This is a genomic window from Acinetobacter sp. 1207_04 (assembly GCF_052850415.1).
On the sequence record NZ_VXCQ01000009.1, the window covers coordinates 115343 to 169058 of the forward strand.

53 protein-coding genes (1 of these 53 only partly in view) are annotated in these 53716 nt (G+C 35.9%); 20 read left to right on the plus strand and 33 right to left on the minus strand.

Translation table 11 applies throughout. The features are described 5' to 3' along the window. Positions 1 to 1390, minus strand: partial view of an amidase gene (locus FW754_RS10010; protein WP_446324563.1) — the 5' portion only. It extends 107 nt beyond the left edge of the window; only the first 1390 of its 1497 coding nucleotides appear in the window; its start codon is at positions 1388 to 1390; the stop codon falls past the left edge of the window. A 51-nt stretch (positions 1391 to 1441) separates the two neighbouring features. Further along, positions 1442 to 2926, minus strand: a complete 1485-nt coding sequence (locus FW754_RS10015; protein WP_446324564.1) for a diguanylate cyclase — start codon at positions 2924 to 2926, stop codon at positions 1442 to 1444. A 251-nt stretch (positions 2927 to 3177) separates the two neighbouring features. On the opposite strand from FW754_RS10015, the gene FW754_RS10020 reads away from it, so the two are divergent. Then, positions 3178 to 3642: a hypothetical protein gene (locus FW754_RS10020; RefSeq protein ID WP_409510103.1), complete on the plus strand. Its 465-nt coding sequence runs from the start codon at positions 3178 to 3180 to the stop codon at positions 3640 to 3642. A 120-nt stretch (positions 3643 to 3762) separates the two neighbouring features. Here the strand turns inward: FW754_RS10020 and accC are convergent, their stop codons facing one another. Genes accC through aroQ form a run of 3 tightly spaced genes read right to left on the minus strand, consistent with a single transcriptional unit; the run spans position 3763 to position 6033 of the window. After that, positions 3763 to 5127 (minus strand): acetyl-CoA carboxylase biotin carboxylase subunit, encoded by a 1365-nt coding sequence (accC, locus tag FW754_RS10025; protein WP_409510102.1) that lies wholly within the window; start codon positions 5125 to 5127, stop codon positions 3763 to 3765. A 16-nt stretch (positions 5128 to 5143) separates the two neighbouring features. Next, positions 5144 to 5560 (minus strand): acetyl-CoA carboxylase biotin carboxyl carrier protein, encoded by a 417-nt coding sequence (accB, locus tag FW754_RS10030; protein WP_409510101.1) that lies wholly within the window; start codon positions 5558 to 5560, stop codon positions 5144 to 5146. Positions 5561 to 5577: 17 nt separating this feature from the next. Continuing rightward, positions 5578 to 6033, minus strand: a complete 456-nt coding sequence (gene aroQ, locus FW754_RS10035; protein WP_409510100.1) for a type II 3-dehydroquinate dehydratase — start codon at positions 6031 to 6033, stop codon at positions 5578 to 5580. A 1425-nt stretch (positions 6034 to 7458) separates the two neighbouring features. Between aroQ and FW754_RS10040 the strand changes: the two genes are divergently transcribed. The 3 genes from FW754_RS10040 (at position 7459) to FW754_RS10050 (ending at position 8839) form a co-directional block, all read left to right on the plus strand. Then, complete coding sequence (locus FW754_RS10040) at positions 7459 to 7635, plus strand: hypothetical protein (RefSeq protein ID WP_446324565.1); 177 nt, start codon at positions 7459 to 7461, stop codon at positions 7633 to 7635. A gap of 172 nt (positions 7636 to 7807) precedes the next feature. After that, a complete protein-coding gene (locus FW754_RS10045) occupies positions 7808 to 8164 on the plus strand; it encodes a GntR family transcriptional regulator (protein WP_446324566.1) in 357 nt (118 codons plus the stop codon). Between the two features lie 492 nt (positions 8165 to 8656). Continuing rightward, a complete protein-coding gene (locus FW754_RS10050) occupies positions 8657 to 8839 on the plus strand; it encodes a hypothetical protein (protein ID WP_446324567.1) in 183 nt (60 codons plus the stop codon). Positions 8840 to 8935: 96 nt separating this feature from the next. On the opposite strand, the gene FW754_RS10055 is transcribed toward FW754_RS10050, so the two are convergent. Both FW754_RS10055 and FW754_RS10060 read right to left on the minus strand, forming a co-directional pair. Next, complete coding sequence (locus FW754_RS10055; RefSeq protein WP_446324568.1) at positions 8936 to 9835, minus strand: DUF805 domain-containing protein; 900 nt, start codon at positions 9833 to 9835, stop codon at positions 8936 to 8938. A gap of 192 nt (positions 9836 to 10027) precedes the next feature. Then, positions 10028 to 10945: a LysR family transcriptional regulator gene (locus FW754_RS10060; protein ID WP_446324569.1), complete on the minus strand. Its 918-nt coding sequence runs from the start codon at positions 10943 to 10945 to the stop codon at positions 10028 to 10030. A 93-nt stretch (positions 10946 to 11038) separates the two neighbouring features. On the opposite strand from FW754_RS10060, the gene FW754_RS10065 reads away from it, so the two are divergent. The 4 genes from FW754_RS10065 to FW754_RS10080 all read left to right on the plus strand — a co-directional run bounded on the left by FW754_RS10065 (position 11039) and on the right by FW754_RS10080 (position 15016). Continuing rightward, positions 11039 to 12283, plus strand: a complete 1245-nt coding sequence (locus FW754_RS10065) for an acyl-CoA dehydrogenase family protein (RefSeq protein WP_446324570.1) — start codon at positions 11039 to 11041, stop codon at positions 12281 to 12283. A gap of 132 nt (positions 12284 to 12415) precedes the next feature. Then, complete coding sequence (locus FW754_RS10070; RefSeq protein ID WP_409510093.1) at positions 12416 to 13537, plus strand: phosphotransferase family protein; 1122 nt, start codon at positions 12416 to 12418, stop codon at positions 13535 to 13537. Next, positions 13534 to 14232 carry a histidine phosphatase family protein gene (locus tag FW754_RS10075; protein WP_409510092.1) on the plus strand — a complete coding sequence of 233 codons (699 nt, stop codon included), beginning with the start codon at positions 13534 to 13536 and terminating at the stop codon, positions 14230 to 14232. Before FW754_RS10070 ends, FW754_RS10075 begins: the two co-directional genes overlap by 4 nt. 40 nt (positions 14233 to 14272) lie before the next feature. After that, positions 14273 to 15016 (plus strand): SDR family oxidoreductase, encoded by a 744-nt coding sequence (locus FW754_RS10080; RefSeq protein WP_409510091.1) that lies wholly within the window; start codon positions 14273 to 14275, stop codon positions 15014 to 15016. Positions 15017 to 15104: 88 nt separating this feature from the next. On the opposite strand, the gene FW754_RS10085 is transcribed toward FW754_RS10080, so the two are convergent. Further along, on the minus strand, positions 15105 to 15638 hold the full coding sequence (locus FW754_RS10085; RefSeq protein WP_446324571.1) for a hypothetical protein: 534 nt from the start codon (positions 15636 to 15638) through the stop codon (positions 15105 to 15107). A gap of 47 nt (positions 15639 to 15685) precedes the next feature. Here FW754_RS10085 and FW754_RS10090 point away from each other — a divergent pair, with 47 nt between their 5' ends. Continuing rightward, positions 15686 to 16414: an SGNH/GDSL hydrolase family protein gene (locus FW754_RS10090; RefSeq protein ID WP_446324599.1), complete on the plus strand. Its 729-nt coding sequence runs from the start codon at positions 15686 to 15688 to the stop codon at positions 16412 to 16414. Positions 16415 to 16439: 25 nt separating this feature from the next. Beyond that, positions 16440 to 17033, plus strand: coding sequence for a uracil-DNA glycosylase family protein (locus FW754_RS10095; protein WP_446324572.1), 594 nt, complete (start codon positions 16440 to 16442; stop codon positions 17031 to 17033). Between the two features lie 51 nt (positions 17034 to 17084). On the opposite strand, the gene FW754_RS10100 is transcribed toward FW754_RS10095, so the two are convergent. Beyond that, positions 17085 to 17948 (minus strand): DMT family transporter, encoded by an 864-nt coding sequence (locus FW754_RS10100; protein ID WP_446324573.1) that lies wholly within the window; start codon positions 17946 to 17948, stop codon positions 17085 to 17087. Between the two features lie 160 nt (positions 17949 to 18108). Between FW754_RS10100 and FW754_RS10105 the strand changes: the two genes are divergently transcribed. Then, positions 18109 to 19515, plus strand: coding sequence for an aminotransferase-like domain-containing protein (locus FW754_RS10105; RefSeq protein ID WP_446324574.1), 1407 nt, complete (start codon positions 18109 to 18111; stop codon positions 19513 to 19515). A 39-nt stretch (positions 19516 to 19554) separates the two neighbouring features. Here FW754_RS10105 and FW754_RS10110 read toward each other — a convergent pair whose 3' ends face one another. Next, entirely contained in the window at positions 19555 to 19986 is a 432-nt protein-coding gene (locus tag FW754_RS10110; protein ID WP_446324575.1) for a hypothetical protein, read from the minus strand. A 155-nt stretch (positions 19987 to 20141) separates the two neighbouring features. Between FW754_RS10110 and FW754_RS10115 the strand changes: the two genes are divergently transcribed. Beyond that, positions 20142 to 20789, plus strand: a complete 648-nt coding sequence (locus FW754_RS10115; RefSeq protein ID WP_446324576.1) for a class I SAM-dependent methyltransferase — start codon at positions 20142 to 20144, stop codon at positions 20787 to 20789. 48 nt (positions 20790 to 20837) lie between these two features. Here FW754_RS10115 and FW754_RS10120 read toward each other — a convergent pair whose 3' ends face one another. Continuing rightward, positions 20838 to 22355, minus strand: a complete 1518-nt coding sequence (locus FW754_RS10120; protein WP_446324577.1) for a phospholipase D-like domain-containing protein — start codon at positions 22353 to 22355, stop codon at positions 20838 to 20840. 180 nt (positions 22356 to 22535) lie between these two features. Between FW754_RS10120 and FW754_RS10125 the strand changes: the two genes are divergently transcribed. Together FW754_RS10125 and FW754_RS10130 are read left to right on the plus strand one after the other, a co-directional pair. Next, positions 22536 to 23645: an S-(hydroxymethyl)glutathione dehydrogenase/class III alcohol dehydrogenase gene (locus FW754_RS10125; RefSeq protein WP_409510082.1), complete on the plus strand. Its 1110-nt coding sequence runs from the start codon at positions 22536 to 22538 to the stop codon at positions 23643 to 23645. A gap of 155 nt (positions 23646 to 23800) precedes the next feature. Continuing rightward, positions 23801 to 24079, plus strand: coding sequence for an I78 family peptidase inhibitor (locus FW754_RS10130; RefSeq protein ID WP_409510081.1), 279 nt, complete (start codon positions 23801 to 23803; stop codon positions 24077 to 24079). Positions 24080 to 24137: 58 nt separating this feature from the next. Here the strand turns inward: FW754_RS10130 and FW754_RS10135 are convergent, their stop codons facing one another. The 4 genes from FW754_RS10135 to FW754_RS10150 all read right to left on the minus strand — a co-directional run bounded on the left by FW754_RS10135 (position 24138) and on the right by FW754_RS10150 (position 30870). After that, positions 24138 to 25736, minus strand: a complete 1599-nt coding sequence (locus FW754_RS10135; RefSeq protein WP_446324578.1) for an ATP-binding cassette domain-containing protein — start codon at positions 25734 to 25736, stop codon at positions 24138 to 24140. Positions 25737 to 26041: 305 nt separating this feature from the next. Further along, positions 26042 to 27247: an amino acid aminotransferase gene (locus FW754_RS10140; RefSeq protein WP_446324579.1), complete on the minus strand. Its 1206-nt coding sequence runs from the start codon at positions 27245 to 27247 to the stop codon at positions 26042 to 26044. A 298-nt stretch (positions 27248 to 27545) separates the two neighbouring features. After that, positions 27546 to 28841 (minus strand): HmuY family protein, encoded by a 1296-nt coding sequence (locus FW754_RS10145; RefSeq protein ID WP_446324580.1) that lies wholly within the window; start codon positions 28839 to 28841, stop codon positions 27546 to 27548. A 94-nt stretch (positions 28842 to 28935) separates the two neighbouring features. Continuing rightward, a complete protein-coding gene (locus FW754_RS10150) occupies positions 28936 to 30870 on the minus strand; it encodes a TonB-dependent receptor plug domain-containing protein (protein WP_446324600.1) in 1935 nt (644 codons plus the stop codon). 262 nt (positions 30871 to 31132) lie between these two features. On the opposite strand from FW754_RS10150, the gene FW754_RS10155 reads away from it, so the two are divergent. From FW754_RS10155 to FW754_RS10175, 5 genes are all read left to right on the plus strand, one after another. Then, on the plus strand, positions 31133 to 32143 hold the full coding sequence (locus FW754_RS10155; RefSeq protein WP_446324581.1) for a DUF6607 family protein: 1011 nt from the start codon (positions 31133 to 31135) through the stop codon (positions 32141 to 32143). Between the two features lie 217 nt (positions 32144 to 32360). After that, a complete protein-coding gene (locus FW754_RS10160) occupies positions 32361 to 33134 on the plus strand; it encodes an alpha/beta fold hydrolase (protein ID WP_419348309.1) in 774 nt (257 codons plus the stop codon). A 450-nt stretch (positions 33135 to 33584) separates the two neighbouring features. Next, on the plus strand, positions 33585 to 35711 hold the full coding sequence (locus FW754_RS10165) for a bifunctional diguanylate cyclase/phosphodiesterase (RefSeq protein ID WP_446324582.1): 2127 nt from the start codon (positions 33585 to 33587) through the stop codon (positions 35709 to 35711). 451 nt (positions 35712 to 36162) lie between these two features. Then, positions 36163 to 37224: a 3-deoxy-7-phosphoheptulonate synthase gene (locus tag FW754_RS10170; RefSeq protein ID WP_419348312.1), complete on the plus strand. Its 1062-nt coding sequence runs from the start codon at positions 36163 to 36165 to the stop codon at positions 37222 to 37224. Between the two features lie 231 nt (positions 37225 to 37455). After that, positions 37456 to 38649, plus strand: coding sequence for a PilT/PilU family type 4a pilus ATPase (locus FW754_RS10175; protein WP_419348314.1), 1194 nt, complete (start codon positions 37456 to 37458; stop codon positions 38647 to 38649). A 74-nt stretch (positions 38650 to 38723) separates the two neighbouring features. On the opposite strand, the gene gcvH is transcribed toward FW754_RS10175, so the two are convergent. From gcvH to FW754_RS10220, 9 genes are all read right to left on the minus strand, one after another. Beyond that, the gene (gene gcvH, locus FW754_RS10180) at positions 38724 to 39098 is read right to left on the minus strand and encodes a glycine cleavage system protein GcvH (RefSeq protein WP_419348317.1); all 375 of its coding nucleotides are present in this window, start codon (positions 39096 to 39098) and stop codon (positions 38724 to 38726) included. A gap of 99 nt (positions 39099 to 39197) precedes the next feature. Further along, positions 39198 to 40229 carry a helix-turn-helix domain-containing protein gene (locus FW754_RS10185; RefSeq protein ID WP_446324583.1) on the minus strand — a complete coding sequence of 344 codons (1032 nt, stop codon included), beginning with the start codon at positions 40227 to 40229 and terminating at the stop codon, positions 39198 to 39200. A 102-nt stretch (positions 40230 to 40331) separates the two neighbouring features. Continuing rightward, on the minus strand, positions 40332 to 40775 hold the full coding sequence (locus FW754_RS10190; protein WP_446324584.1) for a MaoC family dehydratase: 444 nt from the start codon (positions 40773 to 40775) through the stop codon (positions 40332 to 40334). Continuing rightward, a complete protein-coding gene (locus tag FW754_RS10195) occupies positions 40776 to 42629 on the minus strand; it encodes an ABC transporter ATP-binding protein (RefSeq protein WP_409510069.1) in 1854 nt (617 codons plus the stop codon). It lies immediately after the preceding gene. A 242-nt stretch (positions 42630 to 42871) separates the two neighbouring features. After that, the gene (locus FW754_RS10200; protein WP_409510068.1) at positions 42872 to 43411 is read right to left on the minus strand and encodes a DUF2058 domain-containing protein; all 540 of its coding nucleotides are present in this window, start codon (positions 43409 to 43411) and stop codon (positions 42872 to 42874) included. Between the two features lie 12 nt (positions 43412 to 43423). Further along, positions 43424 to 44098 carry a YoaK family protein gene (locus tag FW754_RS10205; protein WP_446324585.1) on the minus strand — a complete coding sequence of 225 codons (675 nt, stop codon included), beginning with the start codon at positions 44096 to 44098 and terminating at the stop codon, positions 43424 to 43426. Between the two features lie 42 nt (positions 44099 to 44140). Beyond that, positions 44141 to 45337, minus strand: a complete 1197-nt coding sequence (gene sstT, locus FW754_RS10210) for a serine/threonine transporter SstT (RefSeq protein WP_409510066.1) — start codon at positions 45335 to 45337, stop codon at positions 44141 to 44143. Between the two features lie 178 nt (positions 45338 to 45515). Then, complete coding sequence (locus tag FW754_RS10215) at positions 45516 to 47258, minus strand: SulP family inorganic anion transporter (protein ID WP_446324586.1); 1743 nt, start codon at positions 47256 to 47258, stop codon at positions 45516 to 45518. A 101-nt stretch (positions 47259 to 47359) separates the two neighbouring features. Then, complete coding sequence (locus FW754_RS10220) at positions 47360 to 47668, minus strand: metalloregulator ArsR/SmtB family transcription factor (RefSeq protein WP_409510064.1); 309 nt, start codon at positions 47666 to 47668, stop codon at positions 47360 to 47362. A 114-nt stretch (positions 47669 to 47782) separates the two neighbouring features. On the opposite strand from FW754_RS10220, the gene FW754_RS10225 reads away from it, so the two are divergent. After that, positions 47783 to 47929, plus strand: coding sequence for a hypothetical protein (locus FW754_RS10225; protein WP_446324587.1), 147 nt, complete (start codon positions 47783 to 47785; stop codon positions 47927 to 47929). 305 nt (positions 47930 to 48234) lie between these two features. Here FW754_RS10225 and FW754_RS10230 read toward each other — a convergent pair whose 3' ends face one another. The 9 genes from FW754_RS10230 to FW754_RS10270 form a co-directional block, all read right to left on the minus strand. Next, positions 48235 to 48441, minus strand: a complete 207-nt coding sequence (locus FW754_RS10230) for a hypothetical protein (protein WP_446324588.1) — start codon at positions 48439 to 48441, stop codon at positions 48235 to 48237. A gap of 142 nt (positions 48442 to 48583) precedes the next feature. Then, the gene (locus tag FW754_RS10235) at positions 48584 to 48997 is read right to left on the minus strand and encodes a hypothetical protein (RefSeq protein ID WP_446324589.1); all 414 of its coding nucleotides are present in this window, start codon (positions 48995 to 48997) and stop codon (positions 48584 to 48586) included. A gap of 111 nt (positions 48998 to 49108) precedes the next feature. Continuing rightward, positions 49109 to 50179 carry a zonular occludens toxin domain-containing protein gene (locus FW754_RS10240; protein WP_446324590.1) on the minus strand — a complete coding sequence of 357 codons (1071 nt, stop codon included), beginning with the start codon at positions 50177 to 50179 and terminating at the stop codon, positions 49109 to 49111. A gap of 119 nt (positions 50180 to 50298) precedes the next feature. Next, positions 50299 to 50583, minus strand: coding sequence for a DUF2523 family protein (locus tag FW754_RS10245; protein ID WP_446324591.1), 285 nt, complete (start codon positions 50581 to 50583; stop codon positions 50299 to 50301). A gap of 11 nt (positions 50584 to 50594) precedes the next feature. Next, positions 50595 to 51734, minus strand: a complete 1140-nt coding sequence (locus FW754_RS10250) for a virulence factor TspB C-terminal domain-related protein (RefSeq protein ID WP_446324592.1) — start codon at positions 51732 to 51734, stop codon at positions 50595 to 50597. A gap of 63 nt (positions 51735 to 51797) precedes the next feature. Further along, positions 51798 to 52034 carry a major capsid protein gene (locus FW754_RS10255; RefSeq protein WP_446324593.1) on the minus strand — a complete coding sequence of 79 codons (237 nt, stop codon included), beginning with the start codon at positions 52032 to 52034 and terminating at the stop codon, positions 51798 to 51800. Between the two features lie 12 nt (positions 52035 to 52046). After that, positions 52047 to 52232 (minus strand): hypothetical protein, encoded by a 186-nt coding sequence (locus FW754_RS10260; RefSeq protein WP_446324594.1) that lies wholly within the window; start codon positions 52230 to 52232, stop codon positions 52047 to 52049. Between the two features lie 100 nt (positions 52233 to 52332). Continuing rightward, positions 52333 to 52620 (minus strand): hypothetical protein, encoded by a 288-nt coding sequence (locus FW754_RS10265; RefSeq protein WP_019767806.1) that lies wholly within the window; start codon positions 52618 to 52620, stop codon positions 52333 to 52335. Continuing rightward, positions 52610 to 53716 (minus strand): replication initiation factor domain-containing protein (locus FW754_RS10270; RefSeq protein WP_446324595.1); only part of this gene is annotated, 1107 nt, incomplete at its 5' end. The genes FW754_RS10270 and FW754_RS10265, both read right to left, overlap by 11 nt.

The window sequence follows — 53716 nt, forward strand, 5'->3', positions numbered from 1 at the left end:
AACCTAAAGGTAGATTATTTTTGTTCCAATATAGGGGCACAGACATCGCAGGTAGCCCTGTAATATTGGCAAGTTGAGTAAAGGGTACCCATTGCAAATTATTTTTCACCAATTGATCAATCAGTTTACCTTTCGCCAAGATATGTGCTTTATCAATTTTTAAAAGTGTTTTGAGAATTGGAATTTGCCAAGCAGGTGTTTTGACTTCACCATTTTTTGGTGCAACGGATGTAGTAGATGGGATGAGGTATAAATCATATTGCTCAAAAAACCGATTCATTTGTGTGATATAAACACCCCAGTTTTCGAGATTGCGAATATAGTCTAAAGCAGAGGTCTGCGCACCAAAAGCTGCAATAGCCAAAGTGTCTAACTCAAAATCACTATTTTTTGCGCCGTGCTGTAATTTTAGTTGTTGAACGGCATAAGCACATTGGCTAAACCAAGTGAGTGTAAAGTCTTTCGCAAGTTGCATACCATCAATTGCGGGTTTGCTTTCCGTTACATGATGCCCAAGTGATTCAAGTAGTTTAGCTGTGAGTTGAATCGCAAGAACCGCATCTTTAGATACTTTTGTGCCCACTGGTGATTCAGTACAAAATGCAATTCGTAATGGTTTTGGTGGTTTTGCAATCAGATTTAAATAAGATTCAGACGGAGGAGCAATATGAAAGGGGCTTTGATGGTTTGGGCCTTGCGTTGCATCTAACATCGCTGCGCTATCACGGACAGATTTGGTTAATACATGTTGCATTGCTGCGCCGTGCATGAGCTCACTAAAATGGGGACCCCATGGCGTACGACCACGACTCGGTTTTAAACCAAATAATCCACAATAGGATGCGGGAATGCGAATAGAGCCACCACCATCGCTTGCACCTGCAATTGGGACAATTCCAGCAGCTACAGCAGAAGCTGAACCACCTGAAGAACCACCACTATTATATTTTAAATTCCAAGGATTATGGCAACTACCCCAAGCTTTAGGTTCAGTAATGCCTTTGATCCCAAATTCAGGTGCATTGGTCAGCCCCATCGCAACGACACCTGCATTTTCCCAACGTTTAACAATTTCAGAGCTTTGATTTGAAATATAATGTGCTCGTTTTAGTGCATTTGAACCAAAAGAAGTTGCAACACCAGCATATTCTTGATGTAAATCTTTCAGTAAGAAAGGTAATCCGGTAAATGCACCCTGAGGCAAATTTTGTTGCTTTATTTTATTGCGAGCGTGTTCGTACATAGGGATGACGATAGCATTTAATTTGGGATTGACTTGTTCCGCTCGAGCATGTGCAGTTTCAAGTAATTCTTGCGCAGTCACTTGTTTAGATTTTACAAGTTGAGCCAATCCAAGCCCATCATATCGAACATATTCTGAAAATTTCATTTGCAATTCCTTTGCGGTATTTTTATCTATTGAATGTTGTTGATATTAACTTCATGAATGTTGCATTTGCATCTTTAATTCATTCTGTAAGGATGATTCAAGACAAAGTTGATTACGACCTTTCTCTTTGGCTTGATAGAGTGCATCATCGGCGCGTTTGACCAATTGTTGGAAAGGAATACAGTATGGCAAAGTTTGATAACTCAGACCAATACTGACACTGATATTCAGTGTTTGACCATCTTCAAGGATAATTGGGGTTGAAAATGCTGTATTGCAAATGCGTTGCGCAATTTCGACACTTTGTTGTAATGATAAATCTTTGAGTAAAATCGCAAACTCTTCCCCTCCTAAACGTCCAAACAGATCAGAATCGCGGATCTGTTTGCGGACTTGTACTGTGAATTCTTGTAATACAAGATCACCGACATTGTGACCATAAGTATCATTAATTTTTTTAAAATGATCTAAATCTAAAATTAAAATAGTGACGGTCTTGGCTTGTTGGGGCTTTATTGGGGTAATTGTTACCGCACGTTCACTTTCCTCGTAGAAATAGCGACGGTTCATTGCAGTGGTTAAGCCATCATGATTGGCTAAATACAAAATTTGATGATAAAGCTTTTGTCGATTCATACTGATAATAGTCAGTGTGAGTGGTGTAAGAGCAAGCATGAATAAACCGATTCGCACTGAAATGGTAGTTGCTAAATAGGCATCAGGCGATTGAGCAATATAATATGCGGTTAAACTGTTATACATCATCATACAGACAAAGCAATTGATGATGGATACAAAGAATAAATTATAAGTGAGTGATGCCAAAACCAATGCAGCAATTGGGAACATGATAGCACCCGGACCAATAAAAAAGTGGGTCAAAATAACAGATACAATTACGGCAATAATTGGCGTGAGATTTTTTGGCTGAAAGGGAAGGGTTTTCCAATCTTTTATAAATCTTAGACATGTTTTTTTGTCTGGGATTGCTAAAAGAATCGGTAAGAAGGCAATGACATTAAGAATTTCGCCTGTCCACCACATACCAAAGTCGACCCAAAGTCGATCTGTAGACATAAATGTATTAGGGATATGAGGAATTGTTAAAACGGCAAATACTGGACTTGCAAGACAGCCCCCAAATGCACAGATAATGAATAAAAATAAAAAGGTCATCCCTTTATTGAATTCTTTAAAATCGAGTTTGAATAGGCGTAATAATGCCAAAGTCACAATTGGATTTAAAACATTGGCAATACTTAGAAAGAGCGTCAAGATAAAATAGTTACCAGTGACCAAATCGGCCAACATAAAACTTGTAAATGCGCCGAGCCATCCACCGACGTTTCTTAAATTTTTATAACGAAGAAATAGACCGAGTAATACGGCATTTGCAGGCCAAAAAATAGCGAGGAAAAATAGGGGTCTTCCTAATATTCCAGCAAGTGCGCAAACAAATATTATGATGCCAACAATACAAAAAGAACGAAAATTTTCTTTGAAAGATTGGTCTGAATATTGAATGGATAAAGACAAGTCAATTTCCTATTGTATTCGTTATAATGTTCGTGTGAGACATTAGTGCTAGAAATACTCACATCTTATTGTCTATTTCCATTAAGCATATATTTTTATGAAGAAAAATCAATATGATTTTGATGTAGTTTAGTTTTTTCGGATGATTTGATTCGAAAATACTCAGATTGTTTCTATATGGTTAATATTACATGATTTATTCTAAATTTATGCTAATTTATAAACATATGACATTAAGATGCTGATTAGGTATGAAAAAAACAGCTTTATTTATCACGTTATTGTTTTGTGGTTTTGATTTTGCAGTTGCAGCGGAAACTTTGCCAGCTAATGGTGTTCAGGCAAATACAATAAAAATTACGACTCGTCCCGAAATTTTAGGTCTATGGGGGATGGATATTCCTGGAAACAAGAAATGTGTTGAATATTATAACTTTCGTGGTAGCAATGAGGTTGTAGTAAATAGTGGTAAAGAGTGGTCAGCAGGTTTATATGACTATCAGCCATCTCCAGACAATACTTTAGAGAAATGGCCAGCGTTAGTTATGCAAATTAAGTATGAAAACAATGAAAAAGATTGTTCTGGTAATCAGGTTGATCAGTCGGGCGAAGTTTCGCAGTATTATGTCCGTTGGAAAAATAATTCAACATTGAATTTTTGTGCATCGGAAGCCGATGATAAGTGTTTTGCAACCTTACGCCGTGTTTTACCGTAATAATGATTGATTTAATTGAAATTTAATTGAAATTAAAAATAAATAGATAAAATATGTAATCATAAAAAAACCTCTTACATAAAGAGGTTTTTTTTGATTTAAATCTTTTCAAATGATGCATTAAGCATCTTTTTCATGACCTTGCAATTGTTTGAGTAGATGTTTTTCAAGGTAATGAATATCCATTGCTTGTTTGCAGAAGTTTTTATCTTGCAAAATTAAATCTTTATGCAAAGGAATATTGGTTTTAATACCTGTAAGGATCATCTCATCCAATGCTTGTTTCATACGTGCAATGGCAGTTTCACGATCTTGACCATGTGCAATGAGTTTAGCAATCATCGAGTCGTAATACGGTGGAATGCTGTAATCCTGATAGATGTGTGAATCTAAACGAATACCTGCACCACCTGGTGCATAGAAACTTTCAATTTTACCTGGTGAAGGCATAAAAGTTGAAGGATCTTCAGCATTGATACGGCATTCAATCGCATGACCATGAACTTGAATATCTTCTTGTTGCAAGTTCAAACCTAAGCCTGCCGCAATACGAAGTTGTTGTTCAATAATATCAATGCCCGTCACCATTTCAGAAACAGGGTGTTCAACTTGAACACGAGTATTCATTTCAATAAAGAAGAATTCACCATCTTCAAATAGAAACTCAAATGTACCAGCACCCCGATATTGTATGAGCTTACATGCATTTACGCAGGCTTCTAAAATATCAGCGCGCGCTTGTTCAGGTAAACCTGGTGCTGGTGCTTCTTCAAGCACTTTTTGATGACGACGTTGCAAAGAGCAATCACGGTCGTATAAATGTACTGCATGACCATTACCGTCTGCAAGAACTTGAACTTCTACGTGACGTGGTTTTTGTAGGAAGCGTTCCATATACACAGTATCATCACCAAACCACATTTCAGCATCACGCTGTGCAGCTTGAACAGACTCAAGTAGTGTATCTACACGTTCAACAATACGCATACCACGACCACCACCACCTGAGGCAGCTTTAACGATCAGTGGGAAGCCAATTTCTTTCGCTTCGGCAAGGGCATTATTTGGAGTAACTGCATGAGCTGAACCTGGTACAGTTGGTACGCCTGCTTTACGCATTGCTAAAATGGCAGAAACTTTATTCCCCATTTGTCGAATATGTTCAGGACGTGGACCAATGAAAATAAAACCTGAGCTTTCTACGATTTCAGCAAATTCAGCATTTTCAGATAAAAAACCATAGCCTGGATGAATGGCATCTGCACCTGTAATTTCTGCCGCAGTAATAATGGCAGGAATATTAAGGTAACTTTCACTGCTTGCACCAGGACCAATACATACAGCTTCGTCTACAAAGCGTAAATGCATAAGGTCTTTATCTGCATCAGAATAGATGCCAACAGTTTTAATTCCGAGTGTTTTGCATGCCCGAGTGATGCGTAGCGCAATTTCACCCCGGTTTGCAATGAGAACTTTTTGCAACATATCAATCCCCAATCAATTACGCGCGGTAGCGGAATAGTGGTTGACCGAATTGGATCACATCGCCATTTTTAACCAAAATTTCTTCAATCACGCCACTTTGTGTTGCTTCAATTGGGTTCATGATTTTCATTGCTTCAATGATACCCAGTGTGTCACCAGCAGAAACTGTTTGACCGACATTGACAAAAGGTGCTTCACCTGGGTTTGGTGCAGAGTAAAATACGCCAACCATTGGAGATGTTTCTACTGCACCACGTGATGTAGCTTTAATGACTGGTGCTACTTCAGTTGGTGCTGCAACAGTAGCAACACCTGCAACCACAGGATTACGACGTGTCAGGGCGATTGATTGATCACCTTCCTTGACTTCAATGGCTTGAAGATCTGATTCGATCATCAAATCGATAAGCTTTTTGATTTTGCGAATATCCATGGGTTCGTCGTCCTAATTTATGATTGGATTGAAGATTGAAGTTTTTCAATTGCGTAATTGAGTGCGAAGGAATACCCTTTAGCACCTAAGCCACAAATTACGCCAATGGCTTTATCTGATAAATATGAGTGATGTCTAAAGGCTTCACGTGCATGAACATTAGACAAATGTACTTCAATAAAAGGGATGGCAACGCCAAGTAACGCATCACGTAGAGCAACAGAGGTATGAGTTAGTGCAGCAGGGTTGATAATGATCATCTGTACACCATCTTGTTGAGCTTGATGAATACGATCTACAACGGCGCCTTCCCAATTGCTTTGAAATGTGTCAAGACTAATATCTGATTGCTGAGCTTGAGCAATGAGTTGCTGATTGATGTCATTCAGCGTCAAGTGACCGTAAACTTCGGGCTCGCGTTTGCCCAATAAATTTAAATTTGGTCCGTGAATGACCAAAATGGTCGAACTCATTGTGTCTACTCCAATATATAAGTTGCAAGTTTCTTTGCAAGATGTCTGCAAAGTTTGCATATTATGGCATGTTTTTCTACATAAACTTTATAAATTCTTTGAATTGTCTTAGAAAAGCTATGCCATGAATTCGCTATATATTGTTAATTTTGTAAGTAATTGGCAATGTTAAAATATGACATTTTTTATATTTTTTTATAATATGTCCTTAGCGTGTATATTAAACCGAATTGGCGAAAACTATTCATTTGTTTTATGTAGCAGTTTTGTCCATGTTAATACTATTCATTGTGATGGTATTGTTCAATACGATAAGTAATCGCCTAACGAAAGATAAGATGTTCTGTGATAGATGGCATTTATATATTTTAACCGTAGCCTGAATCCAAAGTATTTGTACGGAACAGTATTGATTTGAGAATAGTGAGTACTATTTTAATGTTGATCTATGCTCAATTTCGTATTACTCAACATAGCAACGAGCAAGTGCCTTTTATTGTTTTGATATCAAATATTTATTTGATAAATTTCAGTTTTTAAATCAGTCCTGTATTATGAGTGTTACTTGATATTGTAAGGTCATGAATAAAAAATAATTAAACTATAAAAAATTGTTGTTTTTGTAAGTTGATTAATCTGATTGATTACTTTGTTTGGTTGATTGATATTTTTAATGTTCCGCTTATGTACCAACAGACTCAAGAAAATTTAAGGGTTTTCGGATAGATATTTAAATAAAGTTTAGATGCTTTTAGAGTATTGGATTGACCTATTCGCTCATCAACACTTCGTGTTCATTACGTGAAGGGACTGAAAATCCCCCGATGTCGTTGGCAAAAGTTAGGTTTTAGAATAATAAACGCACGATAGTGAGAGCGTGTTGTAATTGGACTTAGTCTGAAAAACTTTTATTACGGTTTGTGCTTAGATTGGATGTCGTTTAAACAATACTACTATTCAAACTTATAACCATTTTTCAACTTAAAACATTCATATTTTGGCTTTACTTTGATTTTTAGAACTTTAAATATACTGAAATCTATATATTTTTCACATTTTAAGTATTTTTTTATTTGTTAAGTTAATTAAATAATTGAAATATTCACTTGAATATATCCCCGAGAATTTTGCATCAAAAATCCTAAAATGAATGATTTCACAAGATTATTGTTAAGTTTTACTAATTGTACATTCGTTTTTTTTTATCGTTGTTCAACATCTGGACGTTATAAGTTCTTGAAGCAGACCACTATCTTTATGAAATTCAGACCACTTTAGACTCTATTCACTATAAAGTAGCGCAATGTAAATATGATTGAGTCGTTTTGGAGCAGGGATGTCAAATTTGAGTGAGTTTCGAATTGAATGCGGTATTACAGCAGGCTGAGTCAATTGATCATTTTAATGCGTTAAAACGTTGTACAGTTGGCAGATGTTCATATTCATTCTACTTATGTTTTTGCACCACCCATTAGCGCTACGTTGTGTAAAGCGCTAATGGATCCTAGTTGTCAGCAGATCTATTTGTTAGGCGATCATACTGTGCCAGAGCAATTATTATCTGAATTTACAGCACGAACAGGTATTACGATGCCTCTTTAATTGGTTTGCAATTGGGGATAGATGAGCATTACGCAGCACATTTGATATATGATTTACTTTATGGTGAGCATTTTTTGAAAAAATATCTGTTTTTGTTGAATTTGCCGAAACAATTTTGAAGCATCATTTAGAAATGAGTCGCCAAGCTGAACAAGTAGCTTAAAAGAGATGAATGAATTTATTTAATCTATTCACCTTACTGTTGTATAACGCTCAGTATAAGTTAAAGGTACGGTTGTATTTGGCATTTAAGCAAAGTATTCAGACTTTACAATGGGGACGGGATTTAAAATGCCACTCAAGTCGTTTTCTGTCAGAAAGTTTAGGTATTTCTCGAGATACGGTTGAAAAGTCTTATCAGCAATTAGAACATGAAGGATGGTTATATCGCATTAAGGGTAAAGGAATATTTATAAAAGTTAATGCTCAACAAAAAATTGAACCTAATACATCGACTACGTTGCCCGCCGTATCAAGTAATGAGTATGTATTACCTGAAAGCCAACAGCGTTTACAGGCTTTATATTGACTATTTAAAAATAATCGATTTAAAAACCATTTATGTCACACCCGCTAATTTCCAACTGGTGTAGAAATGAGTTTAGAGCGTAGGCAACAATTGATTGCACTTGCTCAGCAGACAGGCGCCTATATCTTAGAAGATGGATTATGATGCTTTTCTTATGGGACAACAGCAAAAACCTGCACTACTTGCTTTGAATCATCAACACACGATTTAGTTAGGATCATTAAGTAAATATCTTTTACCAAGTCTAAAGCTCTCTTATTTAATTTTACCCAATGCACTGATTGAACCATTTAAGCATTATCGTAACTATATGGAAGGAAGTGCACCATCACAGTATATGCAATCTATTTTGGCGCAATTTATGCAAAAGGAGACTATGCGGATTATTTAGCCGATATGCAGGTATAGTATTTAGGGCGTTATCAGTCATTTATTGTTTTATTTGATCAATATTTAAGTGAATATTGTGAGATAGGCGAACAGCGTTCATATATGCAAATGGCGTGTTATTTTAAGAAAAATATCCCAATCAAATTTGAACAAGTTTTGGTTGATGGTGCAGCGCTACAACAAATTTCATTAACTGCATTGAGTCAGTTTTATACAGATAAAGCTAAATACGGGTTTGTACTTGGTTTTTCAGCCTTAAACCATACTGAAATCCAACTATGTTGATTCAACTAAAAGCACATTGATTCAACATGAATTGAAACGGCTTGGAGAATCCTAACCGTTGTATTTGAATTAAATGAAATATTTTGCCTAATTCTATTATTGTGACGATGCTACATTCACTGCTGCTTCAGCCGCCGCTTGTGCATCACGAACAGCATCCTCAGCACTTTGTTGTACATGATTTGCTTCATTTTCAGCACGTTGTAACTCATTGTCTAACTGAATTTGTGCGGTTGTTTGAGTATCTTCTGATGCTTCAATTTGAGGCGATGTGTCACGATTCACATGTAATGGGCGCTGTTGAGTTTCTTCGATATGAACATTTTGTTCGATAGGAGGGGCAACAGGAGTATGGTTTTCAGAATCATCACCATAAGGATATGCGGTATTTGAAGTTATTTCTGAATCAACCATACTTGGAAGTTGCTGGAATATTTCAGGTTTAGTCATCACAATACTAAGAAGAGCCACATAAAAGACTAAGAAAACAGCCATAAAAGCGAGATACAAATAGCCTAAGAACTTTTCAGCTTGTTCCGTTGGGCGAAACGCTCCGTAAGCATTTCGTTCCTTTGTTCCTCGTGCCACAAAAATATAAATTGAAAAAATGGTTCCAATAAGAGGAATAAAAATCAGTAAAGCCAACCAACCACTTTTATTTAAGTCATGCAAACGCCTAATACAGATAATAATAATGGAGGCTATAAATGCAATACACAGTAAGACAGCGAGTAAAATTGAAATGATGGTCAGCGGATGGCTAAAAGAATTTGTAGGGTCTTGTACGGCTGAAATTGCATATCCTGTAAGTCCAAGAGAAAATAAAATTGTAAAAATACACGAAAAACTCATCGCTAAAATAAAATTCCAAGCGAGGAAAGATAAACGAGTAAAACGCCCGCTAGGGGAGAGGGGACTATCCGAAGATGAGTTATTTATTGACTGAGGTGTTGTATTTCCAAAAGGAGTGTCCAGTGGATTACCTAAATTATTCATCAGGTGAATGTCCTTACTTTTATTTTAGAATGATTTGTTTCTATTTTAATCAATAAATTCATTGAAATACAGTAAATAGCCTAAGCAAAATTTAAAAATAGTGAGATTCCGGAAAAATTAAGCTCAATAATCACTTGTTAAAACAACAATGAATTGATGAATACAAGATACTTGACCGATTTTACAAATAGCCTAAGTAAATATTTTAATCATTTCACCCCTCAAAAATAAATGCCTTGAATTCTCCAATAAATCTTTATACCAAAACATACCAATATTTAAAATCGGTAAATCAACAGGATAATCCAAAACATTTAACTTCTTTGGAATTTGAAAATGACTCAAAATTCCTTTGGGAATACTCAGCATCGCAGTAGGATATTGCTCCAAAATTTGCAACGCCGTGGAATAATGTTGGCATCTTAGGAAAATTTGCCGATTTTGTTTTTTCTTACTCAAATGAATGTCCTCAAGCAAAATTCCTTCACGCCGGGAAGAAACGCCTATATGCGGTGCTGAAAAAAAATCATCAGCAGTAATATGATTTTGATGAGTGCACAACACATAATAATCTTGAACAAGCGTTTGGAACTGAATTTTATCGCCATAATTTTGTTGTAAATCAATCACAAAATCTATTTGCTGTGCAGCAAGATCTGCCACAGCCGTTTTACGGTCTAGGCGAAAACTTTGAAACTGAATGTCTAAATTCAACTGATTAAAATGTTGAATTAAGCGTGGGAAAATAATTGGCTCAATTTCATCATGTACAGCAATTTTTAAAGTTTTGACCATACTGGAGTCAAACTGTTGTCGTTGCTGAGAAATATTTTGAATCGAAAATAGCGCTTGACTGATGGGATGATAAATCTGCTCAGCAAAGGGGGTCGGGAGCATTTTAGCACCAGCACGAACAAATAAATCATCTTGCAACTGTTGGCGTAGACGCTGTAATGCATGACTTGCTGCCGATTGGCTGACGTAAAGCATTTGTGCCGCTTTCGAAATGCTTTTTTGCTCATAAATGGCGATAAAAAGTGGATAAAGATTAATATCTAAATGATGGAAAATAGACAAATCAATTTTTCTATTGTGATGAATTAAATTCATAGTAGGCAATCAAATTAAATCATTTTATTCATAATAGTTTTAAGGTTAATGTGTTGTAAAGCGTAAATGAACAGATAAATAAAGGATTTGATGATGTTTGAGCTTTCCGCACGTACACAAGATTATATTGAGCGTACCAAAGCATTTATAAAAAATGAAATTGAGCCTGTAGAAACAGAATTTTGGAATGACGTTCATCATCTTAATCAAGGAGGTGATTGGACAAAGTGGCAATGGCCTGCACAACTCGAAGTTTTAAAAAATAAAGCCAAAATTGCGGGTTTGTGGAATATGTTCTTGCCAGATGCTGAACTTGGTCAAGGTTTATCAGTTCAAGAATATGCACATATTGCAGAACTTTCAGGGCGTAGTTTAATTGCTCCCATCGTTTTTAACTGTAATGCACCAGATAGCGGCAATATGGAAGTTTTATGGCGATATGGTACAGAATCACAAAAAGAACAATGGCTTAAACCTTTGCTTGATGGAAAAATACGCTCAGTTTTTTGTATGACTGAGCCTGCTGTAGCATCGAGTGATGCGACCAATATGCAAGCTACAGCTGTTATTGAGGGTGATGAAATTGTTTTAAATGGGCGTAAATGGTGGTCATCAGGTTTGGGCGATCCAAATGCAAAAATCATTATTTTTATGGCCCATACTCCTGATTCAACCAAAGACCGTCATCATCAACACTCAATGGTTCTTGTTCCTATCGATACACTTGGTGTAAAAATTGAACGTATGCTTCCTGTATTTGGTGACTACGATGCGCCTCATGGGCATGGTGAAATCAGCTTCAATAATGTCCGTGTACCGATTACGAATTTTATTGGTGGTGCAGGGCAAGGTTTTGAAATTGCACAGGGTCGTTTAGGACCTGGACGTATTCATCATTGTATGCGATGTATTGGTGCTGCAGAAAAATCACTAGAATTGATGATTGACCGAGGTATGGATCGTAAAGCTTTTGGGCAAGAGGTTTTAAAATTGGGTGGTAATCTTGAACGAGTTGCTGAAGCACGTGTGGCAATAGATCAAGCACGTTTGTTGACGTTGTATGCTGCGTTTAAAATGGATAAATTTGGCAATATGGCAGCACTCACTGAAATTTCAGCCATTAAAGTTGTTGCACCTTCGGTACTTGAAAAAGTAGTTGATATGGCAATCCAAATTCACGGTGGTATGGGCGTGTCACGTGATACTCCATTGACAGGATTTTTTGCGCAAGCGCGTAGTCTGCGCCTCGCTGATGGTCCTGACGAAGTTCATAAAGCGATGATTGCGAAATTAGAACTAAAAAAACGCGGATATGGATCACATAAAAGTAAGCATTAAAATTACGCATGTTATGCTGAGATCAGGATTTAATTTATCTATAATATTCAATGATGTTACTAAGTAAAAAATATTATTGAATATTGAAATAAAGCGCGATAAAACATTAGGTTAACGATTTAGGGAATAAAAATGTCAACAATTGATCTTGGTGGTGCAGTACGTGCAGGTGAAGAACTTGATGTTCGTGCCGTTGGCAATTGGCTAATTGAACATGGTTCAGAAATATCAGGTCCTGTTGAAGTTACACAATATTCAGGTGGTGCATCGAATTGGACATATCGCCTAAAATATAAAAATGCTGATTTAATTTTACGTCGTCCACCAAAAGGCACTAAAGCCAAATCAGCACATGACATGGTTCGTGAATTTAACGTGCAAAATTGGCTTGCACCTTTTTACCCTGTAGTCCCTGAAATGGTTGCACTTTGTCAGGATGAATCCATTATTGGTTGTGACTTCTATGTAATGAAACGCATCGAAGGGATTATTCCGCGTGCAAAACTTCCACCTGAATTAAATTTTGGTGAAAAAGAAGTCCGTGAATTGTGCATTAATGGACTAAATAAACTCATTGAACTGCATGATGTGCCTTACAAAGGAACTAAACTTGAAAGTTTAGGTAAAGGAGATGGCTATTGTCGCCGTCAAGTTGAAGGTTGGGATATACGTTATGATAAAGCCCATACTATCAATGTTCCGAGTTTTAAGTTTGTCCGTGAATGGTTAAAAAATAATATTCCTGAAGATTCAAAAAGTTGTGTCATTCACAATGATTGGCGTTTTGACAATATCATTCTCGATCCTAAAAATCCAACGCAAGTGATTGGGGTGTTGGATTGGGAAATGGCAACTATTGGTGACCCTTTGATGGATTTAGGTTCCGCTTTGGCTTATTGGGTTGAAGACACAGATGGTCAAATTTTTAAATCAACACGGCGCCAACCGACTCATTTGAAAGGTATGTTTACTCGTAAAGAAGTGGTGGAATATTATCTTGAAAAAACAGGTTTAAAAACTGAAAATTGGGCATTTTATGAAGTATTTGGTATTTTTAGATTAGCTGTCATCGCACAGCAAATTTACTACCGTTACTATCATAAACAAACGGATAATCCTGCATTTAAAGATTTTTGGATCATCATTCATGCACTACATATTCGCGCCTTGAAATTGATTGGTAAGCAAAAAATTGAAGCCAATGAAATTGCACAAAAATATATCGAAAAAATGAAGGAATTATTACCAAAATGACCACGATCTATTTGGTTCGTCATGGACAAGCATCGTTTGGTGCTGAGTCTTACGATAAATTGTCTACGACAGGTGAGCAACAAGCGACTGTGCTTGGACAATATTTTCAGAAAATTTTGAAAGAACAGCCTTATGTTGTTGCAGGTGGTATGCAACGGCATCGTCAAACGGCAGATTTTTCTTTAGCAGAATGTTTCCTTGATGCAACGCCTCATATTAATGTCGGCTGGAATGAGTTTAATCATCAACAAGTTTTTGCCAAATATGATGCACGTTTTAATGAACCGCATTTACTGAAACAAGACGTTGCTAAAGAAATTAGCCCTCGAGCATATTTAGCCAAAATTTTCGAAGGGGCTATTTCTCGTTGGACAGATGGCGAATATCACCATGAATATGATGAATGTTGGCCACATTTTAAAGCCCGTGTCGAAGATACTTTACAAAATTTATGTAATGAGTTGGCGCAATCAAAACCTCGATATGCCGTAGTATTCACGTCAGGTGGCGTGATTTCTGTTGCAGTGGGTAAATTACTTGGACTCAGCCCTGAAAAAACCTTTGCTTTAAATTGGGCGATTGCCAATGCAAGTTTGACGACTCTTCGCCTTGTCGGAAATGAGCCTCAACTTCTCAGCTTAAATGAACATCATTACCTAAAAGCCGAAGATGCTCAATTACTTACGTGGATTTAATTTATCGCTAAAATATTAAGATAAGGAAAGGAAGAATCGCATGGCGAAAACAATTTTAATTACAGGTGCAAGTTCAGGTATTGGTGCAGGAATGGCACGTGAATTTGCACAAAAGGGCTATAATTTAGCGATTTGTGCACGGCGTTTAGAGCGTCTAGAAAGTTTAAAAAAAGAATTAGAAAATCAATATGGCGTAAAAGTGATTGCCAAAGTATTGGATGTCACTAACTATGATCAAGTTTTCCAAGTTTTTCGTGAGTTTAAACAAGAGTTTGGTACGCTAGAGCGTGTTATTGTAAATGCTGGAATTGGCAATGGTCGTCGCATTGGCAGTGGTAAATTCGAAATTAACCGTGCCACTATTGAAACCAATTTCATTTCAGCTTTGGCACAATCTGAAGCTGCTGTAGAAATTTTTCGTGAACAAGAATTTGGTCATTTGGTGATGATTTCATCAATGAGTGCAATTCGTGGTATGCCAAAACATTTAACTGCTTATGGTGCAAGTAAAGCAGCAGTGGCTCATTTGGCAGAAGGTATTCGTGCAGAATTGCTCAATACACGTATAAAAGTGACCACAATTTTCCCGGGTTATATTCGTACTGAAATTAATGAAGGTGCGAAAAAACTTCCATTTGAAGTGGATGAGAAAACAGGATCACATTTACTCGTAAAAGCTATTGAAAAAGAGCCTGTAAAAGCCTATGTCCCACAATGGCCATGGTTGCCACTCGGTTTAGCGATGAAAGTATTACCTTTAAGCATTGTAAATAAGTTAGGTTAAATCGTTTTTATTTAATATTCCTTGTTCTTTTGGGATGAGCAACTAGTTCCGTAAGAAGGTGGTGGTTTAAAAATTCTCTCCAATCTGTTTACTTCGCAAGTTTTTTGGATATAGAGGAATATATTCCTCTATATTTTAGATGCAATTTTTGTATGGATTGGTAAGATTTAACGATATATGCCAACTGTAAATAGCCTTCCGATTCCGTATCATCCAATAAAATATGGACTTTCACCCAATGCTGAGCAATAGGAGTGCCAAATATTTCAATTGTCGTATTACGTGGAATTTCAACAAATGAAATACTATCAATTTTCGGCTGCTGACGTAATTTAACCCGAGAAATCGTTGAAGCACTGACAATACCATTTAACAATGCTAAGAAATCATTCAATGTCGATTCATCTAAAGTATCTTTTTCAGGGTTAAAGCATAGTACAAGAAAAATGTTTTTTTCAAGCCATTGCTTATAAGCAGCAATTTTAGAGCTAAAGTCACGACTTGATTTACAATTGGGATCAATCCATTGTCTTGAATTATCCGTCAGTGTAATTTGATCCCCAATATTGTCATGAAATATTTCAAAGGCTTGATCGAAATCAGGTTCTGAAAAAATTGACATAAACGTGTAAGATATAGCAAGCACCACACTTCTAATGCATCTTATAAATTATGCTGAAAATACTCACTGCTGCACTATTGCCATCCTTATTGATTCAAGGCTATTTTGTTAAAAAGAATACACTCCGATTACCTGAAGCCAAAGGACAACGTAAGGGAGTGCTCAATAGTGGAAAAACAGCATTATCTATTCTTATTGTTGGAGATTCAGCTGCAGCAGGTGTTGGTGTCGAAAATCAACAAGATGCATTACTAGGCTCAATTTTAACAGAGCTTCAACACGATTTTGATCTGCGTTATCAGTTGGAAGCTAGAACAGGTGATACGACATTACAAGTTTTGGAAAGAATGCAAATGTTGGAAATTAAACCGTTTGATATTGTTATCACCTCCGTGGGTGTCAATGATGTCACTAAGTTAATTTCACCTCAAAAATGGATTCAGCAACAACAAGAATTTTATACTGTAATTGAAAGGAAATTTTCTCCCAAAATGGTTTTAGTTACTGGCGTTCCTCCAATGAATCTCTTTCCTGCCTTGCCAAACCCTTTAAGTTGGTTGTTTGGACAATATTCAAGTGCTATGAATAATAAATTAGAAAAACTCATTGAGCAAAAGAGAAAATTTGAAAATGCAGGCGACTATCATTTAATTCAATTTGATTTAGCGCATTTTAAAACATTGAATTTACAAATGGCAGAAGATGGGTTTCATCCAAGTAAAGAGATTTATCAACTTTGGGCACAGCAAATTGTTGAAAAAATTCAACGTAAATAAGTAAAAGTATGGATTCTGAAACTATATGTCTATTATCGAAACCCATCCACTTGAACCATTCTTACCAGCAAATGCAAAATTATTGATGCTTGGCAGTTTTCCACCACCAAAAACACGTTGGAAAATGGATTTTTATTATCCAAACTATCAAAATGATATGTGGCGAATTTTTGGTTTAATTTTTTTCAACGATAAAGATCATTTCCTAGATTTACCTAATAAGAATTTTAAAGAACAACAGATCCGAAATTTTTTAACTGAAAAAGGCATTGCAATTTTTGACACGGCGTATCAGGTTATTCGTTTAACAGGAAATGCTTCAGACAAATTTTTGCAGATTGAAACACCAACGGATTTAACAGTGCTTTTAGCCAAAATTCCTGAATGTCATAGCATTATGACGACAGGAGATAAAGCTACGGACACCTTAATGCTTTCAATGCCAAAAGAAACAGAAAAACCCAAAATTGGTCAAGCTGTTAAAACTCTGTTTGCAGATCGCGAAATCACTTTGTATCGTATGCCTTCTTCCTCTAGAGCATATCCTTTGGCTTTGGAAAAGAAAGCAGAAGCTTATAGACAGTTGTTTGAAGATGTTGGTTTAATATCTTCAAAGTAATTTATAAGTATTTCTTTATTAAAGTATCTTTAAGAAGTAAATAAAATGTTTTTAAGCAAATTTCTTTGCTAACGCCACACAAATAATGGTTGCGATACAGACAACAATCATCGATAAATCAATTTTTTCATTAAGCAATAAATAGGAAAAGTAAAACCCAATAAAAGGTTGCAAGAGTTGAATTTGTCCTACTTTTGCGATTCCGCCTTGAGCTAAACCTTTATACCAGAATAGAAAACCAAGCCACATACTAAATACAGATACATAAATTAAGCCTAAAATTTGGGCGGTATGTACAGCATTAAAATTGTTTGGGAAATAGTAGATTGTTCCAATGAACATCAGCGGTAATGTAATAACCAGTGCCCATGAGATGACTTGCCAACCACCCAAGTCTTTTGAGAGTTTTCCACCTTCAGCATAACCTAAACCACAACTTATAACGGCAATTAACATATAGAAATCGCCAATGTTTAAATTAAAGTTTTGGTTTTGGTAAAACATATAACCCATGACACATGTACTACCTAAAATTGCAAATAACCAAAATTGCAAATTTGGCTTTTCTCCACCACGTAAAACAGCAAAAATAGCGGTAGCTAGCGGTAATAAGCCGACAAAAACAATCGCATGGGAAGAGGTTACACTTTGCAAAGCAAGTGCTGTAAATAATGGAAAACCGATAACAACACCCAAAGCTACAATGGTTAATGACTTGAACTGTTGCAAATTAGGCTTTGTTTGTTTAAGCAATAATAAACACATGAGCCCGATGAATCCTGCGATTAAAGCCCGAACAGTAGTTAAAAATTCAGGACTAAATCCGATCACGGCGATTCGTGTCGCAGGTAATGATCCAGCAAAGATCGCTACACCAATAAAACCATTGATCCAACCTATATTTATTTTATTCATCAAAAAGTCACTCATGTCTTAAGTACTAAATTACGCATTGAAATTATGATGATTTAACGATATTTTTAAATAATGGAATAGCTACAATCAAATACAGTTTTTCGAAACTGTTATGCTTATTTAAACAATACAATTTTTAAATTTTATTGACGTATTTTATATGGCCAAAACTAAAATCACCTATACAGTGCAATTTATTCAAGATCAAATTTCAAATAAGTCTTTGATAGTAGGTGCTCGTTTACCTTCTGTTCGTCAGTTGGCGACACAACTCAATTATTCAATTTCGACGGTTGTTGAAGCCTATGCACGATTAGTAGCAGAAGGCATTTTAGAATCTCGAAAAGGTTCTGGTTATTATGTATTAGGTAAAATTGAACCGACTCTAAATACTGAAACACCAATTCAATATCAGCGTGAAATTGATCCGCTTTGGATTTCTAGACAATCTTTAGAAGCAAATAAAGACACATTAAAGCCGGGTTGTGGTTGGTTACCAAGTCACTGGATGCCTGAACAAACAATTCGTAAAGCACTCAAGCAAGCTGCAAAATCTGAGCGTATTTTTTTAACCGATTATTCCAAGCCAAATGGACACAATGAACTAAGACAATATATTGCACGGAAAAAAGAACTTTATAATTTAAAAATAAATTTGAATCAGATTCTCATTACCGATTCAGCTACACAATCAATAGATCTTATTTTTAGAAATGTGCTGAAAGCGGGAGATGTTATTTTAATAGATGACCCTTGTTATTTTAATTTTAGAGCATTGATTCAAGCGCATGGACTTAAAGCCGTTGCCATACCGTTTACTGAGCATGGTCCAGATTTAGCAATATTTGAGCAAGCACTAAATCTTCAACCTAAAATTTATCTAACCAATTCAGCAATTCATAATCCCACAGGGGCAATCGTTTCGTTACAAACGATATATCAAATTTCTAAACTTGCAGAAAAATTTAATTTTTTGATCATTGAAGATGATATTTTTGCTGATTTTGAAACAACATCAGCACCACGTTATGCTGCACTAACAGGTTTTAAACAAGTCATTCAAATTGGTAGTTTTACCAAAACACTTTCAGCCGCTGTCCGCTGTGGATACATCATTTCCGAAGTACAACGCATTGATGCATTGATCGATTTAAGGATTGCAACAAATTTTAGTCATAGCCATTTAAATGCTGAAATTATTTATCAAGCATTAATTGATAGCAGTTATCCCAAGTATTTAGATGGATTGAAAAAACACTTATTAAAAACCATGAATGATACCATTCGGAAGCTTGCAGAATTAGAGATTCATCCTTGGATCATACCGACAGCAGGAATATTTTTGTGGTGCAAACTCCCTGATGGTATTCATGCTACTGATTTATCAAAATTATGTTTAAAATATGATGTGATCTTAGCGCCAGGGAACTCATTTAGCCAAGCTGAAAATGCTGGACAGTTTATGCGATTTAATGTTGCACAATGCATTGATCAAAAAGTATTTGATGTATTAGCTTTGGCACTTTCAGCATTAAAGAACATCGAAATTGGAAAAGAAGATGATTAATTCTACAATTTTAGACCCATTAGCATTTTATCTAATGCATTAGTCTTCATATTCCACATAATCCCATAAATTAAGTCGAGCTTTTATTTCTTTACGAATATGAGGCAGAAGAGGAAGTAATGTTCCATCAATCCATAGACTGAGCAGTTGGGTGCTAATAGGGCAGTTATTTTCATCAATGATTTGTGCACCTTTGACTAGGGTTTCATCCACAGTAATAGCTTCTATACCTTTAAATAAAACTTGTAATTCATGACCTGTATCAACAATTTGCCACTCAAGTTCTATTTCAATATTTTGATTCGACTTCAGTACGACTTGACCTTGTAAAATATCATGTTCTTGAATACAGTTATATTCGACACGAACCTTACTTAAAAACCAATGTTGTTCTTTAAGATCATCTAAGGTTTTACGGGGAACTAAAATATTACTGAGATTGAATTGCTGACTTAAATCAAAAAACTGCATGGGGAGAAGAGCTAACTAAAAATAGGGCATTAAGCAAGTTGAGCATAGTAAAACAATAATAAAGCTGAGTAAAATTATTCCTATATATATTGAAAATAAGTATAAATAGTTATTTGCTGGCGATGATAAAACTAGAAGCCAAATAGGATAAGTTTATGAATATTCAAGATGTACCAAGTCCAATCGACCTCAGAAACCCTCAAGATGCATTAAATTGGGCAAATGAAGCCAATGATAAACGTCCTTGGCGTTATGACTTTTTTGATTATTATGTCAGTTTTATTCAAGAATTAGAACAACAACGAGATCATATTAAAAATACTCTCCCAATCCACGTTTTAGAAATAGGTTCAGGTCCAGGCTTTTTGGCAAAACATCTACTAAGTCATTGTCTAAATATCCACTATAGCGCTGTAGATTTTTCTCAAGCGATGCATGAGCTTTCTAAAAATAAGTTACTTTCTTGCGAGTTAGAGCGAGCAAGTTATGTTATTGCAGATTTTAAAACATCACAATGGCGAGATGAGTTAGCACATTACGACGTCGTGATTATTCATCAAGCATTACATGAGTTAAGACATAAACATCATGCTACTCAATTTCATATTGAAGTTAAAAGTCTACTTAAACCTAATGCAAGTTATTTAGTATGTGATCATATTTTTGCTACTGATGCGATGCAAAATAACGAACTGTATATGTCGAAATATGAACATTTTCAGCGTTTAAAACAAGCTAGCTATCAGCACGTTAATTTAGTTAAAGAGCATCAAGGTTTATGTCTGTTTTTAACAAAGATCTAAATGGTAGGCTAAATTCATAAAAGTACGAACAGTGTAATTTATATGTAATTACATTAACCATTCAATTGGTAAATAAGAAACAGAATACATCATAAAACGTTGGAATTTTGTTGTTTGCGGATCATGGCTGTACGTTTGAATTTTTCCATTTGACTGATGGTCATACCAAATTAATTCACCCCGATCATTGAGTTTTACCTCATAAGCAACTTTGTATTTATGTTCATTGAACAACTGACTAATTTGTTTTTCTAAATCTACTGATTTGACGACTAAACCAACTTCAGTGTTAAGGTGAAATGAACGTGGATCAAGATTAAAGGAGCCAATAAAAACCTGATCATCTTGGCTTATAAATTTCGCGTGTAGACTCGATTTACTTTTACCTTTTTCGGGGATCACATTACCTGTTGCTATTTCGTACCAAGTACGGCGCTTACGTTCAATGTAGGGTTTAAATTCATACAGTTTTATGCCATTTTTGAGCAGATCTTTACGATATTTTTGATAAAATGCATGTACTAATACAACATCATTGGCAACGAATGAATTGGTCAGGACACTAACATCAATATTATTCTTGGAAAGATTGGTTAGATAATTTGTTCCAACTTGAGTAGGTACAAAATAAGCTGCAATCAAATCTAAATTTTTCTTTGGTCGTCCCATTTCTCTTTCAATTTGATACATAATCAATTGCTGATCTTTCGCTTGATCTAACGTTTTAGCAGGTGAATCGGCGAGGAATTTTGCATCTGCCCATTGCATCCGATTTTCTTTTAATTGTTGTGCTAACTGTTTTTGTTCTGCATCCACTTTATCATCTGTAGGGTGATCTTGTTTTTCTAAATCTTTGTATTGCGCCCGAAGTTTGATTAAATCTTTTTCTGTACCTGTATCAAGCAATTGCTGTGCAGGATAACTCAGTGGATGATACCAAAAATCAGCAAAAACAGTATTTGCATGGTGTACAGCAGTACCTAAAAATAATATATCCATGTCGGTAAATTGAAATGATGAACTTGCATCAAAATATTCACTACTTATATTGCGCCCACCTGTAACTGCAATCGTGCCATCCGCTATAATTAATTTATTGTGCATTCTGCGGTTAATTTTTGCAGCACGTAATAAATAATCTATAACTCTAAAATTTCGATATTTATAAGGATTATAAAATTTGATATGAATATTTGGATGTGCCATTAAAGCTTTTAACTGTGGGTCTAGTTTTGTACCATTTTGATCATCGATTAAGAGCTGAACTTGAACACCACGATCAGCAGCTTTCAACAACTCATATAGTACTAATTTGCCAATAAAATCATCGGCCCAAATGTAATATTGTAAATCTAAGGTATGACGTGCTTCACGAATTAAATGTATACGTGCAGCAATACTTTGAAAGGCGTCGCTCATAGCAATATAACCGGTTTTTCCAGCATCGACTTGAGCACGTTCTTGCGACGTTTTAATCCATTGTTCAGGATGAGTTTGTGTTTCTTGATGTAGTTTAGATTCTTGATTGCGTGGAAGTGCACAGCCCGTTAATAGCATAATCATCATCGTTACACCGAATATTGAAATAATCTTTACAGATTCATTTTGTGAATTTTTAACAATCATTGGTCTTTTTTTAATCCATGATTAATACAGCATATCATTCCTTTATACCTTGAATCTGTAAAGTAAAAAAGGTTACTGTATTGGCTCTGTTTATGTAATTCAATAAAGGATGTGCTCACGATGAAATCACGTGCTGCAGTGGCATTTGGACCAGGACAACCGCTACAAATTGTAGAGCTTGATGTTGCGCCACCACAAAAAGGTGAAGTACTCATAAAAATCAGCCATACAGGCGTGTGCCATACCGATGCATTTACCTTATCAGGTGATGATCCTGAAGGTGTTTTTCCTGCCGTTCTAGGACATGAAGGCGCAGGTGTCGTTGTTGAAGTTGGCGAAGGTGTGACTTCAGTAAAACCTGGCGATCATGTTATTCCATTATATACGGCAGAATGTGGCGAATGTTTATTCTGCAAATCTGATAAAACCAATTTATGTGTTGCAGTACGCTCAACACAAGGCAAAGGCGTAATGCCTGATGGTACAACTCGTTTTTCTTATAACGGCGAACCTATTTACCATTATATGGGCTGTTCAACATTTAGTGAATATACCGTTGTTGCTGAAGTTTCATTGGCAAAAATTAGTCCTGAAGCTAATCCTGAGCAAGTGTGCTTGCTTGGATGTGGTGTAACGACAGGTTTAGGCGCAGTATCCAATACAGCAAAAGTTCAAGCAGGTGATAGTGTTGCTGTCTTTGGACTGGGCGGTATTGGACTTGCAGTTGTACAAGGTGCACGTAAAGCTAAAGCAGGTCGTATTATTGTCATAGATACAAATGCTGAAAAATTCAAATTAGCTGAAGAATTTGGCGCAACAGACTTCTTAAATCCAAAAGATTATGATCTACCAATTCAGCAAGTGATTGTCGAAATGACTGGTTGGGGCGTAGACCATTCATTTGAATGCATCGGTAATGTCAATGTCATGCGCTCAGCACTTGAATGTGCCCATCGTGGTTGGGGACAATCAGTGATTATTGGTGTTGCAGGATCGGGTCAAGAAATTTCAACTCGTCCGTTCCAATTGGTGACTGGTCGTAAGTGGATGGGAACAGCTTTTGGTGGTGTAAAAGGTCGTACTCAATTACCAAAAATGGTTGAAGAAGCCATGAAAGGTGATATTCAGCTTGAACCTTTTGTTACACATACAATGGGTTTAGAAAAAATCAATGAAGCCTTTGATTTAATGCATGAAGGTAAATCGATTCGCACGGTCATTCATTTTTAAAATTAATTAATTTATAGAAAATTAATTTAGAGAAAGCTTACAGATCAATATTCGTTAGCTTTCTCATTTACATGATAAGTACATAAAATTTAGATATTTCATGCCGATATATTTACTTTTTTTTGTTATGGTATATTTTTTGGATGATGATTCTTATGAAAAAAATTTTATTTTTAGCTGCTCTATCTTTAGCCGTTTCTGCATGTACTTCTACACCATCGCAGAGTCCAACTACATTATGTATTGCAGATCAAGCAACGCTTTTAATTGGTCAAAATGACTTATCAGAAGCAAAAATTAAGTCACTGACCAAAGCAAGTCATGTACGTAAAGTAGGACCAAATCAACCTGTTACAATGGATTATAGAGAAGATCGCGTGACTGTTGTTGTTGATCCAACAACCAAAAAAATTATTCAAGCATCATGTGGTTAATTCATAATTGGTTTAAACACCTGAATAAATTAAATTTATTCAGGTGTTTGTTTAAAGGCTAATTCAATATATATTCATCAATAATTCCACATTGATCTACAAAAATATCATCATGTGAAACTAAGATGCTTGCACCTTTAAATTGTGAGATTGCTTGTGCAAGTAATGCTTTAGATTCAATATCTAAATGATTTTCAGGTTCATCTAAAAGCAATAAATCAACATTTTGCTGTGCATGGCTGATAGCAAGTAATGCCACTTTTAGTTTTTCACCGCCACTGAGTTGCGCAATTTGAAGTAGAGATTTTTCACGGCGAATGCGTAATTGCCCCAATAAACCACGCCACTCAACCTCAAGAATATTGGGATTAAAGCGTGTTAGGTTTTCTATAACAGTGAGTTCATCATCTAATAAGCTAAAGTTTTGATCTAAATAAATACTTTGTCCAATTTTGAAAACATCTGCATTTTGTAAATGGTTTTGAATTATTCCATGCTCATGCTGATGAATCATTTTTAGTAAAGTGGATTTACCAACACCATTTTTGCCCTTCAGATGAAGTTTTTCACCCACATGAACAGCAAATTTTATGTTTAGATCAGGTCGGTAAGGTATTTTGATATCATTAAGTCTTAAAATTTCACCCGATTGAGTAGAGTGAAAATGAAATTCAAATTTTTGAGGCTTAATTTTTTCAAATTGTTTCTGTTTTTCATTTAAATTTTCATAGCTTTCTTCATTTTGACGAACTTGTTGTGCTCTAAGTTTTCCAAAGCTGTGTCCAGCTCGTTCTTTCTTAAAATCTAACAAAACTTTTGCTTGAGAACTTGCTGCTCTTAATTGAATTCCTTTACGTTGTCGTTTCTGTGTTTTCATCAGAGTTTCATGTTGTTGCTTACATTGTAGTTTTAATGTACGTTTTTCCTGTTGAATTGATTGTGTTAAGGCATTCAATTGTAGCTGATATTGCTCAAGGTAATCGTCATAATTTCCAGAAACATGTCTTAGTCCAAGATCACTTAAAGCAAAAATATGCTGAGCATGCTTCAACAATTGGCGATCATGACTAATTATACAAACACCACCTTTATGCGCATGAATTGATTTTATTAACCATTGACGAGCAGAAGCATCCAAATGATTACTTGGTTCATCTAAAAGTAAATAATGATCCTGTTTTAAGAATAAACGGCACAATGCTAATTTAGTTTTTTGACCTTCGCTGAGTTGATGCACAGGAAACTCTAAATCTGTCGGTAAATTAGCATTGAGCAAAATGTTTTGCCATTGTTGTGGTAAATCCCAACAATGTTCAACCAAATCATAATCTTCAAAAGTTGCTGTATTATTTTCAATACGTAAAAAAGCATGATGTAAATGCTCAACTCCTAAGGTATGCGCAATTGTATCTGCATTCAAACGCTGTAGTTGAGGTAAATAATCATGCGGTATATTCCATGAAATATTCCCTGAAAAAGCAAATTCTGAATTATTTTGAGCATGTAAAAGCTTAAAAAGAAGTGATTTTCCTAAACCATTGCGACCAATCAATGCCGATATTTGTCCCGAAAATAGTACAAAATTAAATTGATCAAACATTAATTGAGTTGGAAATTCAAAGCTTAAATTAGAAATTACACAAGCTTGCTGAGTCATAACAATCCCCATAGTTTGAGGACGTGCAAAATGATTTTGTAGGAATAGAGTGCTATAAATAAAACGTATATGTTAAAAAAATAAACGAAAATATAGTTATAGAGAAATCTTGCCTAGAGTATGGTCTATTTTACACATCAAAAAAAAATTAAAAAATAATGATGAGAAAATGACTTACTTCATTGGCGTTACTCTTTATAAGAAAGGGGCGAGGAATAGGTATTGTACAAAAATAACTCAAATTGTCAAATCTAAATAGATCCCTAGTTAACTAAAGATCTATTTAATTTATAAATTTTGTTGTGTTAAGCGACTGTTTTTAATACATCCACAAAAGATGTTGCCACATAGTCAATGTTTTTCAAGTTCAAACCTGCAGCACAAATACGCCCGCTACGAAGCAAGTAAATACCGTATTGATCTTTTAAAGTATCAACTTGGTTTGCAGTTAAACCTGTATAACTGAACATACCTTGCTGCTTCACAAGATAGCTAAAATCACGTCCTGGTAATGCAGCTTCAAGTTTTGCTTGCAGTAAAAGACGCATTTGAATAATACGTTCACGCATTTCGTTCAATTCGGCATGCCATTGTGCAGTCAATTCAGGGCTGTTCAAGACAGTATCAACCACTAACGCACCTGTTGTTGGTGGGCTAGAGTAGATACGACGTACAGTTGCTTTAAGTTGACCTAAAACTTTTAATGCCGTTTCTTGATCGTCTGCCACGAACGTTAAGCCACCAACACGCTCGCCATAAATTGAGAAGATTTTTGAGAATGAATTACTAACAATAAAATTCATACCCGATTTGTCGAGCGCACGAATTGCATAAGCATCTTCTTCAAGACCTTGACCAAAACCCTGATAGGCAATATCGAGGAATGGTATTAAATCGCGCTCTTGTAATACAGTAATCACGCTATCCCATTGCTCAGGTGTTAAATCCGCGCCTGTTGGGTTGTGACAACAAGGGTGGAGCAAGACAATACCTTTTGCAGGAATAGTCTGTAAATCTGCCAACATTCCTTCAATATCAACACCATTGGTAGATGCATCAAAATAAGTATAAAAATGTGATTTCACGCCTGCGCCATTAAAAATCGCAATGTGATTGTCCCAAGTCGGTTGGCTGCCCCAAATATCAGAATCAGGAAAATATTTATTTAAGAAATCTGCACCGACTTTGAGTGCACCTGAACCACCCAAAGTTTGAATCGTCACTGCACGACCATTTTGGCGAGCTTGTGAGTTTTCACCCAATACCAATTGTTGTGTAGAAGCGTTATAAGACTTTGAACCATCCATAGGTAAATAAAGTTTTACCTTTTCATTAAGCGGTTCAATTTTTTTCAATGCTGTTTTAACTGCTTCAAGTTGAGGAACAATCGTGTCCTCATTGTAGTAAAGACCAATACTCAAATTGACTTTATTACTACGCTCATCCTTTCCGAACTCTTCCATAAGAGAAAGAATCGGGTCTCCTGCATAAGCATCTACATGTTGAAACATGGTCAAAGTCCTACAATAATGGTAATGATTAAACGATATTTGTCGTGCTCGATCATATATGTATATCGAAGTCTGACTCAACAGCAGAAATACGAAATTTTCTTATAACTCATTCAACTTTGGTTTATAACAGGCATCATTTTTGCATATTTAGCGTTATTAACGATAAACATGGAGCCAAAGCTCCATGTTGTATAGTTATGGGTTGTAACAATGAATTATGACGATTTCATCGTACTTATCCAATCTATCCCAAAGAAAAGAGTAGAGAAGACTTATCATCTAGAACTCATTTCATTTATTTGCTCGGTTGAACATCAAATTCGAAGGTCCATGTCGATTGACTTGCAGCCTTTGCTGGATCGGCATAGCTAATTTCTTTTAAATGTACACGTGCATAACTTGAACCTTTATTACCACGAATCATCGTTGCATTGTCAATATTGGCTTTGAGCATATGAGGAGCTTGTAAACCATCTGCCTGAGCTGTCTCAATGGTTGGATAATAATTATACCAACCATAATTTAACTTGGCAGGATAAGCCCCTTGGTAAGCAGGATTCAACACAGAAGTAATCGTATTTGAACCCCATTTTGAAACTGTTGCTGTTGTTGTAGCTTTTAAATCTGTTAAGGTCGCTGTAAAAGCATTACTATCCTTAAATTTCTCAGTGATGACTTTACCATCTGCATCATAAAAGCCTGTAGGTTGAGAGGCAACAACACTTCCGACTTGAGCATTTTGTTGGACATTATAGCGGTTGAAAGCTAATTGCCATGACCCCGTGCTTTTGTCACTAATTGTGCCTGTATTTAAGTCAACATATGCCCAACCTTTACTTGCATCAACTGTCAATGTTCGAACATCTTCAGGATTTGCTGTATTGATATAGCGTAAAGAGACATAACCTGAGGTAGAACCTTGATAATAATTGTAAATTTGTACAGCAAATACAGGTTTCTCAACCGTACCAATGACTTTGGTTGAACTATTATCAGTTGTGACTAAATAAGTCTTAAAATTCGGTGACATACGATGATCACCAAATACATCATATTCAAAGAAACTACTTATACCATTTTTACTGTCCATAAATGCATTACTAAATGCATCGACAATCCATGCTTGAGCAGGCAATGCACCTGCTTGAGTTGCATCTTTTTCTTTACTGAGCGTTGCCCAACTAGCATCAAATGGAGAATATAAAGCACCACCAGTTCCTGAGCCACTCACCCCGCTATTGGTAAATAACAATGGCGTTCGTGTACCCATTGCAAATTTCAAATCCCAATCACTGCCATCACAACTGATTTGTGCTTGCGTATCAATGTCATAACAATAAGACATATTGGATGCAGGTTGAATTTTCCATTCTTTTGCTTTGACTGTAAATAAATCGGTAGAAGCGGGTGGTGTAACATTACCACCGCCTGTATTTGAGTTTGAATTGTCATTTGATGAACTGCCACCACCACATGCAGTTAAAATTAGCCCCAATGTAGTTAATGCCATGACTTTAGAGAGCTGCGTCATGGTTAAAGATGTCGTAAAGCTCGACATTATTGTTTTACTCAAATCAGAACGATTGTTCATGTACTACTTCCTTAGTTTTAAAGCATCTTGTTGAAAAATGGTTGAATTATAAAATTTAAAAATCTTTCTAGATTTCAGACTGATCTAACTGTGATTAATGATTTAAACTTTTTTGCCAATTGAAACGTAGACCCATATAGCTATAACGCCCCGCAATCGGGCGATAATCAAATGCCGCACTAAAATCACGTTGTTCATCAAAGATATTATCCATACCTGCGAATGCCGTCAGATAAGGCGAAAATTGCCACTCAATTTGACCATCTAAACTGAACCAATCAGGCGAGGTATGTTTGTTGGCGCTATCACCAAATTCATCACTTTGATAACGTGCACGTAAGCTGACATCCAATGCATCCGTGAAGGCATAATCGACACCAAGTCGGGCAATGTGCTCAGGTCGGCGAGTGAGATCTAAATCTGTTGATTTATCTTTGGCTTGTGTATAGGTATAAGCTGCATTGAGGCGTGTTTGTGGGGAAAGTTGCCACTGCGCTGTGGTTTCAATTCCTTTCGTTTCAGCTTGAGCAACATTGCTATAAGAATATTGGGTAATACCATTGATCACGGCGGCATTGTCATAATCTGTTTGAATCAAGTCTTTAATATCATTCCAAAAGAAGTTGATATCTGCATTCCATAGATCATTTTTGACTAGACTTAAACCAAGTTGATAACTGTCTGATTGCTCAGGTTTTAAGTTTGGATTACCAATTACGATATAACCCAAATGACTATGATCAAAAGAATAGAATCGTTCTTTTAAATTCGGAACCCGATAACCTTGCCCATAGCTGAAACGTAGATCGGCAAGTAAGTCATTCTGTTCATAAAAACGATATTTTGTGCTTAATTTAAATGCATTATGATCGCCAAAATCATCATCATTTTGGAAACGCCAACCTATTACAGCGTCTAGCTTATCGCTAAGTTTTAAATCATTTTGTAGATAAAATTCATGACGATCTCGACTGACAGCGCCACCTTGCATTTCAAATTTTCCATTATTGTTCTGTTCGAGTTTTTCTTCATGCCAATCGTAACCCAATTGCCAATTTTGATTACGCCACTTAGGCAAACTCAGTTGTGTGCTGACATGATTATTTTCTTGATTTGAATGGCGTAATGCCGATAAATAACCATCTAAAGTTTGTGTGGATGTAGTGTCATAAGTTTCATGTACACCTTTGATATCAAGCTTTAAATCATCAAGAATATTCCATTGACTGCCTGCGCTAAAACGCTGACGCTCAATATCTTCTACTTTGTATTGCTGTAAATAAAAAGGTGGAACAAAATTTAAACTTCGTTGATGATCTGTTTCTTGGTAGTCATTAAAATCTGCCCATAGTAAAAATTGATCAGACGGCTGCCATGCACCGTATAAAGCATATTGTTGACGTTTTTGTTGATCACCTTGCAAAGGGTATAAATCGGGATCTACCGCAAAGCCATCATTTGACAACAGATCAGCACTGACACGCCCTTTGAAACGACCTTGTGCTGCTTCAATATTTATTTTTTCATGGTGATTGTTCACCGAAGCACTTTTACCGTTGGCATTTTGTTTGCCATAACTGCCAATATCGACTTGACCTGAAACAGATATGCCATCTTTGACTTTTTGGCTAATAATATTAATGACTCCGCCCATGGCAGACGAGCCATATTGTGCCGATGCTGCACCTTTTACTACCTCAATGCGCTCAACACCGTTGATTAAATATTGATCCAAGTCAACCGTGGAACTGGTACTTGCTGCCAGGGGTAGACCATCAATTAAAATAAGAACTTGATCGCTGGTTAAGCCTTGCAATGAAATTTCATAGCCCGATTTTCCATGAATTTCTCTTAATAAAATACCGGGAACATTCTCAAGCGCATCTTTGAGCGTCAGGGCATTGGTACGTTGTAATTCTTTTTGATCAATAATTTCTGTTTTGATCGGGCTGTCCGTCAATTTTTTTTCAGATCGTGTTGCGGTAATCACAATCGGCTGCATTTTTTGATCCGCATTCAATTCCGCCATAGCACTATTTGGGGTACCTAGACCACAACCAATCAGTGCCAAACTTAAGACAGCAAGACGAAATGGAATCGGTTGCGTATTCACAAAAAAACACTTGTTCACGGTGGTTCGCTATTGAAAATATTTATAATTGCAAATGGTAATGATTATCATAATAATTTACAATAGTAATCTGATAGATTTCAGAATACAGAAAATAGCGTTAAAAATGCCAATGTAAATGAAATAAATCAGTATCTTAAGACAAGTTTGGAATGTATTTATGAAACAACGTGTGAATTATTTTTTTATGATGTTACTGGCTTTGGGGTGCTCAGTAACTCATGCTGAAATACAAAAAACAACAGTAACCACGGATGCACAAATGGATTTGAAACAAGCATTTTTACAAAAAAGTCTGCATGAAAACCTGACTCAAGAACAGGCACGTCAGGCTATTTTAAAAATGGCAGGTGAATATAAAGTTGATTTTCGTTTTGAAGAATTGTATGCGCTTAAAGCAGGTTATAAATTAAAAGAAAATGATTTATCTGAGGGACACGAAACCGTTATTGTGCTTGAAAACACTGCCAATAAAGTTTCTTTACAACATATTTTGATTGGTGAAGGGCATGTTGTGAAGCATTGGCGCCAAGATTGGGAATATCAACCAACGCAAATGTGGAGCTATATAGGCAATTATCGTTGGCAAAAAATTGCATTGAAAGCTGAAGAAGCACAGGGCAAATGGTTACAAACCGTTTGGCAAGTGGATGATTCTCCACGCTATGCAGGTTTAGGTCTTTGGGGTAAGAATAATGGTGTAATCTCTTGGACATCTAATGAAACTTATCGTCCATTACCACGACGTGAACATACAACACGTGATGATTACGATGTGATTATTGGTATTAATCGTCAGGCTTTAACTGCAACGGGTTGGGTACATGAACAGGATAATGTCAAATTTGACAGTAAAACCAATACCGTACTTGCACGTGAACTTGGCGTAAACCAATATACTTTAGTCAAAGATTTTGATTTTAAACCAGCTTATGAATATTGGGATAAAAACAAAGACTATTGGGCAACCGTTCGTCAAACTTGGAAACAAGCTTTTGAACAAAATGAAGTACTTGCTTTGAAATTTGCAGGAAAAGATGAAAAAGCACATTACAGCTATTTTAGTGATCAAGCTAAAGCGACAGCAAAGAAAAAGGTAGATAATCAAAAGCTTCAAAAACAAGTCAGAACTTTACTCAATCAACAATTGGTTATTGGTCAAGTAAAATAAATTAAACTAAGATTGAAAATGAATTATTTTATTCAGACTTAAATGCCTGAATAACCGATGACACAAAATCCTTATGGGATGCTTAGGCATCCCATTTTTATGTTTAAATGTTCTAGATCAACGTTATAATATTTAGGGAAAATTATGATTGAATAAATAAAAAATTAGCATAATACTCTGCTTCGAAGTAGATCTATATTTTTCAGGGAAACATGTCATGCTACTCAATTTTGAATTTCAAAAAAGCGCTGAGCCACAGTCTAAACCGACAATTGTACTGATCCATGGGCTTTTTGGCAGTTTGAGTAATTTAGGTATGATTGCACGTGTCTTACAATTGGAATATTCCGTTCTTCAATTGGATGTACGTAATCATGGCAAATCTGCACATGATAAAGAAATGAACTATACGGTCATGGCACAAGATGTCATAGAAACATTAGACCATTTAAACATTGAACAATTCTCTGTAATTGGACATTCCATGGGTGGAAAAATTGCCATGAAATTGACTGAACTCGCTCCAAAACGCTTACAAAATTTGATTGTTTTAGATATGTGCCCATTTGCTTATCAAGAAAATCACCACGATTCTATTTTTAAGGCATTATTTGCAGTAGAACAAGCTAACGTAGCAAGCCGTAAAGAAGCTTATGAAATCATGCAAAATTTCTTAAAAGAAGAGATGGTAATCCAATTCTTACTTAAAGGATTTAATAAAGGTCGCTGGTTGTTTAATGTCCAATTTATTTTTGATCATTATGCAGATATTATTGGTTGGCAGGCGCTTAAATTATGGTCAAAACGTACATTATTTATTCGAGGTGGACAATCTCCATATATCTCTAAAGATGAGCATATAAAAGCAATTGATCAACAATTCGATCATGTTGAATTAGAAACAATTGAAAATGCAGGGCATTGGTTACATGCTGAACAACCTGAGCAAGTAAATATCATTATTAAAAATTACTTAAATAAAAATCAATAGTATTAAAAATATTAAAAGCCTAAAATAAACCATATATTTTTTAGGCTTTATTTTAAAAGTAAGATGAAAATCAAGATACTGTTTTAATTATTATTTTTTAAAAATAGATTATAAAAATGATAACTATGTAAAATCACCCTCATAAAACGAACTGATCAATTTCCTTGATATTTAAATAATACAGGTATTTAAAAATTAATATTAAGTAATAAAAATATTATCAGGCAATTGCTTGTTAATTGATCTGAAAGTGAGTAAATTAGAGCCGTTGATGAGGAATATCAATACATATAAAATGTGATTTATTTCACACTTATAATTTTTTCATATATAATTAGACATAATGAACAAACCATTTAATTAAACTAAATATTTAACACGATTAAAAATTACACAGTTGTTTTATTCAGTTTATATTAAATAGTATGCGGATAATCCAAAGGAAACTATATGCCACGCAGCTACTTGCAAAGTGATTCTATTTTGAATCAGGCCGATACATCTCCGAAAGTCATTATTCCATCTAAAGGACAAATGAGTGATGCCTTACAATTCGCTTTTGACTTATTACCTCATTTAGTTTGGGTAACTGGTGTGTCTACTCGCTATGCAAATAGTGCACTGAAGCAATATATTGGTGTCGAAAATCATCATATCTCTGAAACAGAATGGATGAAATTCATTCATCCAGAAGATGCTGAACATATGTATAACCTTTGGACACATGCACAAAAAACAGGAAAAAAATTCGAAAAAGAATGTCGAATTAAAAACTATCATACTAGTGAGTATGAGTGGTTTCTATTATCAGCACAAAGTATGCAATCCAATATAGCCGACTTCAATTGGATGATTAGCTGTACAAATATTCATGAACGTGCAGTTTTATTACGTGAAACTTCTGACATGTTACGTGCACATACCGACATGCTTGATGTGAGTGTAGATTGTATTAAGATCGTTCGTCCGAATGGCACAGTTTCACATATGAACCGCTCAGGTTGCTTGGCTTTATTGGGTCGAGAACGTGAGAAAAAATTTGGAATGAAATGGTTAGACCTGTTGCCACCTGAAGTACGCAGTAAAGGGCAAAAAGCAATTAACGATGCCATTAAAGGTAAAAATAGTCGTTTTGCTGGTATGAGTGGTATAGGTGAAGGTCGCCAATATTGGGATAATATTCTTACACCTGTAGTTAATGAGAATGGAGAAACGACAAGTATTTTATGTGTTTCACGTGATGTAACCTTACAAAAAATTGCTGAAAATAAGCTTCGAGTTTCTAGTGAAATGGACGAACTTACAGGATTAATGAATAGACGCTCATTCAAGAAAGCTCTGAAAGCATCCATCATGCAATCTCGTGAAGTCAAGAAAATCGTGGGTATGATTCTTGTGGATCTGGATCATTTTAAACATATCAATGACACACTTGGTCACTCTGCGGGTGATCACCTTCTTAAAGTTCTCTCAAAACGTTTGATGAATTGTCTTGAAGACAATGCTTATGTGGCTCGTTTGGGTGGTGATGAATTCGCTATTATTATTTCTAACATGACTGATGCGGAAGAAATGCATCAAGTTGCATCAAAAGTTTTAGAACAGCTCGATGCGCCCGTTACTTATCAAGGTAAGCTCATCAATAGCGGAATGAGTATGGGGGGCGCTATTTATCCAACCGATGCTAATGATGCTTTAGGATTGATGAAATGTGCTGATACCGCACTTAATGACCTTAAAGATCGTGGTCGTGGTGGTTTTCGAAGATTTAGCCATGAAATGTATGAAATTTCTGCATTACGAATACAACAACTTGACACAGCACGAGAGATTTTACGAAGCAATTTGATTGAACCTTATTATCAGCCCAAAGTACGTTTAGATACACGAGAACTCATTGGTTTTGAGGCTTTATTACGTTGGCATGATGCCGAAGGTGTAGTTCAATTACCATCAACAATTGTTGAAGCATTCAATGACTACGAATTGGCAAGTAAAATCACTGAAACCATGCAAACACGCATTTTCCAAGATATTGCAATGTGGTTAGAGCAAGGCATTGATACTGTTCCAATCTCAATTAACGCTTCACCTGTAGAATTTATGCGAGATAATTACGCTGAAAAGTTATTAAAACGATTAAGTACTTATAATATTCCACATGAATTGGTTGAAATTGAAATTACCGAACATATGTTGGCAGAGCGTGGCTATGAATATGTCATTCGCGCTTTGAAAAAAATGAAAAATGCAGGGGTGCGTATTGCACTAGATGATTTTGGTACAGGGCATTCATCTTTTACCCATCTCAGTGATTATCCTGTAGATTGTTTAAAAATTGATTGTGGTTTTGTCAACCGCATGAATGAAGAAAAGCCGATTAATGCCATTGTTGAAGGTATTGCTAAATTGGGACCAATTCTGTCATTAGATATTATTGCCGAAGGTATTGAAACCGATTTACAACTACAACGTTTACAGGCTGTTGGCTGTAATATGGGGCAGGGTTTCTTATTTAGCCGTGCAATCTGTGCGGATGAAGCCATTTGCATGATGCAAAATCATGCACCGATATAAATACTGAGATAAACATTTTAAATTGCTATAGATATTCGACATGTTACTTATTTTTATTCAATTCTTTTAGAAATAACTTGTCAAATTCACAAACACAGCGTATTGTAACTTTAATGAACATATTTTATTGTGAAGACATAAAATGTTGAAACAACCTTTGATTTTAAACGTATATTATTTTTGGCAATATTTTAAATAGTTGCCTAGACACGTTCGGGCACAATTTAGTTGCCCATCAAAGTTTACACCTGATCGGCAACGATCAGGTTTTTTTATGCTTCACATTCAGCAAATTTCGGAGATTCCAATGAACACTTTTACTTATACATATTTTAGCAACTTTTCTTGGTCAAACTTTTTTCAGGTTATTTCTGAAAATCTACAAACGCATAGACATCAAACGCTCAAATAAAAGATCGGACTGATAGAGATAGTCCAAAGGAATAGACCAATGAAAATGCTTAATCAAACCCCAATACAAGATACAGTACACAGTAATAATGAAACTTTACTGAGCTTACCACATCAATTAAAACAACAATTTCAATTATCAGAAATATTAACAAAGCAAGTAAACACACACCGTCAAACCATTGAAAATATTTTAAATGGTACAGATCCACGTCTCATGGTGATTACGGGTCCATGCTCAATCCATGATCCTATTGCTGCACTCGAATACGCTGAAAAACTAAAAAAAATCCAGACACAAGTTCAAGATCAAATTTTTATTGTGATGCGAACTTATATTGAAAAACCACGTACAACTGTCGGTTGGAAAGGCTTTTTATACGATCCTTTACTTGATGGTTCAGGCAATATGCAACTTGGGCTAGAGCGTTCTCGTGAACTTTTTTTACAAATTATAGAAATGGGCTTACCCATTGCCACTGAAATTTTAAGCCCAATGGCAACGGCTTATTTTGATGATTTACTCAGTTGGGGCGCAATTGGCGCGCGTACCAGTGAGTCACAAATTCATCGTGAGATTTCAAGCCAAATGCCATTCAGTATTGGCTTCAAAAATGGTACAGATGGTTCAATTCAGATTGCATTGGATGCCATTCAGTCAGCAGCACATCCACATCAGTTTTTAGGGATGAGCCAACAAGGTTTGCCTGCGATTTTACATTCGCAAGGCAATCCAAAACCGCATTTAATTTTACGTGGTTCAAATACAGGCACCAATTATCAATTGGCTGAAATTGAAAAAATACGTACAAAGCAACATGATTTACCTGCATTGGTGATTGATTGTAGTCATGGCAATAGCCATAAAAACCCAATGCTACAACCTGAAATTCTTGAACAAATTATTCGTGAGCGAGATTTAACTCAAGTTCGTGGGGTAATGTTAGAAAGCTATTTAGTCGATGGTCAGCAAAAAATTAGCGATCATATGACTTATGGTCAATCTGTTACAGATGGTTGTTTAGGTTGGAATAAAACTGAACATTTGCTGCTAAAAGTTGCACAGCAGTTAGAAAATATACAATTAAAACTTTCAGCGTAAATGTTGATTCAAAAATAGGAAGATCATCTCAGGATGATCTTTTTTGTTTTTATTTACATATTTTGATTTCTTTGAGATTTAAAACTCATTTTTTTATTTTTTATTTTTTATTTAGGTATTTAAATATATATCTTTTAAATCAATGCAATATAAAATTATAAAAATGCTCAGTATCAAAGATACGTGCATAAACTTTATAAAAATAGTGAAAATTTAAGGTCTGTGGATAATATGTTTACTGAAGAATTATTGGATGAAGCACGGCGCTTTATGTTCCATATGTTAACAAAAGTGGTCGAATACGGTGGTTCTGATTTATTTATCTCTGCTGATTTTCCACCAAGTATTAAGCATCAAGGCTTGATGAAACCCATTGGACAACAGGCATTAACCTCAGATAAAACACGTTTATTTGCCTATAGTTTAATGAATGAACGCCAGCGTAAAGAGTTTGAACAAGAATTAGAATGCAACTTCGCAATTTCAGTACCTAATGTTTCTCGCTATCGAGTGAATGTATTTCAACAACAACTACAAGTGGGTATGGTCATTCGTACGATTACCGCTGAAATTCCTAACTTTACCAAGCTGAAATTACCACCATCGCTGAAAAATGTGATTATGGAAAAACGTGGTTTAATTTTAGTGGTCGGTGGGACAGGTTCAGGTAAATCGACTTCTCTTGCAGCAATGATTGATCATCGGAATGAAAATTCAGCAGGGCATATAATTACGGTTGAAGACCCTGTTGAATATGTACATAAACATAAAAAATCGATGGTAACGCATCGTGAAGTAGGTGTAGATAGCCATTCTTGGCACAGTGCATTAAAAAATACCTTACGTCAGGCACCCGATGTGATTTTGATTGGTGAAATTCGTGATACAGAAACTATGGAGCATGCCATAGCCTTTGCTGAAACTGGACATTTATGTTTAGGTACATTGCATGCCAATAATGCGAATCAAACACTTGATCGTATTATTAACTTTTTTCCTGAAGAACGTCGTAACCAACTATTGATGGATTTATCTTCAAATATGAAAGCGATTATTTCTCAACGTTTAGTTCGTACACAAGATGGCCAAGGGCGTCGAGCTGCTGTTGAAATTATGTTGAATACACCTTTGATGGCTGAAAATATTCTCAAAGGACAATTTTATACCTTAAAAGAAATTATGACCAAATCTCGTGAATTAGGAATGCAAACTTTCGATCAAGCCTTATTTGATTTATATGATGAAGGCTCCATTTCATACGATGAAGCAATGCGAAATTCGGATTCTGTTAATGAATTACGTTTAAAAATAAAATTAGAATCAAGACGCAAAGAAGGTACAGCACCTCAACATACAACATCGCTCAATATGGTACAGGAGGCGGTCACATCGCCTGAAGAAGCATCGGAAGTTGCAGAAACTTAATACTTTCTATATATAGAAAATAAAAAAATCAGCCATTCGGCTGATTTTTTTATGATTTATTGATCTAAAATAGATTATAAACCTGCTTCATATTCAGTACTGCTCAGTAATTTTTCGACATCTGCCATATTGTCAGGCTTGATTTTATAAATCCAACCTTTGCCATACGGTGCATCATTGACAAAATCAGGATCATCTTCAAGTTCAGTATTCACTTCAACCACAACGCCTGAAACAGGCGCATGAATATCAGAAGCCGTTTTTACAGATTCAACAACACCCGCTTGTTGACCTGCAGTGAGTTGAGTCCCCACTTCAGGTGCTTCAACGTAAACTAAATCGCCCAATGCATCTTGTGCATGGTCAGAAATACCAGTAATGACAAGATCACCTTCAATTTTCACCCATTCATGGGTAGTTGCATATTTAAGGTCTGAAGGATGGTTCATGGTAACTCCCTAAAAGTAATCTATTATTTTTGCAAAATGTTATACCGCTTTTTGACTAAAAATAAAAGTATTTCAAAACACTGAGTTTATTGGTCTTGCTTATAAGTAAGGGTCTTTCCGCCAATTGCTTGGGCTACGACCGCTCCACCTTTTAAATGCTCGGCTAAAATTGGCGACATCCGAATAACCGAGTTCATCGGCAATTTGTTCAAGTGAATAATCTGTACGTGATAATAATGACGTTGCATGACGATAACGCACTTCATCAACTAGTGTGGAAAATGATGTATTTTCAGCAGCGAGTTGACGTTTCAGTGTCCGATCAGACATATGTAGAAGTTCTGCGACGCTTTCAATACTTAAATAATGCTGTTCAGAATTGGTTAGAATATCACGGACACGCATAGCGAGGCGACGGCGTTCACCCAAAGCAGAAAGCTCTGCTTCACATTGATTAATTGCAATTTGGCTCGCAATGGGATCAGCATTGACCATTTTTAAGCCTAAATATTTTTTATCAAAACTTGCCAATAAATGCGGCTGTGAAAAGCGCATGTTGTACTGATCTTGAAATTTTGAATTGTATTTTTCAAAATCTTCAGGCATTGGAAAATCAAAATCAATATCACCTTCCAAATGATTAATGCCCGTCAGTGCCTTTGCCATGGTCATAATACCAAAGGTGAGTCCCATGACAATTTCGGTTCTTAAAGGTTCAATTTCAATATCGCACTGCAATTGTAATGTCGCTTTTTCACCAAAAGTCGAAAAATATAGCTGTAAAAATGGCATACGGAGCTGGATAAAACGGTTTGCCAAAACCAGAGCATCGGTAATATCATTGGCAGTCATAATGGCATAGCCGATAAAACCATGAATTGAAATACGCATTTGCGTACCTAAATGATAGCCTAAAGTACTTTCACCAGTCATTTTTAAGGCATGTTTGACAAGTTCATTGGCAACAGGTGTTGGAATACGGTAGTCAGGTTCAGCAAGTTGTTCACTGGTAAAGTGAAAAGGTGCAAATAAACTCTCCGCGCTATAGCCCCATCGAGAAACAATATCGAGCAATAAAAGTCCATAAACACCCGGAATTCCATGGTTCTGACGATTTGACATTGTTTTCATTTGCGATCCGTGCTCTCACATTTTATGTGTGTTGGCTGAGTTTTATCTTGTCATAAAAAATGTCAGCAATATAGATAAATTGTCCGACATAGCCCTTTGACTTTATTCAATGTCTCGTCTAAATACAACAATTTTGGTAGTCGAAATGAGTAAAACATCACCATGCTGATTTTTCGCTTGCGTTACATAGCTCACCATCGCACGGTCATGTTTAGTTCGAGAGGGAGTAATCGATACAATTTCAACTTCAACGTGAATATGATCACCTGGTCGAGTTGGTTTAGGCCAACGTAAACTCGACTCAGAACCAATTAAACCCTTAGCGATAGGAAAGCATTCTGTCCATAAACGCATGGTCACCGCAGCAGTGTGCCATCCACTAGCAGCAATGCCTTGAAAAATAGGATGGTCTTTGGCTTTTTCAACATCAGTATGGAAGACTTGTGGATCAAATTTTTGTGCAAATTCTAAAATTTCCTCTAAAGTCATTTCATAAGAACGACTTTTAAAATGATCACCTACATTTAAATCTTCTAAATACAACATTTATTCCGCTTCCTCTGCTTTCGGTTTTTCTTGTTCCACTAAAAACTCACCTGTTTGGCGTTGCCACAGTTGAGCATAAATTCCATTTTGTGCAATCAGTTCTTCATGCGTGCCTTGTTCCGCAATATGTCCTTGATCCAAGACAATTAAACGATCCATTTGAGCAATAGTTGATAGTCGATGTGCAATGGCAATGACCGTTTTATCTTGCATTAAATCATCTAGGCTTGATTGAATGGCTGCTTCAACCTCAGAATCAAGCGCACTCGTTGCTTCATCTAAAATTAAAATAGGTGCATCTTTTAAAAATACACGAGCAATGGCAATCCGTTGGCGTTGTCCACCAGAAAGTTTTACACCACGTTCACCGACATAAGCGTCATAGCCATGTTGACCTCGGAGATCGCTTAATTGTGGAATAAATTCATCTGCTTTGGCTTTACGCACAGCAGCATACATGTCTTCATCTGTTGCATCAGGACGACCATATTTAATATTTTCAGCAACAGAGCGATGCAGTAGGGAAGTGTCCTGAGTTACCATCGCAATATTTTTTCTTAAACTGTCCTGTGTAACATTTTGAATATTTTGATCATCAATGCAAATACGACCTTGGTTGATGGTGTAGAAGTTTAGAAGTAGTTGAATCAGAGTTGATTTTCCTGCGCCTGAACGTCCAACAATACCAATTTTTTCACCTGCTTTAATTTCTAAATTAAATTGATCAATGACTTTCTTTTCGTTATAGGCAAAGCTGACATCTTTAAATTCAATTTTACCTTGCGTGATTTGCAATGGTTTAGCATCGGGGGCATCTTGGATGTTAATGGATTTACCCATGGTCATCATACCATCTTGAATTGTTCCAACGTTTTCAAATAGGGCAGAGGTTTGCCACATCATAAATGCAGCCATACTATTGAGTTTTAAAATCATAGCAGTCGTTGCCGCAATGACACCAATAGCGGCTTGACCATTTAACCAAAGCCAAACGGCTGTACCCAATACACCAAAGAAAAGAACGGCTGTAAGTAGATTAATGCAAATTTCATACATTGAGCCTAAACGCATTTGTTTAAACACAGTGATCATAAAGGTCTGCATGGATTCTTTAGCATATTTGCTTTCGCGACCGGCATGTGCAAAGAGTTTTACAGTTTGAATGTTGGTATAGGCATCGGTTACACGTCCAGTCATCACCGCTCGTGCATCGGCTTGTTGTTTAGAAATTCTACCTAGACGTGGAATAAAAAAACATGCTGCGCCAATAAAAAGCGCCAACCAAAGCATTAAAGGTAGTAATAAAAGTGGAGAAATATTACCAAGAACAACACTAATGGTAATAAAGTAAATAATGACATAGGTCAGCATATCACCCAAAATCACCCAAAACTCACGTACAGCAAGAGAAGTTTGCATGACTTTGGCAGATAAACGCCCAGCAAAATCGCTATGGAAAAAATCAAGACTTTGTTGCAAAAGTAAATTATGAAAGCGCCAACGCAAACGCATTGGGAAACTGCTGTATAAAATCTGATGACGTACAATAGATTGTATACTTGAAAATATAATATTTCCGAGTAAGAAAAAGCTCAAAATCATCAAATTACTTTTATGATTGGTAATAAAGGTTTCAGGTGTAGAACTCGTTAACCAGTCAACCAAATGACCAATCTGTGCAAAAAAGATCGCTTCAAAACTTGCTGTTGCTGCTGTAAGTAAAATTAACATTAGCAAATAACGTCGAACGCCATAGGCTGCTTGCCAAACAAAAGCAAAAAATGTTTTTGGCAATGGTTCATTTAAGCCTTTTTCGGGATAAGGATCGACCAGACGTTCAAACCATTGCAGCATATCACCCTCGGGTATTTTGAATAGAGATTATGAAAAACAAACAGATATATCGATAAAAAACGATAATAGAGATGATTTTAACTTATTTCGGGAAAAAAGTACGCCAATCACCCGAATTAAATCTTAAATTTAACTCGATAGTGTTACAGCAAGGCATTTTTTGAAAATAAAAAATTTGAAAATAAAAAATCCCTGACACAAGGGTAGGGATTTTTATGTAGTGACTTAAAATGAAAGGTAATTTACCACATCAAATCATCAGGAATGACATAAGCTGCATACGGATCTTCTTCATCCGTGACATCATTGTTGGTTGTACTTGCATTACTTACAATAATAAAGCCAAGCATTTTTTCATTAATACGATCAGCCAAAGCTTTCGGTAAAAATGCATAAGATTCTTGATCTTTTGCAATCACCAAACTACCCGATACCAAAGCATTATAAATTTGTTGATTAATATAAAGCTTTTTAACTTTAGCATCATCAATAAACTGATAAACGTTGTCACCATCAGTATCTCTAATTTTATGTTGACCAATCATTTGAATCACAGCTGCTTTCAATGCTTTTTCATCTAAAGCACGCTGTTTTTCTTCATTCAGCGCCTGATCACGTGCAACTTTTTCTTGCTGATCTTTGGCAATTTTTGCTTGTAATTCAGCTTCAGTGCCTTGACCTGTACGTTGCTCATGCTGTGCTTGTTTGCTGAGTTTTTTTGCTTTTTTATTATCGACTAACCCAGCTTTCAATAATTGAGCCTGCAAAGCGTTCTTTACCATGACTACGATCCATTACTTTTGACAATGTAAAAATTTATACGAAATAATGCCATAAACAATGCACAGTGTCAGGCTGAGCATTGCAGGAATCAAAAACGCATGTAATTGTAAATAAGGATGGGCAATGCATGCAATCACACCGCCCAAGATAAATCCAATTAAGATTAAAAGATGTAAAATAATTTTACGAATATCGGTTTTTAAGCCTTTTAAACGATAACCAAATGCTAAACCAAGATCTGTTAAAACGCCCGATAAATGCGTGGTGCGAATAATTACACCTTGATAATGACTCACCATCGCATTTTGTACACCCATTGCAACACATGCCCAAAGCAAAGCATAACGTGGAAAATAAGGGATAAACAACCAACATAACAGAATGAAAATAGTGACTAAAATCAGTGGAATACCATAACGTCGACCAAGCTGAAAATGGCTATTTCCGAGAATAAAACCACTATAGCTTGCACCAATCATATAGCTAAGAATAACTAACGATAAATAGATCAGTTGCGAAGATTGCCCTGAAACGAGCGCTTGAGAAAGCAGGCTAGCATTGCCTGTCATATGGGATACAGATTGATGTAATACAGTAATCAATCCTAAAACATTAATCATGCCCGCATTGATTGCGAGCATGAAAGCACCAAATTGAATCCAGTTGGGTAAACGTTGAAATGGCATTGCGATATTTTTACTTTAATCTTCAATGCCTTCCAATATCGCTTATTTTCTAGATAAATCAACTGCTGCGGTAAATAAAACATCTGTAGATGAGTTAAGTGCTGTTTCAGTTGAGTCTTGTAATACCGAAATTACCATACCAATTGCAACGACTTGCATCGCAACGGTAGAGTCGATACCGAACAGACCACAGGCAACAGGAATCAATAATAATGAGCCACCCGCAACACCAGAAGCACCACACGCCGTCACAACAGCCACCACAGATAAAATAATCATGGTTACAAGGCTCACTTCAATATGTAATGTATTGACAGCAGCCAAAGTTAAAACAGTAATGGTTACTGCAGCACCAGCCATATTAATGGTCGCGCCTAAAGGAATCGCAACACTTGCAGTCGATTCAGTCACACCTAAACGTTTTGCTAAATCAAGATTTACAGGAATATTAGCCGCTGAACTTCGCGTGAAAAATGCGGTAATACCACTTTCCTTTAAGCATTTTATGACCAAAGGATACGGGTTTTTACGCATGACTACACCAACAATAATCGGGTTAATCACCAATGCTACAAAGAGCATTGTTCCAACCAAAACAGCAAGTAAATGTGCATAATTTTCAAGTGTTTCAAGACCAGCTTGTGCAAATGTTGCAACTACAAGACCAAAAATACCCAAAGGAGCAAAATTAATGACAATACGAATAATTGAATTTACGGCATGCGAGATGTCAGTAATAACTGCTCGTGTCACGTCTGAACCATGACGTAATGCAGCACCTAGACCCACAGCCCATGCCAAAATACCAATGAAGTTTGCTTCATGCAATGCTGTAATTGGATTAGTAATAAAGCTCAGCAATAAGTTTTTCATTACTTCAGCAATACTTCCCGGAGGTTGCATCTGAGTTTCAGGATTGATTGTTAAGAACAAAGTACTTGGGAATAAAACACTTGCAACGACAGCACTAAATGCCGCCAACAACATCCCTATGCCATACAAACCTAAAATAGGTTTTAAGTTACTTGCGCCTTCACCCACTTTAAAATTAGCAATAGATGCAAGTACCAAGACAAACACCAAGATCGGTGCAACCGACTTCAATGCCTTAATAAACAAATCACCCAACAAGCTTACATATGGAGCAGCTTGTGGAAATAAAGTCGCAACCAAACCACCCAAAGCGATAGCAATAATGATGCGAGAAACCAGACTTAACCGAGCCAGGGCTGAGAACATAACTGAGCCTTACCAAGTGCACATTGCACAAATCAAGAAAACAAGCGGAGTATTTTATACTGAAAATACATTTATCAGATACATTTATTAACCATATAAAATATCATATTCAATTAAAACGAATTTTTTTCGAATTTAAATATATGAATATACATGAATTTATAGACCAATCTTAAAATTAAGTAGAAATTTGGGCTTCTGTCTGATGTAAAGTCTGCATTGCTTGGTAATGAGTAAGAAATACTTTTCCACTTAAATCGTGGGTAAGTTTAGAGCGGTTGAGACGATCCATCACAGGACCTTTGACTTCAGACAAATGTAACTGAATCCCTAATTTATCTAATTCTTGATTAATTTCTTCTAAAGTTTCAAGTGCACTCAAATCAATACTACTAATGCTTGTACAATTCAAAACGACATGCTTGAGCTGTGTATTTTGACTAATTTCAGCAATAATAAATTCTTTTAAAGAGTTGGCATTTAAGAAACTTAAGCTTTCATCAATACGAACCGACACAATACTGGGTAAAGTAATCACTTGATGACGACTGATATTACGAAAATGTTCTGTACCTTGAATTTGCCCAATCACTGCTATATGCGGACGACTAATACGCCATAAAAGTAGAATAAAAGTCGAGAAAACCCCAATCATCAAACCAGTAGAAATATCTAAAAATAAAACACCAAAGAAAGTGACCCACATGGCAATACCATCGGCTTTCGAATATTTCCATGTCTCAATAAAAGGTCTGAAATCGACAAGCTTCCAAATAGAAACGATGATGGTTGCACTTAAAATTGCAAGCGGTAATTCACGGAAAGCATTAGTGAAATACATGCTCACAACAACAATGAATAACGATGATAAAATGCCTGCCATAGGTGTTTTTGCACCCGCATCGGCATTGACCACAGTGCGTGATAAACTCCCTGTAACAGGAAATGATGAGGATAAACCTGCACCAATATTGGCAAGACCAAGAGCAATAAGTTCCTGATTACTATTTAGTTTGCTGCGTTGTTGAAATGCTGTTGCCTGAGCAATAGAAATAGATTCAACAAAACTCACCATCGCAATCATTGCAGCACCAGGAAGTAGCTTAATAACAAGTTCCCAACTCCAAAATGGCATACTTAAAGGTGGAAAACCTGATGGAATTTCCCCCACAGTTTTGATGCCGTAGTCTTCTAAATGTAGAAAATGCACCATCAAAATTGAAATAAGAACTAAAAGTAAGGGGAGGGCTTTCATCCAAAAGGACAGGGTATGTTTACTAATGATTTTTTGAATAGCTGTAATTTGAGTAATTTTGGGTAACATGACCAAAAACAAAATCGCACTTAAGCCTAAAATCATTGTTGGAGTTTGAATGTAAGGGAAATATTGCCAAGCACTGACTAGAAATTCAGAAATATTATTGGTCAGTAATGGTACATCAAACAGATATTTAACCTGACTCAACGCAATGAGTACGGCAGAAGCAATGATAAAGCTTTTAATGACGGGATGGCTAATTAAACGAATCAAAAATCCGAAACGAAATAAGCCCAAAATAAAGGAAATAATACCAACCAATAATGCCAATAAACACGCTGCTTGAATATATACAGGGGAACCTGCCTCAAACATCGGATTCAATGTAGCAAAAGTCATCATTGAAATCAGGGCAACAGGTCCAATAGACAGGGTTGAACTTCCGCCAATCAATGCATAAATGATCATAGGAATAATGCTAGCGTACAATCCAGTTATTGGCGGTAAACCTGCGACCATTGCATATGCCATACCTTGCGGAACAAGCATTGCAATAACAATGAGTGCTGAAAGTAAATCTGATTTAAATTTTGATGAGCTGTAGTCCTGTAACCATCGCCATGCAGGAAACCAACGGGCGATGTTTGATGCGGATTTTGACATAAAAGGTTCTTTATCACATTTACATATATATTATGCATAAAAAGTGATAAAAAGACAGGCAAATTGCGAATGTTTACTTATGATATTTTTTTAGATTTTATTCATTTTGGGCAATATAAGTCATAAAGCTGATTGAGTACTAAAACAAGTTTTTCATCTTTAATCGAGTAAAAAATTTGTTTCCCATCACGTCGCGTATTCACAACATCACTTTTACGTAGCATCATTAATTGTTGCGAGAGTGTTGGTTGTGTAATATGGGTTAATTGTTCAATTTGCGAAACGTTAAGTTCTTCATAAGCCAAATGACATAAAATGAGTAATCGATCAGTATTTCCTAATGATTTTAAAATAGTAACGACTGAATCCGCTGCATTACGCATTGCCTCAATTTTTAGATTCTGACTCATTAAAATTTCCAAAGTGATCAACAACGATAAGTATAACGTGATTGTAAATAAAAGATAAAATTAATCTGTTATAAATTAGATATTATGACTAATTGATTTAACACAGCATTAATTATGCCTGTAGAGCAAATCAATAAAGTTTTAGAAGAATGTGCAGACAACGCCCAAGAAGTAGAAATTCAATTTATAGAGTCACAAACAAAGTTTGGTGCACAGATGCAGATTTTTAGCGTTAAGTCAATTCCAAAGAAAAATCCTTAATAACCAAATACATAATTATACCAACTTCGCATAATGTATATTATGTTAAATAGAATATCTAAGACTGTAGCCTACACAACACTGTTTGTAGCTACAGCTCAGCAACGTGAATCTCTACGATCATAATTCACGTTGCTGAGTATTCCAAGTAACATAATATAAGTTATGCAGAAATCAGACCGCTACTCGACTTGCGTATTAGTCGAGCCTACGCAAGTCTGCGTGGCTATGACCTCTATGTCTGGATACATGATGCAGATTTGGTCAATCGTTTCCCGCATATTATAGGTTGCGGGAAATTTAAATTATGACCACCGATTAAAGCTATAACTTTGTTGTGCTGGTCTATCTATATGGTGCTGTAACTTATGAATCAGCAGCTTCACATCATTAATTTTGTCATTATTAGAGCCATCATCTTCTTGAACGTAATTTAGATATTCATTTAACATTTCAACAAGTTGTTGCCAATCATTTTGACGCATAACTCCAATTGAACGTCTATATCTCATATATTTCAACCTAGCGCGTCTGTTCTTTTCATTGAGAAATAAATATTCTCAGTCCTTGCTTGCTCCTTAAGCCACTATAATTGTTAAAACCCAATCAATCATAGATTGATGGGTCTTATACAATTTTATGCGTTTAAGCAGCTCAACCTTTTAAACGACCAGCATTAATTTTTTCTTGTCTTACATCATCATATAAGCCTTTTAAAACAGGATCATTTTCGATTTTTAATAGTCTTTGCTCATGGATTTGATCATACAAATCTTGAATAGTTTTGTTCTGTTCAACGATCTCAAGTATATTAAATGCTTGATCTCCACCTTTAATATCAATAACTTGCTTGTAAATGTAAGATAAGATTCGATCTATTTGAGTTCCTTTAATTAACCACCAATCAAATTCTCCATCTGTCATTGGATTTTCAAAGTCATTAAATCTAGAATCCAAATATTTATAGTCATCAATTAGTTGTTGAAATTCTCCTTTAATTGGTTCTATATCATGGACTAATTGATTGAACTCAGTGTGGTCTGTTACTGGTTGAAATTGCTTTGACATTGATGATCTCCTTGAGAGTTTAAACAAAATGTAGTAAGTTGAACGATTAAATAAATTTAAAAAACAATAACTTATAAACATTCAAACAAGATGTAGTGACTTTGAGTGGTTTTAACTACCATTGCCTTGAGTCAAATTAGTAAATGCTGGATTAACATAGTTGTTCACTGGTACTGAATCATTGCTGTAGGATGAATTAGAGTAATTTGTTTGCTCAGTTAGTGCAGAATGCGAATGAGCCATTGTTTTATCAAGTTTTGACAATGGTATGCGATTACTATTCTTAGATAAATAACGGCAACGATCTTGAGGAATTTCAATGATGTCACCGTATGAGTTTTTAGCATAACAATCAGTATCTGACTCTATCACCATAGCAATTCTTGATAATTCCTGTTGTTCCAAATTTAAAGAATCTGATTTATTTTCTACAGTTTTTTCAGTCATTGGTATTAATGGCTTTTGAGTCGTTTTTTCTTGCTGATTCATCATGGAATTTTCACTATTTAAAATCTTATCATCCTTGAATTTTAAAAATACATAAGAAGGCAAAATAATAAAAATGAGAATTAAGATTGCAATATATTTAAAAGGAATCCCCCTTTTATGAGTATCTAATTCAGTAGAAGTATAGAAATCATACAAATGCTTCGGGAATTTCCAAATAGTTTTATTGACAGCATCTTGTCTCACTGATTTTGGAAATGAAGTATGTGCTTCTGGATATTCATATATAGTGGCTCTATACATACTAAAAACACGTCTCAGGAACAGATGACGACCAACACGACCAAGTACAAATGGTGCTAAATCATTAGGAAATTGTGTTATTAGGTAAATATCAAATCCAAATTGTCTATGCATTGCTAAAGCTCGACCGATATCCCGACATTCATCCATTTTTTTCTTATCAGGAATTAAATTTTCTTTAGCAAATGCAGGATGTTCATGGCATTCATCATAGAATACAGCAATTGGTTTATCAGCTAGATCTGGTTGATTTGTTTTAAAATGATCTAATAATCGCCAATCTTCATTCGTAGAAATATGAAGAACTCCCGGTATTTTTAAACCAATAATATTTGCATAAACAACATACCCTTTATTAAGTAGGTCGAATATTATTTCAATACATTTTAATGTCTTACCGCTTCCTGGTGTTGCAGTTATCAGTGTTAACATTCCAAGACCTTAAATTTAATAGAGTAAATTTGATTTTTTACTCGGTCGGTCGGTCGGTTCCTCCTCCTCCTCGTAAAAATCAAATTTATTTAGTTAATATAGATACATAGACAGCATTTTTAACTAGATAACGGAGATAGAATTACTTTCAACGATCTAAGATATGCCACAACTAAGACGGCTGATAAAACCGTACTTAAGAACACATCCATACCTGCTAATCCGAGAATTTGTAAGACTGCTGAAGGCAAACCTACTTTCAAGTAATCAACAGCTTGATTAATACTTTGTGTGACCAACTTATTGATAAAGAAGACACTAAATAATCCCAACCCTAAAGATGAAATTGCTTTAAATACAATGGTTCCACCGACATAGGATAAGAATCTGAACAGAAAGCCCATGTATTACTCCGCTAAGATTTCGAATAACCAATCAAGATCAAACTAGCTAAGATAAATCCACTAGCAATCACGTAATATTTAATATTGATTGCAAATTGACAGAGTGGTTCATAGGATAGTTTTAGGTCAAATGACGTAATCCCTAGACTAATTTTCTGTGAATAATCAGGTGGGCAAGAAGCATCAAATGAGATGGATAGCTGATCTAAAGCAGTAATTTTATAACCGCCGACTTCTTTTGGTGGTGGCGTATTTTCAGGGTAAACCGTGTCATCATAAATGACATCACAAATAGGCGTTGCCCAACTACAGAAATCAGGAAGAGTGCCTGCTATAGCACCAGTAGCATCTTTTATTGAACCATCTTTAGTTTGAGCTGGCGTATTAATCAGAGCAGCTTCAACTTGCTTAATTGTTTCATCAGTTTGTGATCCCGTAATATCTACCGTGTTATATAAATCTAATAATGCATCGGTTGCTTTATTACGCTGTTCTTCAGAAGGATAATATTCACTTCCTTCTATAGCAAAGGCATCATTTAAAAGAGCTTCAGCAAAGACTTCAGATTGAATAATCTCAGGTTCACTTGGAGAAGTGCTTGGTTTACCACCAATGGTATTAACCAGTTCACTTTCTGTTTTATATCCATTGGTTAGGTTCTCTTTATTTGCATAAATATTGAGAACTCCAGAAGCACTGATTAAATATGTTAGACCTGAATATGAATACAATCCTGACCAAGTATCATTGAGTTTTGAGAGAACAGAACTACCAATTACGGACCCATTTGAAGAGCAAACCCCGATGTAACACCACTCCCATTGATTTTGTTCTGCTTTTTTCGTGAATGTACCATCATCTTGATTATAGGTCATACCATAATAAGTACCTGCAAAGAGTAAGATACCAACAGCACCACCTCTTAATGCTCTACTGGATAAAGCAGACTTTAAAATAGATGGTGTAGGTCGAATAGAAGTTTTATAAATATTTCCGCCTTTTTGACCTACCACATTGATTGATCTGCTCACTTTATCAACCGAAGTTTCATAAGAGAATCCGCCAGCAGTTGAGGCATGTAAAGCAGTGCTACCAATTAGCGCAAAAGCAAAACAGCCAAACAAACGGACATAACGATTAAATAAATCCATGCTTCCACCCTACTACCTCATTAAATTAGCACCCCACCACACAATGTAATGGGGTTAGATTGGTTAACGGATGAGAGCAATCACACGTTTAATCACCCAAACTCCAGCTACTACACCAATAATGGCAATACCGACTGTTTGAAGTGTAGATGAACCACCACTAATGGCAGATGTAGCACCAGTTGCTAAATCACCATCCGCTGCAAATACAGAACCTGTCAATACAAGCGCAGTTGTTCCTGTTGCTACAGGTGTGATTTTTGGCATAAATGCCTTTTTCATTTTGGTTAAAATGTTCATAATGGATCCTCATTATTTAAGCAAGCTAATAACTTGCTTGACGATGAATACAACGACAAAGCAACCTACAATTGCGACTAACATTTGGTCGGCTTGCTGTACCGTTAAATTTGGCAAGAACGGTTTTTGTTCCTGCCATTCCAAGCACGTTTGCAAACCTGATTCATTTTGCGGTGATAAAGTTTTGCAGACGTGCATTTCTTAAATCCCTATCCATTGCATTGTTTTTGGTGCTGTTTTAGTACATTTTTATAGAAGAAATAAGCACCGCATTTATCACAGCAATAAAATAAACAACTCATTTTTGTACTTGTGGCACAAGGTCTTTTAATATCGTGACCATTGATTTACCGTTACTCACCTGCTCCATTGTTGCTTCAGCATTCAATGGAAATTTCAAAGCTTTCAACTTCTCGAAATTCGCTGATGTGCCCCAACGGATTTGTTCACCCACTTGACCAACAAAGTTGTCCCCATCCTGTAATTCAGCTTGGAAAAAGATAGTAGTAGAGTCATAAGGTTTTCCGTTGAACTCACCTTTTGAACTCTTTGCTCCAAGTACGGTAATCGTTGTTTTAAACTGCATGAGCTAATTCCTCATAAATTGGTTGATTAATACGAACGGCTTGCATTGCTGCAATTGCTGAAAATTTCAGACGTTTTGGTACTTCATCTTTGGATGATGAAAGCATGGTAAGTAATTCAGAGTCGTCATAGACTTTTCGGAACTGACGAATGTATTTACCAAATTGGCTTTTGGTAATTTCTATAGCTTTTTTCCACTCGATTTGTGATTGTTTTTTAATGATTTCGGTCTTTTCAGGCATGATGTATTGCCCTAATCTTGGTAATAAGACCTCATTAAATACAGGATAAGCACCGATAAAATATTGTGATGGCGAAAGCAACATTTCTAATTCTAAGTAACGGTCACTCGCTTTAAATTCGACTTCAATACGAACCCATTCGCTTAAAGTATCACCCTTTTCTTTACCTTTTTCATAAATTCGGCAAGATTTACCACTTTCACGAACACCGATATATAAAGTGCGTCCTTTTCCATTAGGACGCTTCCAATTACCAGCATGTCTTGAATCAGGTACTCGACCTGAAACCCAAAACATTTCTTGTGTATCCCATTGATCGGCTTCATCTAAGGTGATGTATTCCCCCTCAAAGTCATCAAAACAAATATCTACACGAGAAAGCTTTGAACCTTTAATTTGTTTTAAATACTTATAAAGTTGCTCATTCCAACCTTTACGGGCAAGTGCACATCCTGAACCATTGATTTGCACAATAATAGATTTTTGAGTATTGCCATACAAAACCATGCCTAAGTCATCCTGTAATGTGTAGGCATATTTATTGAAGTGCATGCCTTTATCACGCTTTTGACCTAGACCAAATCCAAATAACTCAAAGAGTTCTTGATCTATAACAGATTCGAGTAATTCAGTTAGAGCCTCAGCCTCAACTAAAGGGTTAAGAGCAGAATACTTTTCATGGAAACGTGATAAAGGAATACTGAAACTGACCCAATCTATACCTGCTATGCCATTGTCGACCTTTGCAGAAATTGGTACTGGAACAATGCCTTTCCCTGTAGAAATAATCTTGTGGTTATCTAAATATCTTGGAAAAGCCCATTGTTCAGATACCTGTTGTGAATCCGTAACCCC

What these genes read in the sequence shown, in the direction of transcription:
- FW754_RS10020 (WP_409510103.1), top strand. Translation starts at nt 3,178, where the DNA reads ATGAAAAAAACAGCTTTATTTATCACGTTATTGTTTTGTGGTTTTGAT.
- accC (WP_409510102.1), bottom strand. Translation starts at nt 5,127, where the DNA reads ATGTTGCAAAAAGTTCTCATTGCAAACCGGGGTGAAATTGCGCTACGC.
- accB (WP_409510101.1), bottom strand. Translation starts at nt 5,560, where the DNA reads ATGGATATTCGCAAAATCAAAAAGCTTATCGATTTGATGATCGAATCA.
- aroQ (WP_409510100.1), bottom strand. Translation starts at nt 6,033, where the DNA reads ATGAGTTCGACCATTTTGGTCATTCACGGACCAAATTTAAATTTATTG.
- FW754_RS10045 (WP_446324566.1), top strand. Translation starts at nt 7,808, where the DNA reads ATGAATTTATTTAATCTATTCACCTTACTGTTGTATAACGCTCAGTAT.
- FW754_RS10050 (WP_446324567.1), top strand. Translation starts at nt 8,657, where the DNA reads ATGCAAATGGCGTGTTATTTTAAGAAAAATATCCCAATCAAATTTGAA.
- FW754_RS10055 (WP_446324568.1), bottom strand. Translation starts at nt 9,835, where the DNA reads ATGAATAATTTAGGTAATCCACTGGACACTCCTTTTGGAAATACAACA.
- FW754_RS10060 (WP_446324569.1), bottom strand. Translation starts at nt 10,945, where the DNA reads ATGAATTTAATTCATCACAATAGAAAAATTGATTTGTCTATTTTCCAT.
- FW754_RS10065 (WP_446324570.1), top strand. Translation starts at nt 11,039, where the DNA reads ATGTTTGAGCTTTCCGCACGTACACAAGATTATATTGAGCGTACCAAA.
- FW754_RS10070 (WP_409510093.1), top strand. Translation starts at nt 12,416, where the DNA reads ATGTCAACAATTGATCTTGGTGGTGCAGTACGTGCAGGTGAAGAACTT.
- FW754_RS10075 (WP_409510092.1), top strand. Translation starts at nt 13,534, where the DNA reads ATGACCACGATCTATTTGGTTCGTCATGGACAAGCATCGTTTGGTGCT.
- FW754_RS10080 (WP_409510091.1), top strand. Translation starts at nt 14,273, where the DNA reads ATGGCGAAAACAATTTTAATTACAGGTGCAAGTTCAGGTATTGGTGCA.
- FW754_RS10085 (WP_446324571.1), bottom strand. Translation starts at nt 15,638, where the DNA reads ATGTCAATTTTTTCAGAACCTGATTTCGATCAAGCCTTTGAAATATTT.
- FW754_RS10095 (WP_446324572.1), top strand. Translation starts at nt 16,440, where the DNA reads ATGTCTATTATCGAAACCCATCCACTTGAACCATTCTTACCAGCAAAT.
- FW754_RS10100 (WP_446324573.1), bottom strand. Translation starts at nt 17,948, where the DNA reads ATGAATAAAATAAATATAGGTTGGATCAATGGTTTTATTGGTGTAGCG.
- FW754_RS10105 (WP_446324574.1), top strand. Translation starts at nt 18,109, where the DNA reads ATGGCCAAAACTAAAATCACCTATACAGTGCAATTTATTCAAGATCAA.
- FW754_RS10110 (WP_446324575.1), bottom strand. Translation starts at nt 19,986, where the DNA reads ATGCAGTTTTTTGATTTAAGTCAGCAATTCAATCTCAGTAATATTTTA.
- FW754_RS10115 (WP_446324576.1), top strand. Translation starts at nt 20,142, where the DNA reads ATGAATATTCAAGATGTACCAAGTCCAATCGACCTCAGAAACCCTCAA.
- FW754_RS10120 (WP_446324577.1), bottom strand. Translation starts at nt 22,355, where the DNA reads ATGATGATTATGCTATTAACGGGCTGTGCACTTCCACGCAATCAAGAA.
- FW754_RS10125 (WP_409510082.1), top strand. Translation starts at nt 22,536, where the DNA reads ATGAAATCACGTGCTGCAGTGGCATTTGGACCAGGACAACCGCTACAA.
- FW754_RS10130 (WP_409510081.1), top strand. Translation starts at nt 23,801, where the DNA reads ATGAAAAAAATTTTATTTTTAGCTGCTCTATCTTTAGCCGTTTCTGCA.
- FW754_RS10135 (WP_446324578.1), bottom strand. Translation starts at nt 25,736, where the DNA reads ATGACTCAGCAAGCTTGTGTAATTTCTAATTTAAGCTTTGAATTTCCA.
- FW754_RS10140 (WP_446324579.1), bottom strand. Translation starts at nt 27,247, where the DNA reads ATGTTTCAACATGTAGATGCTTATGCAGGAGACCCGATTCTTTCTCTT.
- FW754_RS10145 (WP_446324580.1), bottom strand. Translation starts at nt 28,841, where the DNA reads ATGAACAATCGTTCTGATTTGAGTAAAACAATAATGTCGAGCTTTACG.
- FW754_RS10150 (WP_446324600.1), bottom strand. Translation starts at nt 30,870, where the DNA reads ATGGCGGAATTGAATGCGGATCAAAAAATGCAGCCGATTGTGATTACC.
- FW754_RS10155 (WP_446324581.1), top strand. Translation starts at nt 31,133, where the DNA reads ATGAAACAACGTGTGAATTATTTTTTTATGATGTTACTGGCTTTGGGG.
- FW754_RS10160 (WP_419348309.1), top strand. Translation starts at nt 32,361, where the DNA reads ATGCTACTCAATTTTGAATTTCAAAAAAGCGCTGAGCCACAGTCTAAA.
- FW754_RS10165 (WP_446324582.1), top strand. Translation starts at nt 33,585, where the DNA reads ATGCCACGCAGCTACTTGCAAAGTGATTCTATTTTGAATCAGGCCGAT.
- FW754_RS10170 (WP_419348312.1), top strand. Translation starts at nt 36,163, where the DNA reads ATGAAAATGCTTAATCAAACCCCAATACAAGATACAGTACACAGTAAT.
- FW754_RS10175 (WP_419348314.1), top strand. Translation starts at nt 37,456, where the DNA reads ATGTTTACTGAAGAATTATTGGATGAAGCACGGCGCTTTATGTTCCAT.
- gcvH (WP_419348317.1), bottom strand. Translation starts at nt 39,098, where the DNA reads ATGAACCATCCTTCAGACCTTAAATATGCAACTACCCATGAATGGGTG.
- FW754_RS10185 (WP_446324583.1), bottom strand. Translation starts at nt 40,229, where the DNA reads ATGAAAACAATGTCAAATCGTCAGAACCATGGAATTCCGGGTGTTTAT.
- FW754_RS10190 (WP_446324584.1), bottom strand. Translation starts at nt 40,775, where the DNA reads ATGTTGTATTTAGAAGATTTAAATGTAGGTGATCATTTTAAAAGTCGT.
- FW754_RS10195 (WP_409510069.1), bottom strand. Translation starts at nt 42,629, where the DNA reads ATGCTGCAATGGTTTGAACGTCTGGTCGATCCTTATCCCGAAAAAGGC.
- FW754_RS10200 (WP_409510068.1), bottom strand. Translation starts at nt 43,411, where the DNA reads ATGGTAAAGAACGCTTTGCAGGCTCAATTATTGAAAGCTGGGTTAGTC.
- FW754_RS10205 (WP_446324585.1), bottom strand. Translation starts at nt 44,098, where the DNA reads ATGCCATTTCAACGTTTACCCAACTGGATTCAATTTGGTGCTTTCATG.
- sstT (WP_409510066.1), bottom strand. Translation starts at nt 45,337, where the DNA reads ATGTTCTCAGCCCTGGCTCGGTTAAGTCTGGTTTCTCGCATCATTATT.
- FW754_RS10215 (WP_446324586.1), bottom strand. Translation starts at nt 47,258, where the DNA reads ATGTCAAAATCCGCATCAAACATCGCCCGTTGGTTTCCTGCATGGCGA.
- FW754_RS10220 (WP_409510064.1), bottom strand. Translation starts at nt 47,668, where the DNA reads ATGAGTCAGAATCTAAAAATTGAGGCAATGCGTAATGCAGCGGATTCA.
- FW754_RS10225 (WP_446324587.1), top strand. Translation starts at nt 47,783, where the DNA reads ATGCCTGTAGAGCAAATCAATAAAGTTTTAGAAGAATGTGCAGACAAC.
- FW754_RS10230 (WP_446324588.1), bottom strand. Translation starts at nt 48,441, where the DNA reads ATGAGATATAGACGTTCAATTGGAGTTATGCGTCAAAATGATTGGCAA.
- FW754_RS10235 (WP_446324589.1), bottom strand. Translation starts at nt 48,997, where the DNA reads ATGTCAAAGCAATTTCAACCAGTAACAGACCACACTGAGTTCAATCAA.
- FW754_RS10240 (WP_446324590.1), bottom strand. Translation starts at nt 50,179, where the DNA reads ATGTTAACACTGATAACTGCAACACCAGGAAGCGGTAAGACATTAAAA.
- FW754_RS10245 (WP_446324591.1), bottom strand. Translation starts at nt 50,583, where the DNA reads ATGGGCTTTCTGTTCAGATTCTTATCCTATGTCGGTGGAACCATTGTA.
- FW754_RS10250 (WP_446324592.1), bottom strand. Translation starts at nt 51,734, where the DNA reads ATGGATTTATTTAATCGTTATGTCCGTTTGTTTGGCTGTTTTGCTTTT.
- FW754_RS10255 (WP_446324593.1), bottom strand. Translation starts at nt 52,034, where the DNA reads ATGAACATTTTAACCAAAATGAAAAAGGCATTTATGCCAAAAATCACA.
- FW754_RS10260 (WP_446324594.1), bottom strand. Translation starts at nt 52,232, where the DNA reads ATGCACGTCTGCAAAACTTTATCACCGCAAAATGAATCAGGTTTGCAA.
- FW754_RS10265 (WP_019767806.1), bottom strand. Translation starts at nt 52,620, where the DNA reads ATGCAGTTTAAAACAACGATTACCGTACTTGGAGCAAAGAGTTCAAAA.